Annotated in this window: 45 protein-coding genes, 2 tRNA genes, 3 rRNA genes, 1 pseudogene and 1 riboswitch (2 of these 52 only partly in view); of the genes and pseudogenes, 18 read left to right on the top strand and 33 right to left on the bottom strand. The window is 43.4% G+C overall.

What is annotated here, in order from left to right:
- The 3 genes from aceA to metA form a co-directional block, all read right to left on the bottom strand.
- On the bottom strand, positions 1–1225 hold the 5' portion of the coding sequence (gene aceA, locus JI723_RS02255) for an isocitrate lyase (protein WP_070925811.1). The gene continues 83 nt to the left of window position 1, outside the view; the window shows 1225 of its 1308 coding nt (coding positions 1–1225); it begins with the start codon at positions 1223–1225; its stop codon lies beyond the left edge, outside the window.
- A gap of 48 nt (positions 1226–1273) precedes the next feature.
- Complete coding sequence (gene aceB, locus JI723_RS02250; protein ID WP_272581350.1) at positions 1274–2872, bottom strand: malate synthase A; 1599 nt, start codon at positions 2870–2872, stop codon at positions 1274–1276.
- A 364-nt stretch (positions 2873–3236) separates the two neighbouring features.
- Positions 3237–4166 (bottom strand): homoserine O-acetyltransferase MetA, encoded by a 930-nt coding sequence (gene metA / locus JI723_RS02245; RefSeq protein WP_070925815.1) that lies wholly within the window; start codon positions 4164–4166, stop codon positions 3237–3239.
- Positions 4167–4496: 330 nt separating this feature from the next.
- Here metA and JI723_RS19970 point away from each other — a divergent pair.
- Positions 4497–4598 (top strand): annotated as a pseudogene (locus JI723_RS19970) (YfiM family lipoprotein); the annotation flags it as partial.
- 119 nt (positions 4599–4717) lie between these two features.
- On the opposite strand, the gene rrf reads toward JI723_RS19970, so the two are convergent.
- The 5 genes from rrf to JI723_RS02220 form a co-directional block, all read right to left on the bottom strand.
- A 5S ribosomal RNA gene (rrf, locus tag JI723_RS02240) occupies positions 4718–4833 on the bottom strand.
- Positions 4834–4972: 139 nt separating this feature from the next.
- Positions 4973–7877 (bottom strand): 23S ribosomal RNA (locus tag JI723_RS02235).
- 226 nt (positions 7878–8103) lie between these two features.
- Positions 8104–8179: transfer RNA gene (locus JI723_RS02230), tRNA-Ala, on the bottom strand.
- Positions 8180–8314: 135 nt separating this feature from the next.
- Positions 8315–8391: transfer RNA gene (locus JI723_RS02225), tRNA-Ile, on the bottom strand.
- Positions 8392–8458: 67 nt separating this feature from the next.
- Positions 8459–9998, bottom strand: a 16S ribosomal RNA gene (locus JI723_RS02220).
- Together the 16S, 23S and 5S rRNA genes with 2 tRNA genes alongside form the textbook arrangement of a ribosomal RNA operon.
- Positions 9999–10737: 739 nt before the next feature.
- Here JI723_RS02220 and purH point away from each other — a divergent pair.
- Both purH and purD read left to right on the top strand, forming a co-directional pair.
- Positions 10738–12327: a bifunctional phosphoribosylaminoimidazolecarboxamide formyltransferase/IMP cyclohydrolase gene (purH, locus tag JI723_RS02215; protein WP_337979752.1), complete on the top strand. Its 1590-nt coding sequence runs from the start codon at positions 10738–10740 to the stop codon at positions 12325–12327.
- A gap of 17 nt (positions 12328–12344) precedes the next feature.
- Entirely contained in the window at positions 12345–13628 is a 1284-nt protein-coding gene (purD, locus tag JI723_RS02210; RefSeq protein WP_140182952.1) for a phosphoribosylamine--glycine ligase, read from the top strand.
- Positions 13629–13869: 241 nt separating this feature from the next.
- Here purD and JI723_RS02205 read toward each other — a convergent pair whose 3' ends face one another.
- From JI723_RS02205 to nudC, 6 genes are all read right to left on the bottom strand, one after another.
- Positions 13870–14529, bottom strand: coding sequence for a DUF1481 domain-containing protein (locus JI723_RS02205; protein WP_272581320.1), 660 nt, complete (start codon positions 14527–14529; stop codon positions 13870–13872).
- A gap of 53 nt (positions 14530–14582) precedes the next feature.
- Entirely contained in the window at positions 14583–14855 is a 273-nt protein-coding gene (locus JI723_RS02200) for an HU family DNA-binding protein (RefSeq protein WP_004924821.1), read from the bottom strand.
- 198 nt (positions 14856–15053) lie between these two features.
- The gene (locus JI723_RS02195; RefSeq protein WP_337979751.1) at positions 15054–15641 is read right to left on the bottom strand and encodes a YjaG family protein; all 588 of its coding nucleotides are present in this window, start codon (positions 15639–15641) and stop codon (positions 15054–15056) included.
- 74 nt (positions 15642–15715) lie between these two features.
- Complete coding sequence (gene nfi, locus JI723_RS02190) at positions 15716–16387, bottom strand: deoxyribonuclease V (RefSeq protein WP_272581322.1); 672 nt, start codon at positions 16385–16387, stop codon at positions 15716–15718.
- Positions 16388–16523: 136 nt separating this feature from the next.
- Positions 16524–17588, bottom strand: coding sequence for a uroporphyrinogen decarboxylase (gene hemE, locus JI723_RS02185; RefSeq protein WP_070928519.1), 1065 nt, complete (start codon positions 17586–17588; stop codon positions 16524–16526).
- A 99-nt stretch (positions 17589–17687) separates the two neighbouring features.
- Entirely contained in the window at positions 17688–18467 is a 780-nt protein-coding gene (gene nudC, locus JI723_RS02180; protein ID WP_070928517.1) for an NAD(+) diphosphatase, read from the bottom strand.
- A 355-nt stretch (positions 18468–18822) separates the two neighbouring features.
- Here nudC and JI723_RS02175 point away from each other — a divergent pair, with 355 nt between their 5' ends.
- The 14 genes from JI723_RS02175 (at position 18823) to dcuC (ending at position 33819) form a co-directional block, all read left to right on the top strand.
- Positions 18823–19875 (top strand): ABC transporter substrate-binding protein, encoded by a 1053-nt coding sequence (locus JI723_RS02175; RefSeq protein WP_070928515.1) that lies wholly within the window; start codon positions 18823–18825, stop codon positions 19873–19875.
- Positions 19876–19900: 25 nt separating this feature from the next.
- Positions 19901–20719 carry an alkaline phosphatase family protein gene (locus JI723_RS02170; RefSeq protein ID WP_272581324.1) on the top strand — a complete coding sequence of 273 codons (819 nt, stop codon included), beginning with the start codon at positions 19901–19903 and terminating at the stop codon, positions 20717–20719.
- Between the two features lie 56 nt (positions 20720–20775).
- Complete coding sequence (locus JI723_RS02165) at positions 20776–21624, top strand: ABC transporter permease (RefSeq protein WP_233445789.1); 849 nt, start codon at positions 20776–20778, stop codon at positions 21622–21624.
- Positions 21611–22429, top strand: a complete 819-nt coding sequence (locus JI723_RS02160) for an ABC transporter permease (RefSeq protein WP_272581325.1) — start codon at positions 21611–21613, stop codon at positions 22427–22429. The genes JI723_RS02165 and JI723_RS02160 overlap by 14 nt, the downstream gene beginning before the upstream one ends.
- A complete protein-coding gene (locus tag JI723_RS02155; protein WP_070928508.1) occupies positions 22429–23445 on the top strand; it encodes an ABC transporter ATP-binding protein in 1017 nt (338 codons plus the stop codon). Before JI723_RS02160 ends, JI723_RS02155 begins: the two co-directional genes overlap by 1 nt.
- Before the next feature lie 20 nt (positions 23446–23465).
- On the top strand, positions 23466–24128 hold the full coding sequence (locus JI723_RS02150; protein WP_319069149.1) for an HAD family hydrolase: 663 nt from the start codon (positions 23466–23468) through the stop codon (positions 24126–24128).
- A gap of 495 nt (positions 24129–24623) precedes the next feature.
- Positions 24624–24735: riboswitch (TPP riboswitch) on the top strand.
- A gap of 188 nt (positions 24736–24923) precedes the next feature.
- Positions 24924–26873 (top strand): phosphomethylpyrimidine synthase ThiC, encoded by a 1950-nt coding sequence (gene thiC / locus JI723_RS02145; RefSeq protein WP_140187700.1) that lies wholly within the window; start codon positions 24924–24926, stop codon positions 26871–26873.
- On the top strand, positions 26857–27495 hold the full coding sequence (gene thiE / locus JI723_RS02140; RefSeq protein ID WP_070928506.1) for a thiamine phosphate synthase: 639 nt from the start codon (positions 26857–26859) through the stop codon (positions 27493–27495). Before thiC ends, thiE begins: the two co-directional genes overlap by 17 nt.
- 61 nt (positions 27496–27556) lie before the next feature.
- Positions 27557–28315, top strand: a complete 759-nt coding sequence (locus tag JI723_RS02135; RefSeq protein ID WP_140182946.1) for a HesA/MoeB/ThiF family protein — start codon at positions 27557–27559, stop codon at positions 28313–28315.
- The gene (gene thiS / locus JI723_RS02130) at positions 28303–28503 is read left to right on the top strand and encodes a sulfur carrier protein ThiS (RefSeq protein ID WP_070928502.1); all 201 of its coding nucleotides are present in this window, start codon (positions 28303–28305) and stop codon (positions 28501–28503) included. The genes JI723_RS02135 and thiS overlap by 13 nt, the downstream gene beginning before the upstream one ends.
- A gap of 2 nt (positions 28504–28505) precedes the next feature.
- Positions 28506–29276, top strand: coding sequence for a thiazole synthase (locus JI723_RS02125; RefSeq protein ID WP_070928501.1), 771 nt, complete (start codon positions 28506–28508; stop codon positions 29274–29276).
- Positions 29273–30394 carry a 2-iminoacetate synthase ThiH gene (gene thiH / locus JI723_RS02120; protein ID WP_272581326.1) on the top strand — a complete coding sequence of 374 codons (1122 nt, stop codon included), beginning with the start codon at positions 29273–29275 and terminating at the stop codon, positions 30392–30394. The genes JI723_RS02125 and thiH overlap by 4 nt, the downstream gene beginning before the upstream one ends.
- Before the next feature lie 801 nt (positions 30395–31195).
- Positions 31196–32449, top strand: a complete 1254-nt coding sequence (gene pepT, locus JI723_RS02115; protein ID WP_272581327.1) for a peptidase T — start codon at positions 31196–31198, stop codon at positions 32447–32449.
- Entirely contained in the window at positions 32446–33819 is a 1374-nt protein-coding gene (gene dcuC, locus JI723_RS02110; protein WP_070928493.1) for a C4-dicarboxylate transporter DcuC, read from the top strand. Before pepT ends, dcuC begins: the two co-directional genes overlap by 4 nt.
- A 63-nt stretch (positions 33820–33882) precedes the next feature.
- On the opposite strand, the gene JI723_RS02105 is transcribed toward dcuC, so the two are convergent.
- The 18 genes from JI723_RS02105 to fkpA all read right to left on the bottom strand — a co-directional run bounded on the left by JI723_RS02105 (position 33883) and on the right by fkpA (position 56148).
- Positions 33883–34785: a VWA domain-containing protein gene (locus JI723_RS02105; RefSeq protein WP_272581328.1), complete on the bottom strand. Its 903-nt coding sequence runs from the start codon at positions 34783–34785 to the stop codon at positions 33883–33885.
- Between the two features lie 995 nt (positions 34786–35780).
- Entirely contained in the window at positions 35781–40001 is a 4221-nt protein-coding gene (rpoC, locus tag JI723_RS02100) for a DNA-directed RNA polymerase subunit beta' (RefSeq protein ID WP_140182942.1), read from the bottom strand.
- 114 nt (positions 40002–40115) lie between these two features.
- On the bottom strand, positions 40116–44144 hold the full coding sequence (gene rpoB, locus JI723_RS02095) for a DNA-directed RNA polymerase subunit beta (RefSeq protein ID WP_070928492.1): 4029 nt from the start codon (positions 44142–44144) through the stop codon (positions 40116–40118).
- A gap of 348 nt (positions 44145–44492) precedes the next feature.
- Positions 44493–44858, bottom strand: a complete 366-nt coding sequence (gene rplL / locus JI723_RS02090; RefSeq protein ID WP_070928490.1) for a 50S ribosomal protein L7/L12 — start codon at positions 44856–44858, stop codon at positions 44493–44495.
- Positions 44859–44918: 60 nt separating this feature from the next.
- A complete protein-coding gene (rplJ, locus tag JI723_RS02085; protein WP_070928488.1) occupies positions 44919–45416 on the bottom strand; it encodes a 50S ribosomal protein L10 in 498 nt (165 codons plus the stop codon).
- Between the two features lie 327 nt (positions 45417–45743).
- The gene (gene rplA, locus JI723_RS02080) at positions 45744–46445 is read right to left on the bottom strand and encodes a 50S ribosomal protein L1 (RefSeq protein WP_070928486.1); all 702 of its coding nucleotides are present in this window, start codon (positions 46443–46445) and stop codon (positions 45744–45746) included.
- Positions 46446–46448: 3 nt separating this feature from the next.
- Entirely contained in the window at positions 46449–46877 is a 429-nt protein-coding gene (gene rplK, locus JI723_RS02075) for a 50S ribosomal protein L11 (protein WP_004264379.1), read from the bottom strand.
- A gap of 166 nt (positions 46878–47043) precedes the next feature.
- Positions 47044–47589, bottom strand: a complete 546-nt coding sequence (gene nusG / locus JI723_RS02070) for a transcription termination/antitermination protein NusG (RefSeq protein ID WP_070928484.1) — start codon at positions 47587–47589, stop codon at positions 47044–47046.
- Positions 47590–47976 (bottom strand): preprotein translocase subunit SecE, encoded by a 387-nt coding sequence (secE, locus tag JI723_RS02065; protein WP_070928482.1) that lies wholly within the window; start codon positions 47974–47976, stop codon positions 47590–47592. It abuts the gene before it with no gap.
- 676 nt (positions 47977–48652) lie between these two features.
- Complete coding sequence (gene tuf / locus JI723_RS02060; protein ID WP_337979750.1) at positions 48653–49837, bottom strand: elongation factor Tu; 1185 nt, start codon at positions 49835–49837, stop codon at positions 48653–48655.
- A 77-nt stretch (positions 49838–49914) separates the two neighbouring features.
- Positions 49915–52047, bottom strand: coding sequence for an elongation factor G (gene fusA, locus JI723_RS02055; protein ID WP_070929361.1), 2133 nt, complete (start codon positions 52045–52047; stop codon positions 49915–49917).
- Positions 52048–52130: 83 nt separating this feature from the next.
- Positions 52131–52601 (bottom strand): 30S ribosomal protein S7, encoded by a 471-nt coding sequence (gene rpsG / locus JI723_RS02050; protein WP_004262486.1) that lies wholly within the window; start codon positions 52599–52601, stop codon positions 52131–52133.
- A 98-nt stretch (positions 52602–52699) separates the two neighbouring features.
- Complete coding sequence (rpsL, locus tag JI723_RS02045; RefSeq protein ID WP_004923923.1) at positions 52700–53074, bottom strand: 30S ribosomal protein S12; 375 nt, start codon at positions 53072–53074, stop codon at positions 52700–52702.
- 135 nt (positions 53075–53209) lie between these two features.
- Positions 53210–53497 (bottom strand): sulfurtransferase complex subunit TusB, encoded by a 288-nt coding sequence (tusB, locus tag JI723_RS02040; RefSeq protein ID WP_070929362.1) that lies wholly within the window; start codon positions 53495–53497, stop codon positions 53210–53212.
- Positions 53498–53517: 20 nt separating this feature from the next.
- Positions 53518–53877, bottom strand: a complete 360-nt coding sequence (tusC, locus tag JI723_RS02035) for a sulfurtransferase complex subunit TusC (protein ID WP_070929363.1) — start codon at positions 53875–53877, stop codon at positions 53518–53520.
- A gap of 7 nt (positions 53878–53884) precedes the next feature.
- Positions 53885–54286, bottom strand: a complete 402-nt coding sequence (gene tusD / locus JI723_RS02030) for a sulfurtransferase complex subunit TusD (RefSeq protein ID WP_318710198.1) — start codon at positions 54284–54286, stop codon at positions 53885–53887.
- The gene (locus JI723_RS02025; RefSeq protein ID WP_070929365.1) at positions 54283–54987 is read right to left on the bottom strand and encodes a helix-turn-helix transcriptional regulator; all 705 of its coding nucleotides are present in this window, start codon (positions 54985–54987) and stop codon (positions 54283–54285) included. The genes tusD and JI723_RS02025 overlap by 4 nt, the downstream gene beginning before the upstream one ends.
- Positions 54988–55395: 408 nt before the next feature.
- The gene (gene fkpA, locus JI723_RS02020) at positions 55396–56148 is read right to left on the bottom strand and encodes an FKBP-type peptidyl-prolyl cis-trans isomerase (RefSeq protein WP_272580460.1); all 753 of its coding nucleotides are present in this window, start codon (positions 56146–56148) and stop codon (positions 55396–55398) included.
- Between the two features lie 340 nt (positions 56149–56488).
- Between fkpA and JI723_RS02015 the strand changes: the two genes are divergently transcribed.
- Positions 56489–56710, top strand: coding sequence for a SlyX family protein (locus JI723_RS02015; protein WP_070929367.1), 222 nt, complete (start codon positions 56489–56491; stop codon positions 56708–56710).
- Positions 56711–56807: 97 nt separating this feature from the next.
- On the opposite strand, the gene JI723_RS02010 is transcribed toward JI723_RS02015, so the two are convergent.
- Positions 56808–57671: the 3' portion of an aryl-sulfate sulfotransferase gene (locus tag JI723_RS02010; RefSeq protein WP_337979749.1), read on the bottom strand. It continues 459 nt past the right edge of the window; 864 of the gene's 1323 nt are visible here — the last part of the coding sequence; the start codon falls outside the window, past its right edge — the gene reads right to left on this strand; the stop codon is at positions 56808–56810.

The following is a 57671-nucleotide window of genomic DNA, read 5'->3' as shown; positions in this document are numbered from 1 at the left end:
AGTAGCCTGTCCCGACTTCTTGCTGATGCGAAGAGAAAGTATAGCCTTGCTTAATTGCAGCAAACTCACGTTCTTGCACTTTCTCAACGTAATGCTTCATTCCTTCGCCTTGGGCATAAGCGTGTGCCAAATCAAACATGTTAAACCACATACTGTGAATACCCGCGAGTGTAATGAATTGGAAGCGATACCCCATTGCCGAAAGTTCATCTTGGAAACGGGCAATTGTTGCGTCATCCAAGTTTTTCTTCCAGTTAAATGAAGGAGAGCAATTATAAGCCAATAATTTACCTGGATATTGTTCATGAATAGCTTCGGCAAACTGTCGAGCCGCTTCTAAATCAGGCTTCGATGTTTCACACCATACTAAATCAGCATAAGGAGCGTATGCCAATCCACGACTGATTGCTTGCTCAATTCCCGCATTAGTTCTGAAAAAACCTTCATTAGTTCTTTCGCCCGTAATGAAGTCCGCATCATAAGGGTCACAATCAGATGTTAATAGATCTGCCGCGTCCGCATCCGTTCTCGCGATGAGGATCGTAGGCACCCCAGAAACATCAGCAGCTAAACGTGCAGCAACCAATTTTTGCACCGCTTCTTGTGTAGGAACCAGTACCTTCCCTCCCATATGACCACATTTTTTAACTGCGGCTAATTGATCTTCAAAGTGTACAGCGGCGGCACCCGCCTCAATCATGCCTTTCATCAATTCGAACGCATTGAGTACGCCACCAAACCCAGCTTCCGCATCAGCCACAATGGGCAAAAAGAAATCGATATACTCTTTGTTTTCAGGACCAATACCATTCGCCCACTGGATCTGATCTGCTCGACGAAAAGTATTATTAATCTTTTTCACCACTGATGGCACAGAATCAACAGGGTACAATGATTGATCAGGATACATACTTGATGCGGTATTCGCATCAGCAGCAACTTGCCAGCCTGAAAGATAGATCGCTTCAATACCTGCTTTCGCTTGCTGCAACGCTTGACCACCCGTTAATGCACCGAGTGCATTCACATAACCTTTCTTAGAATTGCCATGCAGTTGATCCCATAATCGCAGCGCACCTTTAGTCGCTAAAGTATGTTCAGGATTCACTGACCCACGCAGCTTCACCACTTCTTCAGCGCTATAAGGACGAGATATCCCTTTCCAACGTGCTTTTTTCCATTCATTTTCTAATTGGGTTATCTGCTCTGCGCGTGATATCGTCATGTTAATATTCCTTATAATGTAGGGTAATTCGGATGTTTTTATGTTCTATTAATCAATAAGTTGATAACCAGGAATGGTTAAAAATTCAATTAACTCATCTTGTGTAGTGATCCTTCGCATTAAATCCGCGGCTTCACGAAAACGCCCATTCTGGAAGCGTTGATCACCAAGCTCTTTTTGAATCACTTGCAGTTCCTCATCTAGCATTTCTTCAAAAAGTGCCTTAGTAACCTTTTCACCATTTGAAAGCGATTTACCATGACGTATCCACTGCCAAATAGAAGTACGAGAAATCTCAGCTGTTGCGGCATCTTCCATTAGCCCATAAATAGGGACACAACCATTACCTGAAATCCATGCTTCGATATACTGAACGGCCACTCGAATATTCGCTCGCATGCCTTCTTCAGTTCTTTCTCCTTCACAAGGCTGTAATAGCTCTTGAGCACTAATTTCTGGATCCGTTTCACGTAAAACATGCAGCTGATTTTTATGACTACCAAATGCTTGATTAAATACATTCATTACAGTATCAGCCAGCCCTGGGTGAGCTACCCATGAGCCATCATGACCATTACTCGCCTCAAGCTCTTTATCCGCCTTAACCTTAGCTAATATCGCTTTATTCTCTTCTTCATCTTTACTTGGAATAAACGCAGACATTCCCCCCATAGCAAAAGCGCCCCTACGATGACATGTTTTGATCAACAAGCGAGAGTATGCACTTAAGAATGATTGGGTCATCGTCACGACCTGCCGGTCAGGTAGAACCTTATCTGAATGCTCTTTTAACGTTTTAATATAACTAAAAATATAATCCCAACGGCCACAATTTAGTCCAACGATATGGTGGCGCATGTAATACAAAATCTCATCCATTTGAAAAACAGCCGGCAATGTTTCTATCAAAACGGTTGCTTTAATCGTTCCACGTGGTAGACCCATAGTATCTTCTGCGGTACTAAATACATCGCTCCACCACTTAGCTTCCTGCCAAGATTCAAGTTTAGGTATATAAAAATAAGGACCACTACCTTTCTCTAATAAGGTGGCGTAGTTGTGAAAAAAGTAGAGAGCAAAGTCAAATAATCCACCTGGGATAGGCTTGCCTTCAAATAGAACATGCTTCTCATCTAAATGCAGACCCCTTACTCGAGCAATTAAAACCGCAGGATCTGACTTGAGTTGGTAGACTTTACCGTTTTCATTGGTATACGAAATATCTCCTCGTATAGCATCACTTAAGTTTATTTGACCATCGATCAACTTATCCCAAGATGGAGAAAGCGAGTCTTCGAAATCGGCCATAAAAACTTTAACATTTGCATTAAGTGCATTTATCACCATTTTTCGTTCAACAGGCCCAGTGATCTCAACACGACGATCTTGTAAATCCTCAGGTATATTTTGAATCTTCCAATTGTCATTTTTAATGGAATGAGTTTCTGAAATAAAATCAGGAAGAATACCCGAATCAATTTTTTTCTGTCTGACTAGGCGCTCTTGTAATAGTGATTCTCTTTGAGCTGCGAACTTCTCTACTAATTCAGAAAGAAATACAATAGCTTCAGCTGTTAACACCCTGCTATCCTGCTGATTAAAGCTATTGATAAATGTTAAGGTCGATGTTGATAACTGCTGCTCCATAGGTCAATCCTCATTCTTATCTGCCGATAGAATTAAGATTAACTCAAAATAAAAATAAATCAAAAACGGTTTCCATTTTAATAAAAACTAACCATATATATTTGTTTTTAAAGAGATTTAATTACAAACAAATTATGACCACCAATTCCTTTTAAACCTAAAAAAATGTTAAATATACGTTAAATCAATGTGTTGTATAAGAAACAAATTTTGGTCAATTTATATTGAAAAACAAAAAAGCAGCCATTTTTAGGCTGCTTTTATGTCTATCCACTATAAAATATTAATTTTTATATCTATAAATACGTGACTTTCTGAATATTAAGTCCAAATAATATAAGCTTATTAGTTATTAATTTTTAATTTAATCTAATGTAGGTTGCATGTGAGAAAGATCGAATGGTGTGATCTGGTACACAAAATAATTTAACCAATTTGAAAAAAGTAAGTGGCCATGACTTCTCCAACTAATAATGGGAGGGTTTTCCGGATTATTGTCTTTAAAATAATTACATGGAATATTTGGTGAAATTCCTGCATTAACATCACGATAATATTCTTGTGCTAAAGTGTCACCATCATATTCAGGATGACCCGTTACAAATGCCAGCCGCTTATCTTTAGAAGCAAATAAATATGCGCCAGCTTCTTGAGAGCTCGCTAATATATCTAAATCAGTGTGCTTACGAATCAGCTCTTCTGGAAAATCAGCATAACGAGAGTGTGGTGCATAAAATGTAGCATCGAACCCTCTGGTTAATAGAGCAAAAGGTTCTAATGTTTCGTGCTGATAGATCCCTGATAGCTTCTCTTCACGTGTCCACTTTGGTAGATCATAAAGAACCTTAAGAGCAGCTTGTACAGCCCAACAAACAAATAACGTTGAAGTAACATGCTCTTTCGCCCAATGAATCACTTTTTCTATTTGCTGCCAATAAGCCACATCATTGAATTCAACCAATCCTAAAGGGGCACCTGTAACAATTAATCCGTCAAAGTTTTGCTGTTTGATATCTTCAAAATCACAATAAAACGTATTTAAATGTTCCGTTGGCGTATTTTTGGATTCACGTTGATCAATTCTCAAGAGTTGAATATCAACTTGTAACGGAGTATTAGATAACAAACGTAAAAATTGGTTTTCAGTCTCAATTTTTTTAGGCATCAAATTAAGTATCAATACTTTCAAGGGGCGGATCTCCTGCAAGCTTGCTCTCGTCGTTGTCATGACAAAAACATTCTCTTCTCGTAAGAAATTTACCGCTGGCAACTCATCTGGTAAACGAATTGGCATCATTCATCCCCTTTTATACATTTATACGTTTAGACTTCTAGAATGCTAAATAATCTAGCGAATGTTGTAACACTTGTCGAGTCTTTCAGGGCAAATTGAAATAATTTCAAGTAATTAGTAGAAAACTACCTATGTCCAAAAATATAACATAAACATAACCGATTGATTATAATCATATAATATGAATGGTTATTACTTTATATAATTCAAAGATTATTAGATTTTTTTCTTATATAGTATATGGGGGATAAAAGAGAAAAGAAGCCGCCGTTATAACTAATTAATAATAACCCTACGTTAGAATAGTATTAGACATCAAAAAATACGGCTTATAGCAGCGATCCAGAAGATATAGGATGGAGTTGGCATGACTTTGCTTATGATGTTGCCGGTGCCGTCGCGGGTTATAGTCTGTATAACACAATGAAATAGTTATCTCTTTATAGCTTTATCGCACTTTATCTCACCAAATCACTTCTCACAAAGCGCTAAAATATTTCTTCCCAAACGCAAAAAAGCCACCCATTGGGTGGCTTCTTCACTAATTTAATGTCTGGCAGTTCCCTACTCTCACATGGGGAGACCCCACACTACCATCGGCGCTACGGCGTTTCACTGCTGAGTTCGGCATGGGGTCAGGTGGGACCACCGCGCTATTGCCGCCAGACAAATTCTGTTTCGTTCCCGTTTGCAGTTATCTCAACGCAAACCAGAACCTCAATCTCAAACAAGCTGCGTGTCCCTCACCTTTCGGCTTCTCACTACGCAAAAACAACTCAATCTCTCTAAAACACCTTCGGTGTTGTCAGGTTAAGCCTCACGGTTCATTAGTACTGGTTAGCTCAACGTATCGCTACGCTTACACACCCAGCCTATCAACGTCTTAGTCTTAAACGTTCCTTTAGGACCCTTAAAGAGTCAGGGAAGACTCATCTCAAGGCAAGTTTCCCGCTTAGATGCTTTCAGCGGTTATCTCTTCCGCACTTAGCTACCGGGCAATGCCATTGGCATGACAACCCGAACACCAGTGGTGCGTCCACTCCGGTCCTCTCGTACTAGGAGCAGCCCCTTTCAATCTTCCAACGCCCACGGCAGATAGGGACCGAACTGTCTCACGACGTTCTAAACCCAGCTCGCGTACCACTTTAAATGGCGAACAGCCATACCCTTGGGACCTACTTCAGCCCCAGGATGTGATGAGCCGACATCGAGGTGCCAAACACCGCCGTCGATATGAACTCTTGGGCGGTATCAGCCTGTTATCCCCGGAGTACCTTTTATCCGTTGAGCGATGGCCCTTCCATTCAGAACCACCGGATCACTAAGACCTACTTTCGTACCTGCTCGAGCCGTCACTCTCGCAGTCAAGCTGGCTTATGCCTTTGCACTAACCGCATGATGTCCGACCATGCTTAGCCAACCTTCGTGCTCCTCCGTTACTCTTTGGGAGGAGACCGCCCCAGTCAAACTACCCACCAGACACTGTCCGCACCCCGGATCACGGGGCAACGTTAGAACATCAAACATTAAAGGGTGGTATTTCAAGGTTGGCTCCATGCAGACTGGCGTCCACACTTCAAAGCCTCCCACCTATCCTACACATCAAGGCTCAATGTTCAGTGTCAAGCTATAGTAAAGGTTCACGGGGTCTTTCCGTCTTGCCGCGGGTACACTGCATCTTCACAGCGAGTTCAATTTCACTGAGTCTCGGGTGGAGACAGCCTGGCCATCATTACGCCATTCGTGCAGGTCGGAACTTACCCGACAAGGAATTTCGCTACCTTAGGACCGTTATAGTTACGGCCGCCGTTTACTGGGGCTTCGATCAAGAGCTTCTCCTTACGGATAACCCCATCAATTAACCTTCCAGCACCGGGCAGGCGTCACACCGTATACGTCCACTTTCGTGTTTGCACAGTGCTGTGTTTTTAATAAACAGTTGCAGCCAGCTGGTATCTGCGACTGGCTTCAGCTCCATGGGTAAACCACTTCACCTAGCGCCAGCGTGCCTTCTCCCGAAGTTACGGCACCATTTTGCCTAGTTCCTTCACCCGAGTTCTCTCAAGCGCCTGAGTATTCTCTACCTGACCACCTGTGTCGGTTTGGGGTACGATTAATGATAATCTAGAGCTTAGAGGCTTTTCCTGGAAGCGGGGCATGAGCTACTTCATCACCGTAGTGACTCGTCATCAGACCTCAGCATGTAGTGAACCGGATTTGCCTAATTCACCTGCCTACATCCTTAAACCGGGACAACCGTCGCCCGGATAGCCTAGCCTTCTCCGTCCCCCCATCGCAATTATCACCAGTACAGGAATATTAACCTGTTTCCCATCGACTACGCATTTCTGCCTCGCCTTAGGGGTCGACTCACCCTGCCCCGATTAACGTTGGACAGGAACCCTTGGTCTTCCGGCGTGCGGGTTTTTCACCCGCATTATCGTTACTTATGTCAGCATTCGCACTTCTGATACCTCCAGCATGCCTCACAGCACACCTTCGCAGGCTTACAGAACGCTCCCCTACCCAACAACATCTAAATGTCGCTGCCGCAGCTTCGGTGCATGGTTTAGCCCCGTTACATCTTCCGCGCAGGCCGACTCGACCAGTGAGCTATTACGCTTTCTTTAAATGATGGCTGCTTCTAAGCCAACATCCTGGCTGTCTGAGCCTTCCCACTTCGTTTCCCACTTAACCATGACTTTGGGACCTTAGCTGGCGGTCTGGGTTGTTTCCCTCTTCACGACGAACGTTAGCACCCGCCGTGTGTCTCCCGTGATAACATTCTTCGGTATTCGTAGTTTGCATCGAGTTGGTAAGTCGGGATGACCCCCTAGTCGAAACAGTGCTCTACCCCCGAAGATGAGTTCACGAGGCGCTACCTAAATAGCTTTCGGGGAGAACCAGCTATCTCCCGGTTTGATTGGCCTTTCACCCCCAGCCACAAGTCATCCGCTAATTTTTCAACATTAGTCGGTTCGGTCCTCCAGTTAGTGTTACCCAACCTTCAACCTGCCCATGGCTAGATCACCGGGTTTCGGGTCTATACCCTGCAACTCATTCGCCCAGTTAAGACTCGGTTTCCCTACGGCTCCCCTATACGGTTAACCTTGCTACAGAATATAAGTCGCTGACCCATTATACAAAAGGTACGCAGTCACACCCAAAGGTGCTCCCACTGCTTGTACGTACACGGTTTCAGGTTCTATTTCACTCCCCTCGCCGGGGTTCTTTTCGCCTTTCCCTCACGGTACTGGTTCACTATCGGTCAATCAGGAGTATTTAGCCTTGGAGGATGGTCCCCCCATATTCAGACAGGATAACACGTGTCCCGCCCTACTCATCGAGTTCACAACACCAACACCTTCGGATACGGGGCTATCACCCTTTACTGCCGGACTTTCCAGACCGTTCTCCTGATGCTGATGCTGATTAAGACTCTGGGCTGCTCCCCGTTCGCTCGCCGCTACTAGGGGAATCTCGGTTGATTTCTTTTCCTCGGGGTACTGAGATGTTTCAGTTCCCCCGGTTCGCTTCGTTTGACTATGTATTCATCAAACGATAGTGCAACGAATTGCACTGGGTTTCCCCATTCGGAAATCGTCGGGTATAACGGTTCATATCACCTTACCGACGCTTATCGCAGATTAGCACGTCCTTCATCGCCTCTGATTGCCTAGGCATCCACCGTGTACGCTTAGTCGCTTAACCTCACAACCCGAAGGTGTCTTTTTTGTCAGTCGACACGAAACCCGACGGTTTCTGTCTGTTGACGACATCTTCAAGTTGAGATTTTTGAGAGACTCTCACATTGTTTAAGCGATAAACAATGTGCGTTGTTTTCAATTTTCAGCTTGTTCCAGATTGTTAAAGAGCATAATTATTCGCAATAGACTATTTAATTAACTAATCTATTCTGAATAATTCAAAAGTATTATGGTGGAGCTAAGCGGGATCGAACCGCTGACCTCCTGCGTGCAAGGCAGGCGCTCTCCCAGCTGAGCTATAGCCCCATAACAGGTTTGACAGTATCATCGCCGTCTTTAATCGGTGTGATTAAAAACGAAATCGAATTAAGGCAAGGCGTAGCTTAGCGACGTTTACACTAGGTAAACGAGCTGAGATACAACGTAGCATTCATTCGATTTTGGTAGGCCTGAGTGGACTTGAACCACCGACCTCACCCTTATCAGGGGTGCGCTCTAACCACCTGAGCTACAAGCCTATATGATACCGTTGACTCTATTTCATCAGACAATCTGTGTGAACACTTCACAAAAACACTTCAATGGTAAGGAGGTGATCCAACCGCAGGTTCCCCTACGGTTACCTTGTTACGACTTCACCCCAGTCATGAATCACAAAGTGGTAAGCGCCCTCCCGAAGGTTAAGCTACCTACTTCTTTTGCAACCCACTCCCATGGTGTGACGGGCGGTGTGTACAAGGCCCGGGAACGTATTCACCGTAGCATTCTGATCTACGATTACTAGCGATTCCGACTTCATGGAGTCGAGTTGCAGACTCCAATCCGGACTACGACGTACTTTATGAGTTCCGCTTGCTCTCGCGAGGTCGCTTCTCTTTGTATACGCCATTGTAGCACGTGTGTAGCCCTACTCGTAAGGGCCATGATGACTTGACGTCATCCCCACCTTCCTCCGGTTTATCACCGGCAGTCTCCTTTGAGTTCCCGACCGAATCGCTGGCAACAAAGGATAAGGGTTGCGCTCGTTGCGGGACTTAACCCAACATTTCACAACACGAGCTGACGACAGCCATGCAGCACCTGTCTCAGAGTTCCCGAAGGCACCAAAGCATCTCTGCTAAGTTCTCTGGATGTCAAGAGTAGGTAAGGTTCTTCGCGTTGCATCGAATTAAACCACATGCTCCACCGCTTGTGCGGGCCCCCGTCAATTCATTTGAGTTTTAACCTTGCGGCCGTACTCCCCAGGCGGTCGATTTAACGCGTTAGCTCCGGAAGCCACGCCTCAAGGGCACAACCTCCAAATCGACATCGTTTACAGCGTGGACTACCAGGGTATCTAATCCTGTTTGCTCCCCACGCTTTCGCACCTGAGCGTCAGTCTTTGTCCAGGGGGCCGCCTTCGCCACCGGTATTCCTCCACATCTCTACGCATTTCACCGCTACACATGGAATTCTACCCCCCTCTACAAGACTCTAGCTGACCAGTCTTAGATGCCATTCCCAGGTTAAGCCCGGGGATTTCACATCTAACTTAATCAACCGCCTGCGTGCGCTTTACGCCCAGTAATTCCGATTAACGCTTGCACCCTCCGTATTACCGCGGCTGCTGGCACGGAGTTAGCCGGTGCTTCTTCTGTCGGTAACGTCAATCGCTGATGATATTAGCATCAACGCCTTCCTCCCGACTGAAAGTACTTTACAACCCTAGGGCCTTCTTCATACACGCGGCATGGCTGCATCAGGCTTGCGCCCATTGTGCAATATTCCCCACTGCTGCCTCCCGTAGGAGTCTGGGCCGTGTCTCAGTCCCAGTGTGGCTGATCATCCTCTCAGACCAGCTAGGGATCGTCGCCTAGGTGAGCCATTACCCCACCTACTAGCTAATCCCATATGGGTTCATCCGATAGCGCAAGGACCGAAGTTCCCCTGCTTTGCTCCTAAGAGATTATGCGGTATTAGCCACCGTTTCCAGTAGTTATCCCCCTCTATCGGGCAGATCCCCATACATTACTCACCCGTCCGCCGCTCGTCAGCGAGAAGCAAGCTTCCCCTGTTACCGCTCGACTTGCATGTGTTAGGCCTGCCGCCAGCGTTCAATCTGAGCCATGATCAAACTCTTCAATTAAAAGTGTTTGATGCTCAAAGAATGTTTTACTGTCGCCTGATTTCCGAAGAAACCAGATTACCTATTAGTTCATATGTATATGAATTAACGTGTTAGTCACTCTTCAAGACTTTAAAATCAAATATTTTTTTGATAGTGTCTTGTGAGTGCCCACACAGATTGTCTGATAAATTGTTAAAGAGCGTTGCGACATTTTGATAATTTTTATCAATTAACTTCCTAGGATTTAATCACTTAGGTCGTTGTCGCGAGGTGTCGTATACTACGTTTTTCTATCAGAAAGTCAAGTAATTATTTTCAACTTTTCTTTCTTTTTTCACCTCAACTGTCATCGGGGTTATTTTTCAAACCTCACCACCGGAGCGGCTTGCCGTGTCAGTGGATGCGCATTATAGGGAGTCAGAAAATTCTGGCAACCCCTTTTTTGCATTTTTTTATTCAACTGCTGCATTACACAGCAAAAGCGGTGTTTATACAGAGTTATACACAAAGTTATCCACGACAATAAAAATAATTGAAATATATCGCGCATTACGCAAACGTTTGCGTTACAATTAGCCTGAAAATTCATCGTTGATTTTCTTTTTATGGTCTGAAATTGTAGTGGCTTCTTCTATATCTATAACCATGTCGATGTAATCACACAGCAGCAATAGTAAATAGGTATATAAGAAAAGCCTTTATTCTTTAAACTCACTGTTACGGTTTTATTGCTTTCAATATCCAAGGGATCTATCTCATGCAACAGCTTCGTCCAATTCGTCGTGCCCTGCTAAGTGTTTCTGATAAAACAGGTGTTGTTGAATTCGCTAAGGCGCTTTCTCAACGAGGTGTTGAACTGCTCTCTACGGGTGGAACTGCAAAACTGCTCGCCGAATCAGGTTTAAAAGTCACTGAAGTTTCAGACTATACAGGTTTCCCTGAAATGATGGATGGCCGCGTCAAAACACTGCATCCTAAAGTGCATGGTGGGATCTTAGGTCGCCGTGGTACCGATGATGAGATCATGCAACAACATGACATCCAGCCCATTGATATGGTCGTCGTTAACTTATATCCATTTGCACAAACTGTCGCAAAACCTAGCTGTACATTAGAAGATGCCGTTGAGAATATCGATATTGGTGGGCCAACAATGGTTCGCTCTGCGGCAAAAAACCATAAAGATGTTGCCATTGTGGTTAATAGCAATGACTATGAAAAAATTATTGAAGAGCTCGATAATCATAATAATTCATTAAATTGGTCTACACGTTTTGACTTTGCGATTAAAGCGTTTGAGCATACGGCAGCGTATGACAGCATGATTGCCAACTATTTCGGCGAGTTGGTTGCACCATACTATGGCGACACCACTCAACCATCTGGCCGTTTCCCACGTACCTTGAATTTAAACTTTATTAAAAAACAAGATATGCGTTACGGTGAAAATAGCCATCAAGATGCCGCATTCTATATAGAAGAAGATCCAAAAGAAGCGTCTATCGCTACTGCTACACAAATTCAGGGCAAAGCTTTATCTTATAATAATATCGCTGATACCGATGCTGCCTTAGAGTGTGTTAAATCCTTTGAAGAGCCAGCTTGTGTGATCGTAAAACATGCTAATCCGTGTGGGGTCGCTATTGGCAATAATCTTCATGCAGCTTATGACCGTGCATTTAAAACAGATCCAACTTCTGCATTTGGAGGCATCATTGCATTTAACCGTATGCTTGATAAAGCAACCGCAGAAGCCATCATCGAACGCCAGTTTGTTGAAGTGATCATCGCTCCAACAGTAGCGACTGACGCACTTTCTGTATTAGCCACTAAGCAAAATGTCCGTGTCCTCACTTGTGGTGAGTGGGATAAGCCTGTTGCAGGCCTAGATTTTAAGCGTGTTAATGGTGGTTTATTAGTACAAGATCGTGATTTAGGTATGGTCGAACAAGACAATCTCCGCGTTGTCACTAAGCGCCAGCCTACTGAGCGTGAATTTAAAGATGCCTTGTTCTGCTGGAAAGTGGCTAAGTTCGTTAAATCGAATGCAATTGTTTATGCCAAAAATGATATGACTATTGGTATCGGTGCAGGGCAGATGAGTCGCGTATACTCTGCGAAAATCGCAGGTATCAAGGCTGCTGATGAAGGTTTAGAAGTTGCTGGTTGTGCGATGGCATCAGATGCATTTTTCCCATTCCGTGATGGTATTGATGCAGCGGCTGCTGTCGGCGTCACTTGTGTTATCCAGCCTGGTGGGTCAATTCGTGATAATGAAGTAATTGATGCCGCTAATGAGCATGGTATCGCGATGATTTTCACTAATATGCGTCATTTCCGCCATTAATAATCTGGAGTTTAAGTATGAATATTTTAATTATTGGTGGCGGTGGCCGTGAACACGCTCTAGCATGGAAAGCGGCTCAATCACCACTTGCAGATAAAGTTTATGTTGCTCCCGGTAATGCAGGAACAGCATTAGAATCCGCACTTGAGAATGTTGATATTGCGGCAACTGACATTGATGGCTTACTGCAATTTGCAAAAGATAAGCAGATTGGTTTAACCATCGTCGGTCCTGAAGCGCCATTAGTGATTGGTATTGTTGATGCATTCCAGAGCGCTGGATTAACTATTTTTGGCCCAACACAGGGCGCGGCTCAGCTAGAAGGATCTAAAGCATTCACCAAAGACTTTTTAGCTCGCCATAAAATACCAACTGCCGATTACCAAAACTTCACGGAAGTTGAACCTGCGCTCGCTTATTTAGATAAGGTCGGCGCACCAATCGTAATCAAAGCTGATGGCCTAGCTGCGGGTAAAGGTGTCATCGTTGCAATGACACTAGCTGAAGCCAAAGATGCCGTAAAAGATATGCTTGCAGGCAATGCATTTGGCGATGCAGGTCATCGTATCGTTATTGAAGAATTTCTGGATGGCGAAGAGGCAAGTTTTATTGTGATGGTGGATGGTGAGAATGTCATTCCAATGGCAACCAGCCAAGATCATAAGCGTGTAGGTGACGGTGATACAGGCCTCAACACCGGAGGTATGGGGGCATATTCACCCGCTCCTGTTGTGACAGATGAGATCCACCAACGCGTTATGGAACAAGTTATCTATCCCACTGTTAAAGGGATGGATGCAGAAGGTCATCGTTATCAAGGTTTTCTCTATGCAGGCCTAATGATTGACAAAGCAGGCAATCCAAAAGTTATCGAATTTAATTGTCGTTTTGGTGATCCTGAAACTCAGCCAATTATGATGCGCCTACAATCTGATCTCGTTGAATTATGTCTTGCTGGAGCAAAAGGTGAGCTAGCAGGTAAAGATTCATCATGGGATGAGCGCCCTGCATTAGGTATTGTTATTGCCGCGGGTGGTTACCCTGGCGACTATCATAACGGTGATGTGATCCATGGCTTACCAACAAAAGACGCTGCTGATAGTAAAGTGTTCCATGCAGGTACAAAGCTAAAAGAGGGTGAAGTGACGACAGCCGGCGGTCGTGTGCTGTGTGTCACAGCCCTCGGTAATGATATTGCTCAAGCACAGCAAAAAGCCTACCAAGCGGCAGAAAATATCCATTGGGATGGCAGTTTTTACCGTAAAGACATTGGTTACCGCGCCATTGCACGTTTGAAGTAGCGATCACAAAAAGCTAAGCACACTAAGCTGATAAAAAGGTTTCAACAAAACCGCTTTATCAGCTTTTTTATTGCATTTTTCTGTTAGGTTTTGTTTTTTACTAACAGGCAAAAGCTCCAAGTATTTCGTAGCCTAACTAGGCGGCAAAGTAACTTATCCCTAGGAGCATAGATAACTATGTGACTAAGGTGAGTTGTTGAAGCCAACAACGTTAGGATGCGAAAGACGACGAGCGGTGAGGTTATAACGAATCTTTACTCGGTTGCCAGCGGCAAAAATCCGTATCCGCTACCATTAAAAGCTGATTACCTTCTGGGGCCTCCAGCCAAGCAATATTCAATTGCTTATGCCAAACCTTAGCTCGGCTTTCCAGCCAGTTCTGTGCATAAGGTTCAAACTCAACTTTCTTAATATCACCATCACAAGTCACGACTTGATTTTGTGACCAGCGGCCTTGATAAAGTTGAACCCCACCAACGACTAACGCGGTATTAATATCGAGAATGCGTTTAGCTTCGAATTGCCAACGGATAATTTCATCTTGTGAAAGTGCGGTTTTTTGCTCTTTTTCGACTCGCTGCATAAAAATGACATTCTCATTCTTATCAAATCGCAACTGTTCCATAATTTGTTGCTGGCCTGCATTTAGAATTTGGCTACGAATTTGCCAGAGCTGGCCTGAGCGATATTCAAAGAAATTGACTGAAGTATCTGTGCCTTTATAAGGGCTATACACGACCATCAGTACTTGGGGGTTGTCTTTTGCGTCATTAAGACGCCACATGCGGATCACGCCATCATCGGCAATAAATCCACTAGCACTAAATTCAGGAAATTGGGAACGAGAGGAACAGGCGCTGAGCATTGAGAGAACTCCCAATACCAGCAGCCCTTTTCGCATGAACAAAAGGGGTCTTCTAATACCCCTCTTGGTGATCATTGCTTGCAACTTTATTATTTTACTGCTTCTTTCAGTGCTTTACCGGCAGAGAAAGCTGGAACGTTAGTTGCTGGGATAGTGATTTCTTCGCGAGTTTGCGGGTTACGACCGGTACGCTCTGCACGGTGGCTGACTTTGAAAGTACCGAAACCGACCAGTTGTACTTGCTCGCCTTTTTTCAGCGTTTCTGAAATAGCATTCAGAGTTGATTCTAATGCTGCTTTAGCCTGTACTTTAGTCAGGTCTGCTGATTCTGCGATAGCATCAACTAATTCAGTCTTGTTCATAAATTATCCTTACACAGTGTGTTTATCGTTTGCTAAGCATCGAGTGCGTCGGATATGCCAAATTGACACCCCTGATACACGCCCCGATAGCCACTTCTCTTCTCGCCCCTAAATGTAGACCAGTCTAGGGGCAAATGTGAAGTCTTAGTCATCAGCATTACTGTGCTAAGTCACGTTTTGATCATTGAAAACGTCAATTTAGCCTATTGTAATGCCAATATTGCTCACCCCCGCTTCACGGAGGTCAGATTTTAATCCTTTAATTAACTCTAAGTCTCGCTCTTCACAGGCTGCCAGTAAACGGAAAATTTCCCACTGGATATCCCATTCTTCCTCGATAGAGGATAATTCTTTAAGTTCTTCTTCTGACATTTCCTTACCGGCTTGCGTCATTTCGAGCATGGCCACGGTACGAATTGATGCTTCACTAACTGCAATTGCATGACTAAGGGTTTCACCGCTCAGTTTTGAGTGAATGACTTCACCTAAAGCAATACAAGCATCAATAGCAGGATAAACGCCATAAATATCGAAATCATCTGCTGAAGGAATAATTTCTTCCAATTTCTCTAACTGGCTGTCGAAATTAACTTTGCTATCTTTTATGACTAACGTTTCCCACACCAGATCAAGAATCGATCGAAACGCCTTCGTATCAGCAAAACCACTTTGCTGACAAAACATTTGATAGTTGGGATACATTCTTTCGCACAAACACGCCATAAAAGTGACATGTTGCCAGCTTTCTAATTTTTCCAACCTCAAATGAATGGGATTTCTCAACATAATTTCAGACTCATCAATCTCAATACCTCGCAGTTTACCTGAAAAACTGCCAATGCCACATATTTTGCTGATAATTAGCTGTATTTCTCATTCATTCGCTCAAAAAGTAGTCTGTTTGAGGCTATTCCATCAGCAAATCGTGTTGGCTCAGGTAGTCGATAACCTCGCAAACAGCGTTCGACCCATTTGAGGGATGAGTAAATACTCACTTTATGACCCGGTGAAATGAACAAAGGATTACAACGTTTTTTACTTTTTAGTACCCATCCCAATTGTTCATCGCAATGAGTCAATGGCTGAAAACTGCCTTTTTCTTCATCAACAGGCGCGTACTCACCATACAATCGGCTTTTTGCCACCCCAATTGTTGGAATATTTGCCTGCAAACCAAAATGACAAGCCACACCAAAACGCCGAGGATGAGCGATGCCTTGACCATCCACTAATACAATATCGGGTTTCTGTTGCAATTGTTGCCAAGCGGCCATCAATCCTGGGACTTCACGAAAAGATAACAATCCCGGTATATAGGGTAATGTTGTTGGCACTCGTGCTATTTGATACTCCACCAGCTGTAGGTCAGGCCATGACAATACAGCGATCACGGCTCGCGTTATCGCTCCTTGTTGTTCAAACCCAACGTCTGCACCACCAATAAAAGCAGGCTGGATATCACTATCATCTAGAATAATAAGCTGTGCTTTATCGGCTTGCTGTTGCCGTAATCTTTGAGTATCTATAACCATAGCAAATACAACGCGTAATATGTTTAAAGATTAATGATAGAAGATAACAGCGCACTTACAAGAAACATAGGAACTGCTGACCTTTCTCGTTGTAAAAACCAACAGCTCCTAATACACCGTTATAAAAACCGATCAATTATTGATGGTATTGGCGAGAAAACCGGTGTACTGCATCAACGAATGTACCTGCATGCTCAGGTGGAACATCTTGATGAATACCATGACCTAAATTAAAGACGTGCCCGTTGCCGTGGCCAAAGCCAGCCAATATATTTTGCACTTCCTCTTCAATGCGTGCTGGCGGTGCATATAACATAGATGGATCCATATTGCCCTGTAGAGCAACTTTATCCCCGACTCTACGACGCGCATCAGCAATTTCAGTTGTCCAATCAAGTCCTAATGCATCACACCCCGTTGCAGCCATTTCTTCTAACCACTGACCGCCACCTTTAGTAAACAAAGTTACAGGCACGCGGCGCCCCTCGTTTTCACGTACTAAACCATTGATGATTTTATGCATATAGTTAAGAGAGAACTGGAGGTAATCACGCTTAGTGAGCACGCCGCCCCAAGTATCAAAAATCATCACGGACTGTGCACCCGCACGTATTTGTGCATTTAAGTATAAGATCACACTATCAGCGAGTTTATCGAGTAGAAGATGCAGTGCATTCGGGTCTTCATACATCATTTTTTTAATTTTAGTGAAGGCCTTACTGCTTCCCCCTTCAACCATATAAGTGGCCAATGTCCATGGGCTACCTGAAAAACCAATCAAAGGAACATCACCATTGAGCGCTTTACGGATGGCTCTCACTGCATTCATAACATATCCCAGCTCCATTTCAGGGTCAGGAACAGGAAGGTTTTCGATATCAGCAAAACGGGTTATTGGTTTTTCAAAACGAGGGCCTTCACCAGTTTCGAAATATAGCCCTAGCCCCATCGCATCAGGGATAGTTAAAATGTCTGAAAACAAAATAGCAGCGTCTAATGGAAAGCGGCGTAATGGCTGAAGTGTCACTTCACATGCAAGCTCAGTATTTTTGCACAGAGCAATAAAATCACCAGCCTGAGCACGAGTTGCTTTGTACTCTGGTAGATAACGCCCTGCTTGACGCATCATCCATACAGGGGTGGTATCTACTGGTTGGCGCAACAGGGCACGTAGATAGCGGTCATTTTTCAACTCAGTCATTATTTACTCCATTATAATCAGTGGCCGCCGCAAATGGCTAAGAGCGGCTATTGTAGCATGATAGGCATAACAATATCAGCGCCTAAGCAAATTGGTATATCAATAGTCCTCTTGGCGACATAATGCCACTGTATCCTCAATTAAACGTCTCGCTATCGTGTCACCGGGTGGGATCTTGGGAAGATCATTGTAGTGATACCACGCAGCATTTAATAACTCCTTGGGATCGACATTGATTTCACCGCTTTCATAGTCAGCTAAAAAACCCATCATTAACGAATGGGGGAAAGGCCAAGGCTGGGAAGAGACATAGCGAATATTATTAATTTTAATACTGCTTTCTTCCATGACTTCGCGTGCAACCGCTTCTTCTAGCGTTTCACCGACCTCAACAAAGCCCGCCAATACGGTAAAAAGTGGATTTTGCGTATGACGACGATGTTGTGCCAATAAGATATGATCACCACGGCGAATAGCGACAATAATACAAGGGGCGATTTGGGGGTAATAACGCTCATGGCAATGATCACAAAGGCATGCCCACTCGGATGTACTATGACGCATCGCGGTACCACAATAGCCACAATAGCGGTGAGAACGATAAAACTCGGCGAGTTGAACGCCTCTCCCTGCTAAGCGAAATAAACCTTCATCCTGCGAAGTGACTAAGCGAGGTGAAGCCATATCCGTTGGCATTTTTTCAGCAATCAACCAAACTGTTTCCCCTTGCCATTCACCGATAGGCGTCGCTATCTTACCTGATAAAGACCAATGACTGGCGGTTCCTCTCGGGACATCACCTTGCGGCAACCACAAGCGCCCAGCGAAACAAACAAACCACCAACCTGTTTCTGTTCCAGTTAATGTTATTTTTTGCATTTTTTACATCGTATATTGATTTAAATGATTTTATCTCTATATAAGATACGCTTTTTTTACCTGATGTAATCTAGTCATTTTACTTAATCACTTTTCATGATCCTTTTTGACATTTTTTAGACAGTTTCTTCGCAGTATCTACACCCTAAATAATTCGAGGGGCCGCTAGGCAACAAGCAAACGAGATTCTAGGAGCATAGAAACGATGTGACTTGCGCGAGTGAGCGCAGTTCAACAACGCGGCAACTAAAAGTATAACGAGTATAAAAAGCGTCACAAAACCGTCAACTCACTGTCATGTTGGATAACTAGCATGCTAACTAACCAATACGACTCCTCTATAGTGAGAGACAACATGAAAGCTATCGTACCTGCGGTTTTGATTTCGTTAACTACTTCAAGTCTTGCCTTAGCAGCAGATACCGATTTAACTTCACTGATCGATGCAGCGAAAAAAGAAGGTCAAGTATACAGCGTTGGCATGCCAGATACATGGGCTAACTGGAAAGGGACTTGGCAAGATCTTGAAAAAAACTATGGATTAAAGCATCAAGATACGGATATGAGCTCTGCTCAAGAAATTGCTAAGTTTGCCGCAGAAAAAAATAACGCAACAGCTGATATTGGCGATGTGGGAGCCTCATTTGGCCCAGTAGCTGTACTAAAAGGTGTAACTCAGCCCTATAAACCCACCACATGGTCACAAATTCCTGACTGGGCAAAAGATAAAGAAGGCCATTGGGCACTTGCTTATACCGGTACCATCGCTTTCATGATTAATAATGAATTAGTCAAAGATGCGCCCAAAAGTTGGGACGACTTACTCAAAGGAAAATATAAAGTGACCGTTGGTGATGTCGGTATTGCTGCTCAAGCTAATAATGCGGTATTAGCCGCAGCATTTGCACGCGGCGGTAATGAAAATAATCTACAACCGGCAATCGCATTTTTTGCTGAGTTAGCGAAACAAAAACGTCTTTCTGTTAATGACCCAACTGTGGCCAATATTGAAAAAGGCGAAGTTGAGGTTGGCATTCTTTGGGACTTCAACGCATTAAATTACCGCGATCAAATCAATCGTGACCGCTTTACTGTCATCATTCCTTCTGACGGTTCAGTCATTTCTGGTTACACCACCATTATTAATAAATATGCCAAAAACCCAAACGCGGCAAAATTGGCTCGTGAATTTATCTTTAGTGATAAGGGACAAATCAATTTAGCAGAAGGTTACGCACGCCCGATTCGAGCGGAACACCTAACGCTTCCTGAAGATATTAAAGCCAAACTACTACCTGATGAGCAATATAAAAATGTTCATCCAATTAAAGATGGCGATGGCTGGGAAAAATCCTCTCGCACGTTACCAAAAATGTGGCAACAACAGGTGCTAATCCACCAGCAATAATACATATTCAGGAATTTATTGTCTCATGTCTGATAAAGTCATACTTGTTGTTCTAGACGGCCTGAGCTATCAAGTAGCCCATCATTGCATGGGCTATCTTAATGGCCTTATCGAAGCTGATCGCGCAACATTATATAAAATGGAGTGCGAGCTTCCCTCCATGTCACGCCCATTGTATGAGTGTATCTTAACGGGTATTGCCCCCGTCAATAGCGGTATTGTTAATAATGAGATTGTTCGACTTTCTCACTTTGACAGTATTTTTTCGTTAGCACAAAAAGCAGGAAAGACCACGGCTGCCGCCGCCTACTACTGGGTTAGCGAGCTGTACAATCGATCTCCTTTCGTTGCTACGCGGGATCGTTTTACCAACGATAAGCAACTCGCCATTCAACACGGTTGCTTTTACCAAGCTGATCATTATCCAGATGACCACTTATTTATTGATGCTGAATACCTTCGTACTCAATATCTACCTGACTTTTTACTCATCCACCCGATGAATATTGATGATACAGGCCATAAATTTGGGCTGGATTCGTCACAATACCGTAATAGTGCACGTAAAGCAGATATTATTTTAGCTAATTACTTACCTTCATGGATTGAACAAGGCTATCAGATCATCATCACCAGTGATCATGGAATGAATAATGACCATAGTCACGGTGGTACCCTCCCTGAAGAACGTTCCGTTCCATTGTTTGTTATTGGCGAACGCTTTTCACACCAAGCAGCATGTCGTGTAGAACAAACTGCGCTTTGTGGAACCGTTTGTGCCCTGCTCGGTGTTGACTATGTAGATAAAAATATCTGTAACGAGCTATTGGCAGGAGACAAATAATGGCTGACATCAGTACTCGCTACCAGCAAGCAAGCCATCAACAAGGAAAAATAGCGATGTACAAAAAATATTTTTCACGTTTTCACTGGCAAGCTGCTCTGCTAACGCTACCTTTTCTGATCCTGTTCTGTTTATTCCAAATTGCTCCCATGATTTGGGTATTCGTGAATAGCTTTATCTATGAAGAGAGTTGGTCTTTTGCAAATTATCTTGAAATTTTTAGCAACGATTTTTATCTGCAAGCTTTTGAAAACACTATGTGGTTATCGATTATTTGTAGTGTGATTGGCCTGCTAATCTCTGCTGTGACTGCATTTTCAATTTATAAAATGCAGGGCAAAATTCGCAGCATGATGATCTCTTTCACGACCATGGCAAGTAACTTTAGTGGAGTCCCGTTAGCCTTTGCTTTTATTATTATTTTAGGATTTAACGGGGCAATTACCCTACAGCTTAAAGCATGGGGGATTATTGAAGATTTCAATATCTACAGCGCTAGTGGGCTCATGGTGTTGTATATCTACTTCCAAATTCCACTTGGGATTTTATTACTTTACCCCGCTTTTGATGCTTTAAAACCTGAATGGGAAGATGCCGCCAAAACCATGGGGGCGAGCAAGTTTTCTTATTGGTGCAAAGTAGGCATTCCTGTCATTGCACCTGCATTATTGGGAACATTTATTATTTTAGTTGCTAATGCGGTAGGTGCTTATGCAAGTACATATGCACTGACAAGTGGCAATTACAATCTTGTCACGATCCGTATAGCCAGCCTTGTTTCAGGTGATCTCTATTTAGAACCCAATATGGCAGCTGCATTATCGGTACTGCTGATCATGATCCTAGGGTTTATTACTGCCATTCATCATTGGCTGTTAAAACGGAGCTACCATGCCAAGTCATAGCATGACAACAAAAACAAGCCACAACTCAGGACTGTGGCTGCATAAATTAATTCTGATTAGTGTCGTCAGTGTGCTTGCGCTACCCATTGTTGCAACCTTTATTTATTCCATTGCAACACAATGGGGAGCAACCATACTGCCTGATGCTTTATCGCTAAAATGGTATCTACAGCTATGGCAAGATCCGCGATTTTTACTCGCCTTTGGCCGTTCATTGATTATTTGTTTTGGCACATTACTGATTAGCACCTTAGTCATTTTGCCGATGACCTTCGCGGTGTTCTATCGATTCCCAAAACTAAAAGGATTGATGGATTTATTGATCATCCTACCATTTGCTATTCCCCCTGTCGTTTCCTCCGTCGGGCTATTACAAATTTTTGCCGATGAGCCTTTTATGTTAGTGGGTACCCCGTGGATCCTAATTGGCACATACTTCACTATCACATTACCTTTTATGTACCGCGCACTGGCGAATAGCTTCCAAGGCATTAATTTACATGATTTGATGGATGCAGCACATTTACTAGGATCAAGTACTTTTAAAGCCTTTTTATTGATCATATTGCCGAATATCCGCAAAGGATTATTAGTCTCTTTGCTAATTTCATTTTCATTTTTAATGGGTGAGTTCGTATTTGCCAATATTTTAGTCGGCACCCGTTATGAAACATTACAAATTTACCTGTTTAACATGCGTCAAACCAGCGGCCACTTTACCTCTGCGTTAGTGATGTCCTATTTCCTATTTACTCTACTACTGACTTGGCTAGCGACTCGTATGAGTCGTTCTGGAGATGAATAATGAGTTATGTGATTGCTGAAAATTTAACTAAATCCTTCGGCCAAAACCAAGTGTTCTCAAATATCCAATTTACGATTGAAAAAGGTGAGTTCATCACTCTATTAGGACCAAGTGGCTGTGGAAAATCAACATTATTACGTTGCATTGCCGGCCTTGAACAACCTGATAACGGTGAACTGTATATCAACCGTAAAAACATTACCCAGCAAGCCGCTCAGCAACGTGGGGTTGGGATGGTTTTTCAAAGTTATGCCTTGTTCCCAAATATGACGGTTGAAGACAACATTGCCTTTGGTTTGAAAATGCGCAAAGTGGAGAATAGCGAGCGTAAAAAAGCCGTTGCCGAAGTGATCGATATGGTGGAATTACAAGGCAAAGAGCAACAATTTCCTCATCAACTTTCTGGCGGTCAGCGTCAGCGCGTAGCCTTAGCGCGTGCTTTAGTGATGAAACCTCAGATTTTGTTACTTGATGAACCCCTTTCTGCACTTGATGCACGTATTCGTAAACACTTACGCCAACAGATCCGTCACATTCAACGCGAACTCAAACTGACCACCATTTTTGTTACTCATGATCAGGATGAAGCCATGATCATGTCTGATCGCATCTTTTTAATGAATAAAGGGGCGATTATCCAAAGCGATACCGCCGAAAATATTTATACTCAGCCTGCAAGTGAATTTGTCGCCCGCTTTATGGGCAACTATAATCTTGTTGAAGCGGAAAAGGCTAACGCATTACTCGGCCTGAATTTGCAAGGCACACTCGCTATTCGCCCTGAATCCATTTATGTTAAAGAAGCGGGCCGTCACTATGGCGATCATATTTCACACCCTGTTGATGCCATCATTGTTGACCACCAACTATTAGGCAATATTATTCGTTATTCAGTGAATACCCAAGTGGGCAACATGACTGTCGATTTACTTAACCGTTCATCGGAGCGTTTATTTGAACCCGGTACACGACTCGAGTTAATGTTCAATAAAAATGAAATTCGTGCGCTCAGTTAGCCGAAATGGAAAGGAATACAATGCATAATAAATTGGCTATTTTTGATTTAGATGACACCTTAATCGAAGGAGATAGCAGCGTATTGTGGACACAATACTTATGGGACAAACAGGTGATCACCGACCCACGTTTTGTTGAGGCTGATAAACAGATGATGGCTCAATATAACGCGGGCACACTTGATATGACGACATACCTGCGGTTTAGCTTACAAGCGCTGTCAGGTATCACCACTCAAAAAATTGATTCATGGCTAGATGATTTTATCGATGAAGTGATCATCCCTCGAATGTACCCAGAGGGGATCCGCACTTTAGAACATTATCGGCAACAAGCGATCCCGATCATAGTGATCTCTGCAACTGTTTCATTTATTGTGAAGAAAGTCGCTCAACGCTTTGGTGCTGACGTGGCCATGGGGATTGATATTAAACAACAAAATGGTTGTTATACGACTGAAATAGAAGGTATTCCCACCTTCAAGCAAGGCAAAGTTAAACGGTTATTGCAATGGATCAGCCACCAGCCAATCACTGATGCTTATTGTTATTTTTACACCGACTCCGCCAATGATCTGCCAATGTGTCAATTTGCCGATGAAGTGTTTATTGTTAATGGCGATCAAAAGCTACAACAAGCCGCAGAAGAAAATAATTGGCGGCAGTATCGTTGGCACTTATAGCCTTATTTTTAGTTTGAATACACCATTATTTAAATATGATTTGTCTCTAGCCCATAGATATGTGATTTCCCCTAAATCACACATATGTCATTTCCCCTAAATCACACATATGTCATTTCCTCTAAATCACACATATGTCATTTCCTCTAAATCATTCATTCGAGAAAAAGGCGGCAAGTAAAGATATCCCAAGGAGCATACACAAGTATGTGACTTGGGTAGCTGAGCGCGGCCAACGCATTTATCGTATGAATGATGACGAGGAAAGACAAGTAAAGATATCCCAAGGAGTGCATACACAAGTATGTGACTTGGGTAGCTGAGCGCGGCCAACGCATTTATCGTATGAATGATGACGAGGAAAGACAAGTAAAGATATCCCAAGGAGTGCATACACAAGTATGTGACTTGGGTAGCTGAGCGCGGCCAACGCATTTATCGTATGAATGATGACGAGGAAAACGCTTGAGAATAATGGGGAGAACACTATACTGGGATCTCTTGTCGGAGTGCTCAGTGGTGTAAACCACGGGCTGAGACCGTTAATTCGGGATCCGCGGAACCTGATCGGGTTAATACCCGCGAAGGGAACAAGAGTAATCATTTAGCGTCTAATTTTGGTTGTTTCGCCGCTCACCTTTAGGTTGATGAAAAAACTAGCAATATGGCGAAACTAATAGTACCGCAAAATTAACGCACAACGTCTTACCATTACTCCATCCGACTCCAGACAAGCAACTTTCTTACGATAAACCAGAGCAATATGTTTGCTCGTGACAATGTCAGGAAATTGCTATGTCCCAAAATAATGTTATCCCTACAACTGATCTTTCGCCGAAAGCAGCACCTGCTCGCACCCGTAAACAACAACGCGATGCTGCTGAAGACTTCATCAACACCATTTCTGGTGTTTCATTTCCAAATTCACAACGTATCTACCTTACTGGCTCAAGAGATGATATTCAGGTTCCTATGCGTGAGATACAGCTCTCTCCAACCCTGATTGGCGGTGATAAAGATAACCCTATACTGGAAGACAATGAGCCAGTTCCTGTTTATGATACTTCAGGCCCTTACGGCGATCCCGCTTCAGACCTAAATGTTCATAAAGGGTTAACAAAAATTCGTGAAGGTTGGATACGCGAAAGAAATGATACCACCCAAGTCGACAGCCTAAGCTCTGACTTCACACAGCAACGTTTAGCCGACGCAGGACTCGACCATTTACGTTTTAATCATCGCCCACAGCCTTTAAAAGCACTCGCTGGTCACTGTGTGACTCAACTTCACTATGCACGCAAAGGCATTATCACGCCAGAAATGGAGTTTATTGCTATTCGTGAAAACATGGGTCGCGAGCGTATCCGTGGTGAAGTATTACTTCAGCAGCACCCAGGCCAAAGCTTTGGAGCCAATCTACCTGAAAATATTACGCCTGAATTTGTTCGCCAAGAAGTTGCTGCGGGTCGCGCTATCATTCCAGCCAATATTAATCATCCTGAATCAGAACCGATGATTATCGGCCGTAACTTTTTAGTCAAAGTTAACGCCAATATTGGAAACTCCTCAGTAACCTCTTCTATTGAAGAAGAAGTCGAAAAACTGATTTGGTCGACTCGCTGGGGTGCCGACACTGTAATGGATCTGTCCACTGGCCGTTATATCCATGAGACTCGTGAATGGATTTTACGCAACAGCCCTGTACCAATCGGTACCGTTCCTATCTATCAAGCGTTAGAAAAAGTCAATGGCGTTGCTGAAAACCTCACTTGGGAGATGTTCCGCGATACGCTACTTGAGCAAGCCGAGCAAGGTGTCGATTACTTCACCATTCATGCAGGTGTCCTACTTCGTTATGTGCCAATGACTGCGAAACGTCTCACCGGTATCGTCTCGCGTGGTGGGTCGATTATGGCGAAATGGTGCCTATCTCATCATCAAGAAAACTTTTTATATGAAAACTTCCGCGAAATTTGTGAAATCTGCGCCGCCTATGATGTTTCTTTGTCATTGGGCGATGGATTGCGCCCCGGCTCCATTCAAGATGCCAATGATGAAGCGCAATTTGCAGAATTACATACATTAGGTGAATTGACGAAAATTGCTTGGGAATATGATGTTCAAGTGATGATTGAAGGCCCGGGACATGTGCCAATGCAGATGATCCGTCGTAATATGACCGAAGAGCTTGAACATTGTCATGAAGCCCCGTTCTACACACTAGGCCCACTGACGACTGATATTGCACCTGGTTATGACCATTTCACTTCAGGGATTGGTGCTGCAATGATCGGTTGGTTTGGCTGTGCAATGCTGTGTTATGTCACACCCAAAGAGCATTTAGGCTTACCGAATAAAGAAGATGTTAAACAAGGGCTGATCACTTACAAAATCGCCGCTCATGCCGCTGATCTCGCCAAGGGGCATCCCGGCGCACAAATTCGTGATAATGCCATGTCTAAAGCACGTTTTGAGTTCCGTTGGGAAGACCAATTCAATCTTGCCTTAGATCCTGACACGGCACGTGCTTATCATGATGAAACCCTCCCGCAAGCTTCTGGTAAGGTGGCGCATTTTTGTTCCATGTGTGGACCTAAATTCTGCTCGATGAAAATCTCACAAGAAGTTCGTGATTATGCCGCGAAAAAAGAAGCGGGTATGGAGCAAATGTCTGAAGCATTTCGCTCTCATGGTAGCGAGTTGTACCACAGTGCAGAGGTTGTGACCGATGAAAAAATTGCCTAATACCCCTTTTCCACCAACAGAACGGTATCTCGGTTTGTACCCTGTTGTGGACTCTGTGGAATGGATTGAACGCCTGCTAAATGCAGGTGTTACTACAATTCAATTGCGTATTAAAGATAAACAAAATGATGAAGTACGTGATGCTATCCAACAAGCCATTGCACTAGGAAAACAACACAACGCACGCCTCTTTATCAATGATTATTGGCAATTGGCTGTTGAACTTGGTGCTTATGGTGTTCATCTCGGACAAGAAGATCTTGAAACAACCGATCTTGTGGCGATACACCAAGCGGGATTGCGTTTAGGTGTTTCAACTCATGATGAACACGAACTTGCCATCGCTAAATCAGTGCGCCCTTCTTATATCGCAATGGGGCATATTTTTCCTACTGAAACGAAGGTGATGCCATCATCCCCTCAAGGACTGGAAACCCTAAAATCGATGGTTGAGGCAACGCCTGATTATCCCACTGTGGCTATCGGTGGGATCTCTATCGATAAAGTACCAGCGGTACTCGCAACTGGGGTAGGTAGTGTTGCGTTGGTTAGTGCGATCACAAAAGCTGATGACTGGTTAGCGGCAACCAAAAGCTTGTTGCAACTCGTCGAAAATCATTGATTACCTGAATCAAACCGATCGTTTGTGCCTCAAGCCGATCGGTTAATTCAAGGAGCATATCATGTTAAATGATCAAGAATTTATGCGTTATAGCCGTCAATTATTACTCGAAGATGTTGGTCCTGAAGGGCAAGCTAAGCTCAAAGCAAGCAAAGTATTAATTGTTGGCCTCGGCGGTTTAGGTGCCCCTGCTTCACTTTATTTAACGGCGGCAGGTGTCGGTGAATTATGGCTCGCAGATCACGATGAGTTGCATATTTCTAATCTGCAACGGCAGATCCTGTATAGCACCGATGACATTCCACAATCAAAAGCAAAACTCGCTTCTGAGCGGCTTAAAAACTTAAACCCTTTAGTCAAAACACATGTGCTACAGCAGAAATTAGATGCGAAAACGTTACTGCCTTTAGTTGAGCAAGTCGATTTAGTGCTTGATTGCTGCGATAACATGGCCACTCGGCATGCGGTCAATGCAGCGTGTGTCCTTACCAATACGACATTAGTCAGTGGTAGCGCGGTGGGTTTTGGCGGTCAATTAATGGTACTTGAGCCACCATTCAATCACGGTTGTTATGCCTGTTTATATCCAGATCAAGAAGAGCCACAGCGGAATTGCCGTACTGCGGGTGTACTTGGTCCTGTCGTTGGTGTGATTGGTACATTACAGGCACTAGAAGCAATCAAATTACTGATTGGGTTACCTTCATCACTCAGCGGTAAGTTGCGATTATTTGATGGTAAAAACCAACAATGGAATACATTGCAGCTGACACCTTCAGTTGAATGTCCAGTCTGTCGAGAAGAAACATGCGCCTTATAATTAATGACCAACCGATGGAGTTTAGCGCTCCCTTAACAGTGACTCAGTTGTTAGCGGCTCTACAGCAAACTACTGCGGGTACAGCATTAGCCATCAATCAAGTCATCATTCCGCGTCATCAATGGGATTCGCATACCGTGAATGACCAAGACAATATTTTACTGTTCCAAGCTATTGCAGGGGGCTAAACATGTTAACAATTGCAGATGTCACTTTTCAATCACGCCTTTTTACAGGTACAGGTAAATTTGCCAACTCGACTCTGATGCAAGATGCTATTTCAGCATCAGGTAGTCAATTGGTCACGATGGCCATGAAACGTATCGATTTACGTGGCAGCAATGATGGCATTTTGCAGCCATTGCAAGAAATCGGCGTAAAGTTACTACCAAATACATCTGGCGCTAAAAATGCCCAAGAAGCCATTTTTGCTGCGAGATTAGCACGTGAAGCGCTGGGAACTCATTGGGTAAAACTGGAGATCCATCCTGATGTGAAATATTTGCTACCAGATCCAGTCGAAACACTGATTGCAGCGGAACAGCTGGTCAAAGAAGGATTCGTCGTTCTGCCTTATTGCAGTGCCGACCCTGTTCTTTGCCGTCGCCTAGAGGAAGTCGGTTGTGCGGCGGTCATGCCTCTTGGAGCGCCGATTGGTACTAACAAAGGGCTGGCAACCAAAGAAATGTTGCAAATCATTATTGAACAAGCAACGGTTCCTGTCGTCGTTGATGCCGGTATTGGTGCACCAAGCCATGCTCTCGAAGCGATTGAAATGGGGGCAGATGCTGTACTGGTTAATACTGCCATCGCGGTGGCTAAAAATCCTGTTCTCATGGCTCAAGCATTCAAATTAGCCCTAGAAGCCGCTGAGTTTGCGCGACTTGCAGGGCTAGCAGCCACAAAACAGCATGCCGAAGCCTCTAGCCCATTAACTGAGTTTTTGGGGGCATTACAATGAACAACAGTTTCCGTCAACGCTGGCAGCAGCTTGATTGGGATGATCTGACATTACGCATCAATGCGAAGACCACTCAAGATGTTCAAAATGCACTTGCTCGCGACACACTTATATTAGACGATTTTATGGCACTGTTATCACCAGCAGCGCGCCCATTTATTGAACCTATGGCTCAAAAAGCTCAGCGATTAACTCGCCAACGCTTTGGCAATACAGTGGGTTTCTATGTGCCATTATACCTATCCAACCTATGTGCTAATGATTGTACTTACTGCGGTTTTTCAATGAGTAACCGTATCAAACGTAAGACTCTCGATAAAACGGAAATCATCAATGAATGCGAAACCATCCGCAAAATTGGTTTTGATAGCTTGTTATTGGTCACTGGAGAGCATCAAACAAAAGTAGGCATGGATTATTTTCGCGAGCACTTACCTACGATACGCCGCTATTTCAGTTCATTAATGATGGAAGTACAACCACTTAGCACAGAGGAATACGCAGAACTGAAAACATTAGGGTTAGATGGCGTCATGGTTTACCAAGAAACTTACCATGAACCCGCCTATCAATTGCATCATCTTAAAGGTAAAAAACAGGACTTTCACTGGCGATTAGAAACCGCAGATCGCCTAGGCCAAGCCGGTATCGATAAAATTGGCCTCGGTGCTTTAATTGGATTATCAAACAATTGGCGTACTGACTGCTATATGGTGGCAGAACACCTTATTTATCTACAAAAACGTTATTGGCAAACCCGTTACTCGATTTCGTTTCCTCGATTACGTCCCTGCGCTGGTGGTATAGAGCCCGCCTCACTCATGAGCGAAACTGAATTAGTACAACTGATCTGTGCATTTCGTTTGCTAGCTCCGGATGTAGAACTATCGCTCTCAACACGTGAATCACCCTACTTTCGTGATCACGTTGTTCCCTTGGCTATCAATAACGTCAGTGCAGGATCAAAAACCCAGCCGGGAGGCTATGCAGATGACCACGCAGAGCTAGAACAGTTTTCTCCACACGATAACCGTAGTGCCGCTCAAGTCGCTCAATCACTGATCCGCGCGGGGCTACAACCCGTTTGGAAAGATTGGGATGGTTACTTAGGTCGTTAGCCTATCTTTACCTTATCGACATGTTGAGTGGTCATTTGGCGATAAGTAAATGAAAAATGCTGAAAACCAAATATGAGCACTACATTAGCCAGCTTCAAGGACGAAGCTGACTCTTCGAGTCACTATTAAACCGTTTATACGCCAAATAATTTAGAATATGCAGCTAGCACGAGAGAGAGTAATACCATTTGTATGAATTAACATAGCCACACTACGGTAATAAAAAAAACGGTAATTTGAAATACAACAATATATAGCTTATTATTAACCTTTCTTTATCATTTAAGTCAAATTTACACTGATTATTTTTAACTTATTTATTTAGATTTTATAAAATAATAGAAAAAGCAAAATACACATCGCGAACAATTCAAAAACACGTCAACAAAAAATAGGCATTCGTTATTAAATTCATTATAAACACCCAGCATTACCACAATAAATCAATATATTACAACAAATCATTATTATATTAATAAATATAAAAATAATTAGAATGATTCACTAACTTAGTGCCAGAATTAAGTCAAATCATAAGAGGATTTGTTTCAATAGCAATATATTAATTGAAAAATCAGGTAAACAGAAGGCCGGATATCTTAATTCATCGCATGAAAAATGTCCTCTATTAATTATCATTTTTCAATACTCGGTAGCATTTTGAAAAAAATTAATTAGCCTATTATTTGTCTCATCATTATTCATGATAAAAGAAAGATTGCGATAAAAATGGAAGCCTCTTTTTATCGCCGCAATCATAAAATAATACATTCATCATTATGATGTTGGAGAATGAAAATAATGAATATTGTTGATCGGTTTATTTCTTATACCCAAATTAATACCACCACCAATAGGGAAAACGGCGCGGCAGGTATCATGCCATCTTCAGAAGGCCAGCGCGTTTTAGCAAAGAAATTAGAGCAAGAATTAGAAGCTCTGGGGGTCGAAGACATTAAATTACGCGACACCGCCATTGTGACTGCAACCCTCCCTTCTAATCTTGACTACGATGTACCAACAGTCGCTTTCTTTGGCCATTTAGACACCAGTGCAGAACAAACTAACGATACAAAAGCGCAAATCTTACCTTACACAGGGGAAGATCTATGCTTAAACCAAGAACTCAATATTTATCTACGTAAAAGTGAGTTTCCCGAGTTAGCTGATTACTTAGGTGACGATATTATTGTGACCGATGGAACGAGTCTACTCGGTGCTGATGATAAAGCGGCCATCGCCTCTATCATGGACATGCTGCAATATTTCAAACAAAACCCAGACATTAAACACGGTACCATCAAAATTGGCTTTGTTCCTGATGAAGAACAAGGCTTACGTGGTGCAAAAGCCTTTGACGTACAAGAGTTTGGTGCTGACTTTGCTTATACCCTCGATTGTTGTGGTATTGGCGAATTAGTGTATGAAAACTGGAACGCAGGTGATGTTGAAATCGTTTTTACAGGTAAATCTGCTCATCCCATGTCAGCAAAAGGTAAATTAATCAATTCATTATTGATGGCACAAAAGTTTATAGCCATGTTACCTGGGGGAGAAGCACCTGAATATACTGAAGGTCGCGAAGGTTATTACTGGGTCAAACAGATGTCTGGTAATAGCGCACGGACGGTCTTAAAAATGGATGTGCGTGATTTCACAGAAGAAGGCTACCGTGCCCGCATGGCATTTTTGAAAAAATTGGCAAATCACTGTGAAGATTTATGGGGTAAAGAAAGCGTAACTTGTACGCTCGCCGATCGCTATTCAAACGTTTATAACAGTTTACAGGGTGAAAACCGTTACCCTATTGATATTGCGGTTGATGCTTATCAAGCCTGTGGTATTACACCTAAAGTGATCCCAATGCGTGGCGGCTATGACGGTGCAGCTCTGTCACAAAATGGTTTACCGTGCCCAAATATCTTTACTGGTGCACATAACTTCCACTCAATCTATGAATATTTACCCGTTAAATCACTCTATGCTGCCAGTGATGTACTAAAACAGGTAGTCCAGATCACCGCTGAACGCTTCAAACCAGGAGCTAAAGCATGATCCCAATTCTAACGGTTCTCATTATCGTTGTTTTGGTCGCGCGCTTTATCCTTAAAGGTTACAAAGCTGAACCTGTGTTATTTATTGCGGGTTTAGTATTGATGATCTTTACTTTAGCGCTCGGCTGGGGGCCTGTTCTCCCCAAGAATGTAGCATCCACAGGCCTAACATGGCTTGATCCATTTGAAGTTATGCGTGATCTGTTTAGTAGCCGCGCAGCAGATCTTGGATTAATGATCATGGCACTAATGGGTTTTGCCCATTATATGGATCACATCGGTGCTAATGAGGCCGTTGTGCGAGTGGCAACTAAGCCGCTGAAAAATATGCGTTCTCCATATGTACTGCTATTTTTCTCCTTTCTGCTTGCAAGTATCCTACAACTGGCCATTCCGTCAGCAACAGGCTTAGCCGTACTATTGATGGGAACCATGTTTCCAATCATGATTGGGCTTGGCTTATCGCCTGCATCTGCTGCGGGGGTGATTGCAACGTCATTAGGTGTGGCCTATACGCCAACAGCGATTGATGCGATCCGTGGTGCAAAAGCCGTTGATATGTCTGTCGTTGAATATGTGCTGTATTATCAAGGTCCCGCAGCGCTTGCAACTGTTTTAGCTGTCGGTATCACGCATATTTTCTGGCAACGCCACTGTGACCGCAAGGCTGGCTTCATTCCTGAAATCGGTAAAGCAGTACTATCTCATGAAAAAGAAGATAGTAAAAAAAGCATTCCAGGGTATTACGCTATCTTACCTATGCTACCGATCATCATGGCCGTTGGCTCTTCAAACCTGTTTTTTGAAGGGATCCATCTTGATGTGGTGACTATTGTACTGATTGCGATGGCAATTTGTATGCTGCTCGAAACACTACGTCTTCGCGACTTCAAATCAGTGTGTAATGGCTTCCAACACTTTTTAAATGGTATGGGTCATGCCTTTAGTAACGTAGTTGGCTTACTTGTTGCTGCTGGGGTGTTTGCACATGGTATCAAAGTCAGTGGTGCGATTGACCAATTGATTTTGATGGCTGAATCTGTTGGCTTACCACCATTTGCAATGGCGCTGGTATTTGCATTAGTCACCTTAGCTGCGGCAATCATCATGGGATCAGGTAATGCACCTTTCTTGGCCTTTGTGGAATTGATCCCACAGATCGCACATAGCATGGGAGCAAATCCAATTGCAATGATCTTACCAATGCAACAGGCTTCCCATATGGGCCGTGGTATGTCACCCGTTGCAGGGGTCATTATTGCCGTATCAAGTGGGGCTAAACTGCAACCATTTGATGTCGTCAAGCGAACCGCTGTACCACTCATGGTTGGATTCGTGATCCACTGCGCAATTATCGGTCTATTTTACTGATCATAGTTCTATTGAAAAATATCAGAGGGGGAAATACTTCCCCCTTTTTCTATTTATTTGAATTTAACGTTTACCGTACTGATCTAGATAATTACGACTCTCTTTTCCGCAACAAGAATCAATTGTACGATTGATTATGTCCGACATTTTATTCACAGCTGCAATGATATTTGGCAGTTGTTCACACACAGAATTGCAATCTACAGAGTCTTTATGCGGTAAAACTGGTGGTGTCAGGCTATCACACAGTACTTCTTCCAGTACTAACACAAAATTGGCGATACCTGTCGTGTAAATATATGCACGCCCATCGGTTTCTTTTGCCAAACGTTCATATTCCCTTGTCACATTGTCTCTATCCGCAAGGGTGGGAAAACGATCAAGGTTTGTTGGGCTATCATCTGGCGTCCCTTGATAAGTATAAACCTTAACCCCTGCTTCTTGAGCCACAGATATTGCCTCATTGTTTTTCGCTATCGCAGCGCGAGTCAAAATTCCACCACCTCCCTCCATTCCCTCATCACCTAAAACAAAAATTGCTCTACGTGCATCATCACGCCAATCAAAGTGTTTGCTAATATCAATAACAGCTCGGCAAAGATCTTCTTTATTTCCAGCATGATCTCGTCCATCTGATTCTCTAAACGGCAGCCTAGCCTGTAGATCACGTTCATTAACCCCCAACTTGATCAGATACTCACTTGCTGATTGATCAAACTTTGTACCAGCCCATGTCCCTTCAATACCTAAAAATGTCGCACGTAAACGAGATGGGCAATTTGCTGATGCTTTTTCAATTGCGGCATCAATTTGCTTACTAAGGTCGCTTGCCTCATCAGACATTGAGCCGCTCGTATCAATAACAACGACTAAATCTAATGCGATTGCACCATTTCCAGTCACTAATTGAGCTGTTTGACTTCCCTTCATCGTAGTTGATAAATAAGCAGCGGCAGCAGAAGGCATATCAGAAATAAAAGAATTAACCTTATTGTCACTACTATCTATATTTTTATTCATAACGATGCTCCTTTGAATTTTATAGTTTCAAATATATTGAATTAAAATATTATGATGATGTATTTCTGAATGAAGTTACATAATCCCTCAATTGCTAGTTGAGGATGAGCATTATTAATTTATTCTCGCAAACAATCACTCCACAATTAATAGAATGCGTTTTCAAAATTTAACAAAATATTGTTAATTTAATTGTGAAATATAAAAACAGAATTATTATCGGCAATGTTTTTATATATATAATTTTTAAATTCATAGATTTACCACTAAAATAAATCCAAAGAAACAAAATAACCCGTTTGAGCCGTACATCCTATTAATGTTAATCATTTCTCAGGCTCTGCCTTTGACAATTTATCTAGTTTCTTATGGCAGCCCTCAAAATAGACAATAAAATCTTTATTATTAATAGGTTATGCAGAAAAAAGATTTATTCCCACTAAAATTTAATAGTCGGACTAAAATATTATTACAACCGTTTTTAAATATACGAATAAAACTTAATTTTTAAAACACAATGAGAGTCATTCCTCTTTATAGCGTATTTTCCTAATTTAACACTTATTAAAGTTTCAAAAAATGAATAACTACTAGCATGATGGCAAATTTTAATGATAACACTGAATATTAATATTCCAGTGTGAGATTATGCGTTATGTTATTCAAATAGTCATTCTTTTAATTTTAATATTTATTCCTTAATTTATAAGGCCACTTTCCATATATATAACAGAAAAATAAAAAGCTAAAATAAATAACTCAGTATAAAATTCACCTGCATAAATTAAGATTACCACTACCGAGAGATTATTAATGGGTTATCTAATGATATTTACTACCATCGGTTAGGATGATTATTGAAAATAAGTTTTAAACATAAAAAAACCGGTGCATTTTATTGCACCGGTTCTATTATTGCGCTCTAATCAGACTAACGAGTCTTAATTATTATCGCTGCTGAAACCTGCATTTAACAGTTCAGCTAAGTTAGCCGTTGCTTCATCTGCGCTAACTTGTGGAGCTTCCACAACATCATTCAGATGACGACGACGAATACGATCTTGGTGATACGCAAAACCAGTACCCGCTGGGATCAGACGACCAACAATAACGTTTTCTTTCAGACCGCGAAGTTCATCACGTTTACCTGCAACCGCAGCTTCTGTCAGTACGCGTGTTGTTTCTTGGAACGATGCTGCTGAGATAAAGGATTCTGTTGCCAGAGATGCCTTCGTAATACCCAACAGGTCGCGATCGAATTTAGCAGAAATCTTACCTTCAGATTCCAGTTTACGATTCGATACTTTAACACGTGAATATTCTACCTGCTCACCTTCGAGGAATTCAGAGCTTCCTGCATCCGCGATAGTGACTTTACGTAGCATCTGACGGACGATAACTTCAATGTGCTTATCGTTAATCTTAACGCCTTGTAAACGGTAAACTTCCTGAACCTCGTTAGTGATATAACGTGTTACTGCATGTACACCACGCAGACGCAGAATATCATGTGGAGATTCTGGACCATCAGAAACTACATCACCACGTTCAACGATCTCACCTTCAAACACGTTGAGCTGACGCCATTTAGGGATCATCTCTTCGTACGGATCGCTACCATCTAGTGGGGTAATAACCAAACGACGTTTGCCTTTGGTTTCTTTACCGAACGAGATAATACCGCTGATCTCAGCCAGAATTGCTGGCTCTTTCGGACGACGTGCTTCAAACAAGTCAGCTACGCGTGGCAGACCACCCGTGATATCTTTAGTACCCACAGATTCTTGTGGAATACGTGCTAAAGTATCACCCGCGTTGATCGCGATGCCATCATCTAACTGAACAATTGCTTTACCCGGTAAGAAGTATTGGGTTGGCATATCAGTGTTAGGAATAAGAACATCGTTACCATTTGCATCAACAACACGTAATGCAGGACGCAAGTCTTTACCACCACTTGTACGCTCAGCAGTATCCAATACAACAATTGATGACAGACCGGTTAATTCATCAGTCTGACGGGTCATTGTTTGACCATCAATCATGTCAGAGAAACGGATAATACCGGATACTTCACTGACAACTGGCATTGTATGTGGATCCCAGTTAGCAACGGTTTCACCGCCTGCAACTGCCGCACCATCACCTTTAGTTAGATGCGCACCGTAAGGTACTTTATAGCTTTCTTTCGTACGACCGAACTCATCGATCAGACGCAATTCAGTATTACGTGAAGTAATAACTAGTTTGCCTTCTGAATTAGTTACGTACTTCGCATTGAACAGCTTCAGTGTACCTGAGTTACGAACTTGAATGCTAGATTCAGCCGCCGCTCGAGATGCCGCACCACCGATGTGGAACGTACGCATCGTCAACTGTGTACCCGGCTCACCGATTGACTGTGCTGCGATAACCCCGATAGCTTCACCTTTGTTGATGATATGACCACGAGCAAGGTCACGACCATAACAGTGAGCACATACACCGAAGTCAGTTTCACAGCTAACGACTGAACGGACTTTAACGCTGTCAACAGAGTTCTCTTCTAACAGGTCACACCATTTTTCGTGTAGCAGTGTATTACGTGGAACTAGGATGTCAGCAGTACCTGGGATCAGGATATCTTCTGCTGTTACACGACCCAATACACGCTCACGCAGTGGTTCTTTAACGTCGCCACCCTCGATAACCGGAGTCATCAGGATACCTTCGTGAGTACCACAGTCATCTTCAGTCACTACCAAGTCTTGTGCAACGTCAACTAAACGACGAGTCAAGTAACCGGAGTTCGCTGTTTTCAATGCGGTATCCGCAAGACCTTTACGAGCACCATGCGTAGAAATAAAGTACTGAAGAACGTTCAGACCTTCACGGAAGTTTGCCGTGATTGGTGTTTCGATGATTGAGCCATCTGGCTTAGCCATCAGACCACGCATACCCGCTAGCTGACGGATCTGCGCAGCAGAACCACGAGCACCGGAGTCGGCCATCATAAAGATACTGTTGAAAGAAACCTGTTGCTCTTCTTCACCGTCACGGTTAATCACCGTTTCAGTAGACAGGTTTTCCATCATCGCTTTAGCAACACGTTCGTTTGCCGCTGCCCAGATATCAATAACTTTGTTATAACGTTCACCAGCTGTTACCAGACCAGACTGGAACTGCTCCTGAATTTCTGCAACTTCTGCTTCGGCTTCTGCGATGATCCCTGCTTTTTTCTCAGGAATAACCATATCGTCGATACCAACCGATGCACCAGAACGTGCCGCGTAGGCAAAACCGGTATACATGATTTGGTCAGCAAAAATAACAGTCGGTTTCAGACCCAGTACACGGTAACAAGTGTTCAGCATTTTAGAGATCGCTTTCTTACCTAACGCTTGGTTAACCAGCGAATAAGGTAGACCTTTTGGTACGATCATCCATAAAATTGCACGACCAACAGTAGTATCAACTAAACTAGTGTTAATCGTAATGTTACCTTCACCGTCTTTCACTTCTTCAGTGATACGGACTTTAACACGGGCATGCAGTGATGCATGACCTGAACGGTAAACACGCTCAGCTTCTTTAGGGCCGGCCAAAACCATGCCTTCGCCTTTCGCGTTTACACAGTCACGAGTCATGTAGTAAAGACCCAATACAACGTCCTGTGAAGGAACGATGATAGGCTCACCACTTGCTGGTGACAGAATGTTGTTGGTTGACATCATCAACGCACGTGCTTCTAACTGAGCTTCCAGAGTTAGAGGAACGTGTACCGCCATTTGGTCACCATCGAAGTCGGCGTTATATGCCGCACAAACCAATGGGTGCAATTGGATAGCTTTACCTTCGATCAAAATTGGCTCGAACGCTTGGATACCCAGACGGTGAAGTGTTGGTGCACGGTTCAGCATAACTGGGTGCTCACGGATAACTTCATCCAAGATATCCCAAACAACCGCTTCTTCGCGCTCAACCATTTTTTTCGCTGCTTTGATGGTTGTTGCCAGACCACGTAGTTCTAGCTTGCCATAGATAAATGGTTTGAACAGTTCAAGAGCCATTTTCTTCGGCAGACCACATTGGTGCAGACGCAGGTATGGACCTACTGTGATAACCGAACGACCAGAGTAGTCAACACGCTTACCAAGCAAGTTCTGACGGAAACGACCTTGTTTACCTTTGATCATATCAGCCAAAGATTTCAGAGGGCGTTTGTTAGAACCTGTAATCGCACGACCACGACGACCATTATCTAACAGTGCATCAACCGCTTCTTGCAACATACGTTTTTCGTTACGTACGATGATGTCTGGCGCAGCCAGATCCAGAAGACGCTTCAGACGGTTATTACGGTTAATTACGCGGCGATACAGATCGTTCAGATCTGATGTCGCGAAACGACCACCATCCAGTGGAACTAATGGACGTAGATCAGGTGGTAAAACTGGCAGAACGTTTAAGATCATCCACTCTGGTTTGTTACCAGACTGAATAAACGCTTCTAGCAATTTAATACGCTTAGTCAGCTTCTTACGCTTCGTTTCAGAGTTAGTTTCATTTAACTCTTCACGCAGTGTTTCACACTCGTTTTCAAGATCGAGGTTTTTCAGCAGACCTTGGATTGCTTCCGCACCCATTTTCGCGTCAAATTCATCACCGAACTCTTCCAACGCATCTAAGTATTGCTCTTCTGTCAGAATCTGTGCGCGTTCAAGGCTAGTCATACCGCCTTCAACAACCACATATGATTCAAAGTACAGAACACGTTCGATATCGCGCAAAGGCATATCTAACAGCAAACCGATACGGGATGGCAGTGATTTTAAGAACCAGATATGTGCAGTCGGAGAAGCAAGTTCGATATGACCCATGCGCTCACGACGGACTTTAGTCTGAGTGACTTCAACGCCACACTTCTCACAAATCACACCACGGTGTTTTAAACGTTTGTACTTACCGCACAGACATTCGTAGTCTTTTACTGGCCCGAAAATACGCGCACAGAAAAGGCCGTCACGCTCAGGTTTGAACGTACGGTAGTTAATGGTTTCTGGCTTTTTCACTTCACCGAATGACCATGAACGGATCATATCAGGTGATGCCAGAGCAATTTTGATCGCATCAAACTCTTCGGTCTTGGTTTGCGCTTTCAGAAACTTAATTAAGTCTTTCACAAAATGGCTCCTGTCGGAGTTAGACCTGTCAGGTGAGTGGCCCCTGCCGCTCTCCCCTAATCCCAGTACTTATTACTGGCCGGAAGGCAAAATTCGCCTTCCGGTACAAACGAATTACTCGTCTTCCAGTTCGATGTTGATACCCAGTGAACGGATCTCTTTCAACAATACGTTGAAGGATTCCGGCATACCTGGTTCCATCTGATGGCTACCATCGACGATGTTTTTATACATCTTCGTACGGCCGTTAACGTCATCCGACTTAACAGTCAACATTTCTTGGAGCGTATAGGCTGCACCGTATGCTTCCAGTGCCCACACTTCCATCTCCCCGAAACGCTGTCCACCGAACTGCGCTTTACCACCCAGCGGCTGCTGAGTAACCAAGCTATAAGAACCTGTAGAACGGGCGTGCATCTTATCGTCAACCAAGTGGTTCAGTTTCAGCATGTACATGTAACCAACAGTTACTTGACGCTCAAACTTCTCACCAGTACGACCATCGAACAATGTAATCTGACCTGAAGTTGGCAGACCACCCAGTTTCAACAGTTCTTTAATTTCAAACTCTTTCGCACCATCGAACACTGGTGTTGCAATTGGCATACCTTTTTTCAGGTTCTCAGCCAGACGCATAACTTCATCGTCAGAGAAAGTATTTAAATCGACTTTCTGACGTGGGTCATCACCAAGATCGTAGGCTTTCTGGATAAACTCACGCAGTTTAGCAACTTCTTGCTGCTGTTTAAGCATAGCATTGATTTTGTCACCAATACCTTTCGCTGCCATACCCAAGTGGGTTTCCAGAATCTGACCGATGTTCATACGTGATGGTACGCCCAGCGGGTTCAGAACGATGTCTACAGGGTTACCGTTTTCATCGTAAGGCATGTCTTCAACTGGGTTGATTTTTGAGATAACACCTTTGTTACCATGGCGACCCGCCATTTTATCACCCGGTTGGATCTGACGTTTAACAGCCAGATAAACCTTAACAATTTTCAGTACGCCTGGAGCCAGATCATCACCTTGGGTGATCTTACGACGTTTCGCATCGAGTTTTTTCTCGAACTCAGATTTCAGTTCGTCGTACTGTTCAGCTAATTGCTCTAACTGGTTCTGTTTCTCTTCATCAGCCAGAGACAGCTCTAACCAACGATCGCGAGGCAGTTTATCCAGTTTTTCAGCTTCAATTCCGCCGTTAACCAATACAGAACGAATACGTGCAAACAGACCTGCTTCGAAGATACGTAGCTCTTCAGTTAAGTCTTTTTTCGCTTCACGTAACTGAGTTTCTTCGATTTCAAGCGCACGTTTGTCTTTCTCTACGCCATCACGAGTAAATACCTGTACATCGATAACTGTACCGGAAACACCGTTAGGAACACGTAAAGAAGAGTCTTTAACGTCAGACGCTTTTTCACCGAAGATTGCGCGCAGCAGTTTCTCTTCTGGAGTCAGTTGAGTTTCACCTTTAGGTGTCACTTTACCAACTAGGATATCGCCGCCTTTAACTTCAGCACCGATATACACAATACCAGACTCATCGAGTTTAGAGAGTGCAGCTTCACCGACGTTTGGAATGTCAGCAGTAATTTCTTCAGGCCCTAATTTGGTGTCACGAGACACGCAAGAGAGTTCCTGAATATGGATCGTTGTGAAACGGTCTTCTTGAACAACACGCTCAGAAACAAGGATGGAGTCTTCGAAGTTATAACCATTCCATGGCATAAATGCCACGCGCATGTTTTGGCCAAGTGCCAATTCACCAAGGTCAGTTGAAGGACCATCAGCTAACACGTCACCACGTTCGATTGGTTCACCTAACGATACACAAGGCATCTGATTAATACAGGTGTTCTGGTTAGAACGGGTATATTTAGTCAGGTTATAAATGTCGATTCCAGCTTCGCCTGGATACATCTCGTCTTCGTTAACTTTGATAACGATACGTGACGCATCAACGTACTGAACTGAACCACCGCGTCTTGCAACCGCAGTTACACCGGAGTCAACCGCTACTGCACGTTCCATACCTGTACCGACTAATGGTTTGTCAGCACGTAAAGTAGGAACCGCTTGACGTTGCATGTTCGCACCCATCAATGCACGGTTAGCATCATCGTGTTCAAGGAATGGGATCAGTGACGCACCAACAGAAACCACCTGTTGAGTCGAAACGTCCATATATTCAACCTGATCGCGGCTGAATAAGCTTGATTCACCATGGTTACGACAAGTAATCAGTTCTTCAACGAAACCACCATCTTCATCTAATACGGTGTTTGCCTGTGCAATGATGAAGTTACCTTCTTCAATTGCAGACAGATAGTGAATTTCGTCAGTAACGATACCATCACGAACTAAACGGTAAGGGGTTTCAAGGAAACCATACTCGTTGGTCTGTGCATAAACAGACAATGAGTTGATCAGACCGATGTTCGGACCTTCAGGCGTTTCGATTGGACATACACGACCGTAGTGAGTTGGGTGAACGTCACGTACTTCAAAGCCCGCGCGCTCACGAGTCAGACCACCAGGGCCTAACGCAGAGATACGGCGTTTATGCGTGATTTCAGACAGTGGGTTGTTCTGGTCCATAAATTGAGACAACTGGCTGGAACCAAAGAACTCTTTCACTGCCGCAGAAATTGGCTTCGCGTTGATCATATCTTGTGGCATCAGTGCATCAAGGTCGCCCAGAGAAAGACGCTCTTTCACTGCACGCTCAACACGGACCAGACCTACACGGAACTGGTTCTCTGCCATTTCACCAACAGAACGAATACGACGGTTACCTAAGTGGTCGATATCATCGACTTCGCCTTTACCGTTACGGATATCAATGAGCTTACGCATCACATCAATGATGTCTTCTTCACTCAGGATACCTGAACCTTCGATTTCATCACGGCCCAGTGAACGGTTGAACTTCATGCGACCTACCGCAGACAAGTCGTAACGGTCTTCAGAGAAGAACAGGTTATCGAACAAGTTTTCAGCAGCTTCACGAGTTGGTGGCTCACCAGGGCGCATCATGCGGTAGATTTCTACCAATGCACTCAGGCGGTCATTCGTTGGGTCGACACGAACGGTTTCAGAGATATAAGCACCGTGGTCTAGGTCGTTAGTAAACAATGTTTCAATTGTTTTATGACCAGACTGGCTCAGGCGTGCCAACATATCTAATGAAAGTTCCATGTTTGCTGCACAAATCAGCTCACCGGTGCTTTCATCAATGTAATCTCTTGCGACCACTTTACCGGCGATGTATTCAACAGGCACTTCAATGCTGTTGACTTCTTCTTTCTCCAGTAAACGGATGTGACGAGCAGTGATACGACGGCCTTTTTCTACATAGACTTTGCCGTTTGCTTCGATATCAAACGAAGCCGTTTCACCACGTAGACGCTCAGGAACTAGCGTCATCATCAGTTTGTTGTCACGGATTTGGAAAACAGTTTTTTCGAAGAACAGGTTTAAGATGTCTTCAGTGCTGTAATCCATTGCACGCAGAATAATGGTCGCTGGTAATTTACGGCGACGGTCAATACGTACAAACAGGTTATCTTTCGGATCGAATTCGAAATCAAGCCATGAACCACGGTAAGGGATAATACGCGCGTTATACAGGACTTTACCTGATGAGTGTGTTTTACCTTTGTCGCTGTCGAAGAACACACCTGGGCTACGGTGTAACTGAGAAACGATAACACGCTCAGTACCGTTAATAACGAAAGTACCGTTTTCGGTCATGAGTGGAATTTCACCCATGTAGACTTCTTGTTCTTTGATGTCTTTTACGGTGCCTTCAGGTGCTTCACGCTCATAAACAATGAGGCGTAACTTAACACGCAATGGCGCAGAGTACGTGACACCACGGATTTGACATTCTTTAACGTCAAAAACAGGCTCACCTAGGCGGTAGCTGACATATTGCAGTTCAGCATTGCCGCTGTAGCTCTGAATAGGAAACACAGAACGGAATGCTGCTTCCAGCCCGTTCTGACCATCAGGATCTTGCTCGATAAACTTCTGGAACGAGTCAAGTTGGATAGAAAGGAGATAAGGTACATCCAACACTTGTGGACGTTTACCAAAATCCTTACGAATACGTTTTTTCTCGGTATAGGAGTAAACCATAGGGTTCCTCAGCTCGCTGATCAGTGACCCACTCTGTCCGTCCATAAGGACAGCATCGCTAACGCTATTTTTTGAAATGGAAAATGAACACTTTCCGTAATACTCATTGCTATTACTCTTAAATCATTTCATTGTGCCACTCTGACTACCGAGCTACCCGAGCGGGTCGTAGCTGAGAACACAGTATATTAAGTCGTCAATAGAAAGAAGTATTGGAGGGTTTGTTAACATCAAAATTGCGTGAAAAAGCTGTTAACACCCAATCACGCTTTACAGCGCAAAAAGGCTGGTGATTAAAAAATCACCAGCCATCAGCCTTTAAGTTAGGCTGCAAACTGAAAACTGAACTTATTTAAGCTCAACAGAAGCACCAGCTTCTTCAAGAGATTTTTTCAGAGTTTCAGCTTCGTCTTTGCTAGCAGCTTCTTTGATAACTGCTGGCGCAGATTCTACCATATCTTTAGCTTCTTTCAGGCCAAGACCGGTTGCACCACGAACTGCTTTGATAACTGCAACTTTGTTACCGCCAACAGCAGACAGAACAACGTCGAACTCAGTTTTTTCTTCAGCAGCTTCAGCTGGGCCCGCAGCTACAGCTACAGCAGCAGCAGCAGAAACGCCGAATTTTTCTTCCATCATAGTGATCAGTTCAACAACGTCCATTACAGACATTTCAGCAACTGCGTCAAGGATTTGGTCTTTAGTGATAGACATAACAAGTGTTCCTAAAATTCAGAAATAGTTTATACGTTAAAAAGCAACGAAGGAAAGGGCTTATGCAGCTTCTTTCTGATCGCGCAGAGCAGCCAGAGTACGAACCAGTTTGCCTGCAGCGGCTTCTTTCATGGTTGACATCAGGCGTGCGATTGCTTCTTCGTAAGTTGGGAGTGTTGCCAGACGATCGATATCTTTCGCTTGGATTAACTCACCTTCAAAGGCCGCAGCTTTAATCTCAAATGCTGGATTCGCTTTCGCGAACTCTTTGAACAGACGAGCAGCAGCGCCCGGGTGTTCGTTAGAGAAAGCAATTAAGGTTGGACCAACAAACGCGTCTTTCAGAACATCATAAGAAGTTCCTTCAACAGCACGGCGGATCAGTGTGTTACGAACAACACGGATATAAACGCCAGCTTCGCGACCTGCTTTACGCAGTTCAGTCATTTTTGCTACAGTTACGCCGCGTGAATCAGCAACAACTGCAGAAAGCGCGCCTTTGGCTACTTCGCTGACTTCAGCAACAATCGCTTGTTTGTCTTGAAGATTTAGTGCCATTAGCTTCTTGCTCCTGGATTAACCGGGAAACCCCGGGACTCACATCACCCAAACACGACATGTGTAGGGCGCTAAAACACGGTGAGCAGAAGCCAAAATAAAATTCTGGGTATCTCTGTCACCGTCTACGCAGGTAAATTAAGTAGTTATTAATAACTAAGAACCACACCTGCGGTCTTGGACGGGGTCTGGAAAGGCCAGACTCCATACCGAAATTCGTGGTTTGCTAACACTTTAAATAGCACTAACAAACTCAAGGCGTCAGATTTTATACAAATCTGACGCAAAGGTAAAGTTTAATTACCAAATTAGCTATCAGCTAAGGTATTAAACTGCTGCTGACAGACCTGATTGGTCAATAGCAACACCAGCACCCATCGTAGTAGACAGGCTAACTTTCTTAATGAAAACACCTTTAGCAGAAGCTGGTTTTGCTTTTTTCAGCGCAACTAGCAGTGCTTCTAGGTTTTCTTTCAGTTTGTCAGCATCAAAGTCAACTTTACCGATAGTAGTGTGGATAATACCGTTTTTGTCGTTACGGTAACGAACCTGACCTGCTTTAGCATTTTGAACTGCTTCAGCAACGTTAGGCGTTACAGTACCAACTTTCGGGTTTGGCATCAGACCACGTGGGCCTAAGATTTGACCTAATTGGCCAACAACGCGCATTGCATCTGGAGAAGCAATAACAACGTCAAAATCCATTTCGCCAGCTTTGATTTTATCAGCCAGATCTTCCATACCAACCAGTTCAGCACCAGCTGCTTTAGCAGCTTCTGCGTTTGCGCCTTGAGTAAAGACAGCAACGCGAACTGAACGGCCAGTACCGTGTGGCAGTACAGTAGCACCACGTACGTTCTGGTCAGATTTACGAGCGTCGATGCCGAGGTTAACAGCAACGTCAACGCTTTCTACGAACTTAGCAGTCGCTAATTCTTTCAGCAGAGCAACGGCTTCATTGATGTCATACTGTTTAGTTGCATCAACTTTTTCACGGATATTGCGCATGCGCTTATTCAGTTTAGCCATTGATTAATCCTCCACAACCAGGCCCATGGAACGAGCAGTACCTTCGATTGAACGCATCATAGCGTCAACATCAGCACCAGTCATGTCCGCAGCTTTAGTTTCAGCGATTTCGCGAATCTGAGCAGAGGTCACTTTACCTACTTTGTCTTTGTTCGGCTTACCAGAACCAGACTTAACGCCAGCTGCTTTTTTCAGCAGAACTGCCGCAGGAGGCGTCTTAGTAACGAAAGTGAAAGAACGGTCTGCATAAACTGTGATAACAACAGGAATTGGCAGGCCTTTTTCTAGGCTGTCTGTTTTTGCGTTGAACGCTTTACAGAATTCCATGATGTTCACACCTTGTTGACCCAGTGCTGGACCAACCGGTGGGCTTGGGTTAGCCATACCAGCTGCAACTTGCAGCTTGACGTAGGCTTGTACTTTCTTAGCCATGAATATTTCCTCTAGATGGGTAATAGCGCCTAAATAATAGGCTCCCCGTTAATTAACACGCCCCGCAAATTAACTTTTACGGCTAATTTTGCGTAACGTAAAAAACAAAAGGCGCGAAATTATAGATAAATTTCACACCTTTTGCAAGCCAGTTTTGTCGCTAAGACTATGCTTTTTCGACTTGGCTGAAATCCAACTCGACAGGCGTCGCACGACCGAAAATAGATACAGAGACCTTCAAGCGGCTCTTTTCATAATCCACTTCTTCCACAACACCGTTAAAGTCAGCAAATGGACCATCGCTAACACGAACCATTTCACCCGGCTCAAACAAGGTTTTCGGACGTGGTTTATCACCAACTTGTTGCAGGCGATTCATAATCGCATCAACTTCTTTATCACTAATTGGTGCAGGGCGATCCGAAGTCCCACCGATAAAGCCCATAACACGAGGTACGCTACGTACTAAGTGCCATGACTCATCATTCATAACCATTTGAACTAATACATAGCCTGGAAAAAACTTACGTTCACTCTTACGGCGCTGACCACTACGGATCTCAACAACTTCTTCCGTTGGCACCATAACTTCGCCGAAAGAGTCTTCCATACCATGTAATTTGATATGTTCGCGCAGGGACTGCGCTACACGGCCTTCAAAACCAGAGAAAGCCTGAATCACATACCAGCGCTTTTTAGGTGAATCTGACATTTAGAATAACCTCAGGCTTGTAATAAACGAAACTAAACGTACTAGGATACCATCTAATCCCCACAGTATTAACGACATAACAGCCGTTACTACAGCAACAATCAAAGTCGTTTGTAATGCTTCTTGGCGAGTTGGCCAAATCACTTTTCGCATTTCAATGCGAGCTTCACGCGCAAACGCTAATGTTTGTTTGCCCTTTGTGGTCCACAAAGCGACAGCCCCTGCAATGGCGACAACAACCACAACAGCAAAAGCACGCAGCGCGAGATTATATTGACGGAAGTAATAGTTGCCAACTATAGCAATCATTAGCAGGACCGCAACCACGACCCACTTAAAGACGTCTACACCGCGTCCACTTCCTTGAGCTTCGCTATTCGCACTCATAATTCAACCTGTTACCATGAAGTATGTATAAAGCCCGCTAGCTTACAAATGTAAGACCAGCTGACCGAACCAATAGAATATGCCAACATATCCCTTATATACCCTCAATTCTTCAAGTTGCAGCGGTGTTGACTACGCTCAGCTAACCGGGTCACATAGTTTATCTATGCTCCCCGCCTATCTTCGCTTGTCGCCTACCTGCAACTCGAATTATTTGGGGTATATACTACCAGCCAAGCTTGCTAAGTCAGAAAGGGGTATCATTGACAACACCTGCAAAGTTAAAAGACAGGCCGATACGTTCGCACTATCTATTTCACAGGCCATTTCTAGCATGCCCAGCAAATTTTTTGCCATTTTATTTATGAAAACGAATTTCTAAATCTGGCAACGGTAAAATATACCATATCTTCTGAGCAAAACCTTAATAAATCTCATATAACTGCACAAAGCTGCTGATACAGTTGATATTTCGTTGTTTCAGAGCCTATCTCACCAATAATTTCAACAACTATTGATGAGATAGGTTCTTAATTTTACAACGTTATACTCGATAAAATCCCAGACACCACGTTATTGATAGTACTAACTGCACCATCAATTAAATGCGTCTTGAATTATTTCAAGTATAAAAAGGGCATCCTATAGATGCCCTTTTCACTAAAGTGGGTTGTGATTATGCAATGATTCTTGCAACAACACCCGCACCTACTGTACGGCCACCTTCACGGATTGCGAAACGCAAACCGTCATCCATCGCGATTGGGTGGATCAGGGTAACGATCATGTTGATGTTATCACCTGGCATTACCATCTCTACGCCTTCTGGCAGTTCGATAGTACCGGTTACGTCAGTTGTACGGAAGTAGAACTGTGGACGGTAACCTTTGAAGAAAGGAGTATGACGACCACCTTCATCTTTGCTCAGGATATAAACTTCTGACTCGAACTGAGTGTGTGGCTTGATTGAACCTGGTTTTGCCAGTACTTGACCACGTTGAATTTCTTCACGCTTAGTACCACGCAGCAGAACACCTACGTTCTCACCCGCACGACCTTCGTCCAGCAGTTTACGGAACATTTCAACGCCAGTACAAGTTGTTTTAGCCGTTGCTTGGATACCAACGATTTCAACTTCTTCACCAACTTTGATGATACCACGCTCAACACGGCCTGTTACTACTGTACCACGACCTGAGATTGAGAATACGTCTTCGATTGGTAGCAGGAATGGCTTGTCAATTGCACGCTCTGGCTCTGGGATGTAGCTATCCAGTGCTTCTGCTAATTCAACAATTTTCGCTTCCCACTCTGGGTTGCCTTCCAGCGCTTTCAGAGCTGAACCACGGATAACTGGAGTGTCATCGCCTGGGAAATCGTACTGAGACAGAAGCTCACGAACTTCCATTTCTACCAGTTCCAGCAGCTCTTCGTCGTCTACCATGTCACATTTGTTCAGGAAAACGATGATGTAAGGAACACCAACCTGACGACCTAACAGGATGTGCTCACGAGTTTGTGGCATAGGACCATCAGTCGCAGCAACAACTAGGATTGCACCGTCCATCTGAGCAGCACCAGTGATCATGTTTTTAACATAGTCGGCGTGTCCTGGGCAGTCTACGTGTGCGTAGTGACGAGTAGGAGTATCGTATTCTACGTGAGAAGTAGAAATGGTGATACCACGCGCTTTTTCTTCTGGTGCGTTATCGATTTGATCGAATGCACGAGCGCTACCGCCGTAAGTTTTTGCCAGAACAGTAGTGATTGCTGCTGTCAGGGTAGTTTTACCGTGGTCAACGTGGCCGATTGTACCAACGTTAACGTGCGGTTTTGAACGTTCAAATTTTTCTTTAGACACGACTCTATTCCTTATGGAGTTCCCACTTCACTATAAAGAGGGAACTTAATTAAAGTAGTTAAATCGATTAAAACCGATTATTTAGCGTTACGAGCTTCGATAACAGCTTGTGCAACGTTGGTTGGTGCTGCTTCGTACTTCAAGAACTCCATAGAGTATGAAGCGCGGCCTTGCGTTTGTGAACGCAGGTCAGTAGCGTAACCAAACATTTCTGACAATGGTACTTGTGCACGAACAATTTTGCCAATACCACCGACCATGTCATCCATACCTTCAATCATACCACGACGACGGTTCAGGTCACCAATAACGTCGCCCATGTAGTCTTCAGGTGTTTCCACTTCAACTTTCATGATTGGCTCAAGCAGAACAGGTTTTGCTTTTTTGAAGCCATCTTTAAACGCGATCGATGCCGCCAGTTTAAACGCCAGTTCAGAGGAGTCAACATCATGGTAAGAACCGAAATGTAGACGAACACCCATGTTAAGAACTGGGTAACCAGCCAGAGGACCTGATTTCAGCTGCTCTTGAAGACCTTTATCAACCGCAGGGATGTATTCAGTTGGAATTACACCACCCTTGATTTCGTTGATAAATTCGTAGTCCATTGCCTTGCCGTCTTTGTCTGTTTTGTCCAGTGGGAACATGTCGATAACAACATGACCATACTGACCACGACCACCAGACTGCTTAGCGTGCTTACCTTCAATATCGGTAACTTTCATTGTGATAGCTTCACGGTAAGCAACTTGTGGTTTACCTACGTTCGCTTCAACTTTGAACTCACGACGCATACGGTCAACTAGAACGTCCAAGTGCAATTCACCCATACCAGCGATGATGGTTTGACCCGTTTCTTCATCACTTGATACGCGGAATGATGGATCTTCTTGAGCCAAACGGCCCAGAGCGATACCCATTTTTTCTTGGTCAGCTTTAGTTTTTGGTTCAATTGCAACAGAGATTACTGGCTCTGGGAATTCCATACGTTCTAAGATGATTGGCGCATCAACTGCACACAGAGTATCACCTGTAGTAACATCTTTCAGACCGATAGCAGCCGCGATGTCACCAGCGCGAACTTCTTTGATCTCTTCACGCTTGTTAGCGTGCATCTGAACGATACGACCAAAACGTTCTTTTTTGGATTTAACTGGGTTCAGAACAGTGTCACCTGAGTTAACAAAACCAGAGTAGACACGGAAGAACGTCAAGTTACCAACAAACGGGTCGGTTGCAATTTTAAATGCTAAAGATGAGAATGGCTCATCGTCACTTGCGTGACGTTCAGCTGGAGTATCTTTACCATCATCCAGAATACCTTTAATTGCAGGTACATCTGTAGGTGCTGGTAAGAACTCGATTACTGCATCCAGCATCGCCTGAACACCTTTGTTCTTAAATGCAGAACCACAGGTAACCAGGATAATTTCGCTTGCAAGAACGCGTTGACGAAGAGCAGCTTTGATTTCAGCTTCAGACAGTTCATCACCGCCCAAATATTTTTCCATCAGCTCTTCTGATGCTTCTGCTGCTGACTCAACTAAGAAGTTGTGCCATTCTTCAGCTAGATCTTGCATATCAGCAGGGATATCTTCGTATTCGAAGGTAACGCCCTGATCTTCATCGCTCCACTTGATCGCTTTCATTTTGATCAAGTCAACAACACCGGTGAAGCCTTCTTCAGCACCAACAGGCAGTTGTAGTGGAACTGGGTTTGCTCCCAAACGCGTTTTCAGTTGATCAACAACGCGCAGGAAGTTAGCTCCCATACGGTCCATTTTGTTAACGAACGCGATACGTGGAACTTGATATTTGTTAGCCTGACGCCATACAGTTTCAGACTGTGGCTGAACACCACCAACTGCACAGTAAACCATTACTGCGCCATCAAGAACACGCATTGAACGTTCTACTTCGATTGTGAAGTCAACGTGTCCTGGGGTGTCGATGATGTTAACACGGTGTGGCTCGAACTGTTTTGCCATACCAGACCAGAATGCAGTAGTCGCAGCAGACGTGATAGTGATACCACGCTCTTGCTCCTGTTCCATCCAGTCCATTGTTGCAGAACCTTCGTGCGTTTCACCAATTTTATGGTTTACACCTGTATAAAACAGAATACGTTCAGAAGTTGTTGTTTTACCGGCGTCGATGTGTGCACTGATACCGATGTTACGATAGCGTGATATGGGCGTTTGACGGGCCATTTTTTCCTCTCTCGTGGGCGTTCAATTCATCATATAAAGGGTAGCGGAAGGCTACCCTAAGAAGCATCACTAATGTGGCGAAATTACCAACGGTAGTGAGCGAACGCCTTGTTAGCTTCTGCCATACGGTGAACGTCTTCACGTTTCTTAACAGCAGAACCTTTGTTCTCAGCTGCATCCGATAATTCGTTTGCCAGGCGCAGAGCCATTGACTTATCACCGCGTTTACGAGCAGCATCAACGATCCAACGCATTGCCAGAGCATTACGACGAACCGGACGAACTTCAACAGGAACTTGGTAAGTTGAACCACCAACACGGCGAGATTTAACTTCGACGGTCGGACGCACGTTGTCTAGTGCTAGTTCGAATGCGTCAAGTTCAGTCTTACCAGAACGCTGAGCCAGGGTCTCAAGCGCGTTATATACGATTGCTTCAGCAGTAGATTTTTTCCCGTCTACCATCAGGATGTTCACAAACTTGGCCAGTAATTCTGATCCGAACTTAGGATCTGGAAGAATTTTACGTTGACCAATTACGCGACGACGTGGCATGGATATTACTCCGTTGTTAATTCAGGTTTGCCCAAAACTCTATTAGAGTATTTTGACATTAAGATTAAAAATGTTTGGCCTTACTTAACGGAGAACCATTAAGCCTTAGGTTTTTTAGCACCGTATTTAGAACGGGCTTGTTTGCGGTCTTTAACACCAGAACAGTCCAGTGCGCCGCGAACGGTGTGATAACGCACACCAGGCAAGTCTTTAACACGACCGCCACGGATTAGGATTACGGAGTGCTCCTGCAAGTTGTGGCCTTCACCACCAATGTAGGAAGAAACTTCATAACCGTTAGTTAAACGAACACGGCACACTTTACGTAGTGCTGAGTTAGGTTTTTTAGGAGTGGTGGTATATACACGAGTACATACGCCACGTTTTTGCGGGCAAGCTTCCAGTGCTGGAACGTTGCTTTTAACAACTTTCGAGCTACGAGATTTGCGTACCAGCTGATTAATAGTTGCCATTATTAAAAAAGCTCCTGGTTTTTTGCTTCGTAAACACGGATTTCGACCTCGTTCGCCAGCATGACGATACACGAGGACGCGAAATTTTATTGCCGACTGGCTCAGGTGTCAAGAAATATACAACTTTTAACCCATTTATAGGGCAAAATGTTGTTTATGGCTCACAGTTAGTTGAACAAAATCCTGATATGAGGCTAAAGTTACCTGCTCTGAAATCATATACTGTAAGCCCCGCGCATTAACATCTGCACTTAATGCGTAGATTGGTACACCTTTTTTTTGAAGTTCACCTAGATGGGAAGATTGCCTAATTGCGGCAACAACACCATCTTGCAGTAGTAATACAGCATCATTAGGCGTAATTAGCCTTAATATTGCCGTGAAGTCACACTGGAAAGGTGAAGCGGCTATAGTATAAAGCATAGAAAAGATCCTACAACAGATCAAAATTTAAGCACAACATCAAAGTCAGATAATTTATCGCGAATTTGTGTCGAACTGATGACAGTTGCTTCCACCACCCATTCGCTGTGCTCGCTAATCCCTCTTTCCGCTAATGAATCCGCACAGATATAAATTTTATCAATGTCGTAGAGAGGAAGAACTTTAAATGTTGAAATATAGTCTCTTGCCAATATTTCTTGAGGGCTTTGATGAGCAAGCAATTGGCAAACACCATCAGAGAGAAAAAAGACACTGATATCTTCAGTCAATGCGGATGTGGCTAATAGCGCATCCAGCCCTTCACGACCACTGTTATTTCCATGGGGCATTGATGTAAAAACAAAGGCAAATTTTTTCATGTCAGCCTCAGAAACGGATGGTTCGGTCTGCTATCATCATTGCCTCAGCTAAACTTCCTAGCCCACTCATGGTAAAACCGGCACCTAAGTTGTTTGATGGCAATCTTAATAGTTTAGCTTGCTCATCATCAACAACTCCTCGACGAAGTGCCGCAGAAACGCAAATGTGCATTTCACAGCCCGCTGTTTCTGCCAGTTGCTGCCATGCTTTAACTAAATTGAACTCATCATTGGCGGGGGAGGTTAATTCGTTCGCATTTGCCACTCCTTCACTATAAAAAAAGAGTGTTTTTAAGCGGTGCCCTTCTTTCAGAAGAGCACAAGCAAATTGATAGGCGCTGGTCGCTTGCTGAGTGCCATAAGCAGGCCCCGTTACTAACAAGCAGTATGTGAGAGGTTGTTGACTCATTCCTCACTCTTAAATTGGCGAATATAAAGATAAACCGTATGTTTAGAGATATTTAAACGATCTGCCACTTGGTTGATGGCATCTTTAATATCAAAAATACCTTTTTCGTACAGGTTGAGTACAACTTGCTTGTTTTTCGCATTGTTTGATACGTTACGATCTGCTCCCACCTCTTCAATCGTAAATTCTAATGTTTGTGCAACAAGGTCATCGACTGAAGAAGCAAAGTTAACATCAGAAGTAATCTCTTGTTTTTCTTCTGGAACAAAACTTTTAATAATTTCAGAAAATGGAACATCAAGGTTCATATTAATACACAATAGCCCGATAACACGCTGATGACGGTTACGGATAGCTATTGTGACTGATTTCATTAAATCACCACTTTTCGCTTTGGTGAAATAGGCCTTAGAGACATTTGATTCTTCATCAGCCATATCATGCAGCATACGTAATGCGAGATCAGTAATTGGTGATCCTATTTGACGCCCAGTATGTTGCCCATTGGCTATTCTGACGGCTGAACATTTTAAATCTTCCAATGAATGAAGGACAATTTCACAATGTGCACCTATCAACATAGCTAAGCCATCTACGGCGGCTTCATATGATTTTAAAATTTCATGGTCAACCGCGGTAAAAGGCTCGTTATTTAATAAATTAATATCACTGTGGTCGTTCGAAAGTACTGAGTTAGACATTTTTAAACACCATCCTTCAAGTGTAAGCAAATTCGCCATACTGACGAATGAAGCGTTAATTGTTCGATGCTTTGAGCTTCATTGCATTGTTCGCGGTCAGCAAATATGGCGATAAATAATTAGGCCGAATATACTGAAGGTAAAACTACGAAGGGCTGACGTCAAGCAGTTGCGTACAAGACAGTTTGTTTTATCACAAGTTTTAAACAAAAAAAGTCTTAATTTTAGCAGGTTTTTAAAATATTGAGCGGAGACTAAACTGGTTATAATTTTCTTATATACCTATTAATAATCAATTGATTACTCATTAACCATAGTATTTCTAGGCCAAATAATTAGAGGTGCAATAAATGCACCTCTAATGAAGACACTCAAATTTCGCTGAGTCTTTGCCCTATTGTTGGCAAATTATTTTGTAGCTGGTTTTATATCTAGCAATTCAACATCAAATACTAGCGTTGAATTTGCAGGAATACCTGGAACACCGTTTTCACCATAAGCCAGATCAGCAGGGATCACTAATTGGATTTTACCGCCTTTTTTCACATTAACTAGACCTTCAGTCCAACCTTTGATGACTGAATTTAATGGGATAGTCAGTGGCTCATTGCGTGAATATGAGCTATCAAACTCAGTACCATCAGTTAACATACCTTTGTAGTTAACAACGACAGTATCCTCAGGTTTTGGCTTAGCACCAGTACCTTCTTTTTCGATTTTATACAGTAAGCCTGATTTTGTTTTAACTACGCCTTTTTCTTTCGCATATTTTTCGCGGTACTCAGCACCCGCTTTTTCATTAGCCGCTGATTCATCTTTCATTTTCTTTTCAGCCGCTTGTTTAACTTGGCCTTCAAACTGACGTAAAGTTTCTTCCACTTCAGTATCAGTCATTTTGCTTTTGCCGTTGAAAGTATCTTGAACACCAGCCAGAAGCTGAGCTTTATCTAGGTTTACACCGATGCTTTTTTGCTCTTCCAGTGAGTTTTGCATATAGCGCCCTAAAGACGCACCTAATGCATAGGCATTGCGTTCTTCGGCTGATTTAAATGCGCTACTTGTTGGCGCTTTAGCAGTAGTTTCCGCAGCCATTACTTGTGGAGCAGTAAATGCCAATGCTAATGTTGTTGCCAGAAGACTTGCCTTAAACAGTGATTTCATCCTAATCTCCGATATCTATTATAGGTATATGTTGTTACTTATTGTCTGTCATTCAGTATATACTGGTTATACTTTAATGTGGCAGCGTTGTTGACTACATGCTATTACGCCTGAACACAATGTTTTCTATGCACCTAGCGACTCAATCACTGGTCGCCTAGCCGCACCTCGAATGATTAAAGTATAGAAAAGAATTACAGAATACAGATGGCTAGTTAGACAACATTACCAAAAAGAGGTTTCAGCGCCTATCTGTTTAACTAAAACTTATCTATTGATTTGTAATGTTCGGTTATTACGATGATTAATTTATGATGAAAAACCATAAGGAGCACTAAAAATGGATTCATCGCAGGCTTTTGAACAGCGCCTTGAGCTTTTAGAGAGTAAAGTTGCTTTCCAAGAACTCACGATAGAGCAACTTAACCAAGTAATCACGGATCAGCAAATGCAATTATCCAAATTACAAGAACACATACGTATCGTGGCAGAACGACTAAAATCCTCTCAATCTTCTCACTTAGCAAGGCCTGAAGAAGAAACACCACCGCCTCACTATTAGATAAATTCAAGTAGCTAAATCTATAAATGGATTGCTGATTTAGCTCATTTCAAGTTTCAAAAAGTGAGTTGACCTCTCTAATAGCGAAATAATCTATTTATCCTTTGATATGAAACCGCCTATTATCAATGTCAGGTAATGCTATCTCACTTCCCTTGCTGAGTTGAGGAAGCCAATCATAGGGAACACGGTATGCTCGATAGATCTTATTATGCGCTTCCAGACCAGAAGATTGGTATGGAGAAATATATTCCCAAACAATTCTATTTTCTTTGGTGACTTCAATAAGCCGCCCATTACTTCCTTCGGTAATTAACGTATTTCCATTTAACAGTCTTTGGGCACTACTCACATGAGGGCTATAAAATTGGTATTTATTTATTGTTACTTTCGCGCCCTGCTTCGTTCCCTGTTCATTTGCCGAATATTGCCAAATAATTTCAAAACTAATTGGATCAATTTCCAGCACGCGAGAATAGTCTCGACACGCATTTTTTAAACCATCAGATGAGTTTGGTGTCGATTGCCCATAACCCGCTTTCCAACCGTTATCAAATAGCAAAATATTTCCAGCACCAGGCAATCCTTTTGGGATGAGATGTGCGTGATGTTGGCCAATCATCCAATCTAAATGTTTGAACCTTGCTTCTGTATAATCAGGGCCTATTTGCCAAACAACTTTGCCTGTTTGACGGCTGGTGATACCAACAATATTGGCCTCGCGGGAACTCCAAATAATATTATCTGGATGGAAATTTGGATGACCGTTATCGAAGTGTTTATTGGGACCAAGACGTGACAGGCTGTTAATATGTAAGTAATCGCCTATTTCACCATGACTTATCAAATTAGGATTATGATAAATCACCTTTTTCGCTATCTGATCAAAACCTAATTCGAAAAAATGGTCGTTAAATGCCCATTCCCAAATAATATTTCCCTGCCAATCGATCTCCACAAT

The organism is Providencia manganoxydans (assembly GCF_016618195.1).
Taxonomy (GTDB): Bacteria; Pseudomonadota; Gammaproteobacteria; order Enterobacterales; family Enterobacteriaceae; genus Providencia; species Providencia manganoxydans.
The sequence above is the reverse complement of the archived record's forward strand: the minus strand, read 5'-3'. Positions and strand labels throughout refer to the sequence as shown.

Bases quoted from the DNA above. Each gene is read 5' to 3' on its own strand.
- JI723_RS02205 (WP_272581320.1), bottom strand. From the start codon at position 14,529: ATGCGAAAAGGGCTGCTGGTATTGGGAGTTCTCTCAATGCTCAGCGCC.
- tusB (WP_070929362.1), bottom strand. From the start codon at position 53,497: ATGCTTTATACTATAGCCGCTTCACCTTTCCAGTGTGACTTCACGGCA.
- JI723_RS02160 (WP_272581325.1), top strand. From the start codon at position 21,611: ATGCCAAGTCATAGCATGACAACAAAAACAAGCCACAACTCAGGACTG.
- thiC (WP_140187700.1), top strand. From the start codon at position 24,924: ATGTCCCAAAATAATGTTATCCCTACAACTGATCTTTCGCCGAAAGCA.
- thiH (WP_272581326.1), top strand. From the start codon at position 29,273: ATGAACAACAGTTTCCGTCAACGCTGGCAGCAGCTTGATTGGGATGAT.
- JI723_RS02170 (WP_272581324.1), top strand. From the start codon at position 19,901: ATGTCTGATAAAGTCATACTTGTTGTTCTAGACGGCCTGAGCTATCAA.
- rplJ (WP_070928488.1), bottom strand. From the start codon at position 45,416: ATGGCACTAAATCTTCAAGACAAACAAGCGATTGTTGCTGAAGTCAGC.
- fkpA (WP_272580460.1), bottom strand. From the start codon at position 56,148: ATGAAATCACTGTTTAAGGCAAGTCTTCTGGCAACAACATTAGCATTG.
- JI723_RS02175 (WP_070928515.1), top strand. From the start codon at position 18,823: ATGAAAGCTATCGTACCTGCGGTTTTGATTTCGTTAACTACTTCAAGT.
- JI723_RS02105 (WP_272581328.1), bottom strand. From the start codon at position 34,785: ATGCCTTCTGCTGCCGCTGCTTATTTATCAACTACGATGAAGGGAAGT.
- aceB (WP_272581350.1), bottom strand. From the start codon at position 2,872: ATGGAGCAGCAGTTATCAACATCGACCTTAACATTTATCAATAGCTTT.
- JI723_RS02150 (WP_319069149.1), top strand. From the start codon at position 23,466: ATGCATAATAAATTGGCTATTTTTGATTTAGATGACACCTTAATCGAA.
- JI723_RS02195 (WP_337979751.1), bottom strand. From the start codon at position 15,641: ATGTTGAGAAATCCCATTCATTTGAGGTTGGAAAAATTAGAAAGCTGG.
- rplA (WP_070928486.1), bottom strand. From the start codon at position 46,445: ATGGCTAAACTGAATAAGCGCATGCGCAATATCCGTGAAAAAGTTGAT.
- JI723_RS02200 (WP_004924821.1), bottom strand. From the start codon at position 14,855: ATGAACAAGACTGAATTAGTTGATGCTATCGCAGAATCAGCAGACCTG.
- rplL (WP_070928490.1), bottom strand. From the start codon at position 44,858: ATGTCTATCACTAAAGACCAAATCCTTGACGCAGTTGCTGAAATGTCT.
- thiS (WP_070928502.1), top strand. From the start codon at position 28,303: ATGCGCCTTATAATTAATGACCAACCGATGGAGTTTAGCGCTCCCTTA.
- JI723_RS02135 (WP_140182946.1), top strand. From the start codon at position 27,557: ATGTTAAATGATCAAGAATTTATGCGTTATAGCCGTCAATTATTACTC.
- purD (WP_140182952.1), top strand. From the start codon at position 12,345: ATGAATATTTTAATTATTGGTGGCGGTGGCCGTGAACACGCTCTAGCA.
- JI723_RS02125 (WP_070928501.1), top strand. From the start codon at position 28,506: ATGTTAACAATTGCAGATGTCACTTTTCAATCACGCCTTTTTACAGGT.
- tusC (WP_070929363.1), bottom strand. From the start codon at position 53,877: ATGAAAAAATTTGCCTTTGTTTTTACATCAATGCCCCATGGAAATAAC.
- JI723_RS02165 (WP_233445789.1), top strand. From the start codon at position 20,776: ATGTACAAAAAATATTTTTCACGTTTTCACTGGCAAGCTGCTCTGCTA.
- purH (WP_337979752.1), top strand. From the start codon at position 10,738: ATGCAACAGCTTCGTCCAATTCGTCGTGCCCTGCTAAGTGTTTCTGAT.
- pepT (WP_272581327.1), top strand. From the start codon at position 31,196: ATGAATATTGTTGATCGGTTTATTTCTTATACCCAAATTAATACCACC.
- JI723_RS02155 (WP_070928508.1), top strand. From the start codon at position 22,429: ATGAGTTATGTGATTGCTGAAAATTTAACTAAATCCTTCGGCCAAAAC.
- nusG (WP_070928484.1), bottom strand. From the start codon at position 47,589: ATGTCAGATTCACCTAAAAAGCGCTGGTATGTGATTCAGGCTTTCTCT.
- rpoB (WP_070928492.1), bottom strand. From the start codon at position 44,144: ATGGTTTACTCCTATACCGAGAAAAAACGTATTCGTAAGGATTTTGGT.
- dcuC (WP_070928493.1), top strand. From the start codon at position 32,446: ATGATCCCAATTCTAACGGTTCTCATTATCGTTGTTTTGGTCGCGCGC.
- tusD (WP_318710198.1), bottom strand. From the start codon at position 54,286: ATGAGTCAACAACCTCTCACATACTGCTTGTTAGTAACGGGGCCTGCT.
- secE (WP_070928482.1), bottom strand. From the start codon at position 47,976: ATGAGTGCGAATAGCGAAGCTCAAGGAAGTGGACGCGGTGTAGACGTC.
- nfi (WP_272581322.1), bottom strand. From the start codon at position 16,387: ATGGTTATAGATACTCAAAGATTACGGCAACAGCAAGCCGATAAAGCA.
- hemE (WP_070928519.1), bottom strand. From the start codon at position 17,588: ATGACTGAGTTGAAAAATGACCGCTATCTACGTGCCCTGTTGCGCCAA.
- JI723_RS02015 (WP_070929367.1), top strand. From the start codon at position 56,489: ATGGATTCATCGCAGGCTTTTGAACAGCGCCTTGAGCTTTTAGAGAGT.
- rpsL (WP_004923923.1), bottom strand. From the start codon at position 53,074: ATGGCAACTATTAATCAGCTGGTACGCAAATCTCGTAGCTCGAAAGTT.
- fusA (WP_070929361.1), bottom strand. From the start codon at position 52,047: ATGGCCCGTCAAACGCCCATATCACGCTATCGTAACATCGGTATCAGT.
- metA (WP_070925815.1), bottom strand. From the start codon at position 4,166: ATGCCAATTCGTTTACCAGATGAGTTGCCAGCGGTAAATTTCTTACGA.
- thiE (WP_070928506.1), top strand. From the start codon at position 26,857: ATGAAAAAATTGCCTAATACCCCTTTTCCACCAACAGAACGGTATCTC.
- nudC (WP_070928517.1), bottom strand. From the start codon at position 18,467: ATGCAAAAAATAACATTAACTGGAACAGAAACAGGTTGGTGGTTTGTT.
- rpsG (WP_004262486.1), bottom strand. From the start codon at position 52,601: ATGCCACGTCGTCGCGTAATTGGTCAACGTAAAATTCTTCCAGATCCT.
- JI723_RS02025 (WP_070929365.1), bottom strand. From the start codon at position 54,987: ATGTCTAACTCAGTACTTTCGAACGACCACAGTGATATTAATTTATTA.
- rplK (WP_004264379.1), bottom strand. From the start codon at position 46,877: ATGGCTAAGAAAGTACAAGCCTACGTCAAGCTGCAAGTTGCAGCTGGT.